The organism is Isoptericola sp. NPDC060185 (assembly GCF_042728595.1).
In the GTDB taxonomy this organism is placed as follows: Bacteria; Actinomycetota; Actinomycetes; order Actinomycetales; family Cellulomonadaceae; genus Isoptericola.
In genome coordinates, this window is record NZ_JBHWYY010000015.1 from 1 (window position 1) to 55479 (window position 55479).

The 55479-nt window shown below is 76.0% G+C and carries 51 protein-coding genes and 1 riboswitch (1 of these 52 only partly in view); of the genes, 19 read left to right on the plus strand and 32 right to left on the minus strand.

What is annotated here, in order from left to right; translation table 11 throughout:
* A partial coding sequence (locus tag ACFWDO_RS07790; protein WP_380346881.1) for an ATP-binding protein occupies positions 1 to 898 on the plus strand: 898 nt, incomplete at its 5' end.
* Between the two features lie 38 nt (positions 899 to 936).
* Here the strand turns inward: ACFWDO_RS07790 and ACFWDO_RS07795 are convergent.
* The 14 genes from ACFWDO_RS07795 to ACFWDO_RS07860 all read right to left on the minus strand — a co-directional run bounded on the left by ACFWDO_RS07795 (position 937) and on the right by ACFWDO_RS07860 (position 19092).
* Positions 937 to 2694: a DUF4157 domain-containing protein gene (locus ACFWDO_RS07795; protein WP_380317268.1), complete on the minus strand. Its 1758-nt coding sequence runs from the start codon at positions 2692 to 2694 to the stop codon at positions 937 to 939.
* Positions 2695 to 2765: 71 nt separating this feature from the next.
* Positions 2766 to 3938 (minus strand): DUF4157 domain-containing protein, encoded by a 1173-nt coding sequence (locus tag ACFWDO_RS07800; protein WP_380317265.1) that lies wholly within the window; start codon positions 3936 to 3938, stop codon positions 2766 to 2768.
* Entirely contained in the window at positions 3935 to 4282 is a 348-nt protein-coding gene (locus ACFWDO_RS07805) for a hypothetical protein (RefSeq protein WP_380317262.1), read from the minus strand. Before ACFWDO_RS07805 ends, ACFWDO_RS07800 begins: the two co-directional genes overlap by 4 nt.
* The gene (locus ACFWDO_RS07810; protein WP_380317260.1) at positions 4279 to 5322 is read right to left on the minus strand and encodes a DUF4157 domain-containing protein; all 1044 of its coding nucleotides are present in this window, start codon (positions 5320 to 5322) and stop codon (positions 4279 to 4281) included. Before ACFWDO_RS07810 ends, ACFWDO_RS07805 begins: the two co-directional genes overlap by 4 nt.
* 5 nt (positions 5323 to 5327) lie before the next feature.
* Positions 5328 to 8369, minus strand: a complete 3042-nt coding sequence (locus ACFWDO_RS07815; protein ID WP_380317257.1) for a DUF6519 domain-containing protein — start codon at positions 8367 to 8369, stop codon at positions 5328 to 5330.
* A 2-nt stretch (positions 8370 to 8371) separates the two neighbouring features.
* A complete protein-coding gene (locus ACFWDO_RS07820) occupies positions 8372 to 10684 on the minus strand; it encodes a hypothetical protein (protein ID WP_380317254.1) in 2313 nt (770 codons plus the stop codon).
* Positions 10681 to 13155 (minus strand): baseplate J/gp47 family protein, encoded by a 2475-nt coding sequence (locus ACFWDO_RS07825; RefSeq protein WP_380317251.1) that lies wholly within the window; start codon positions 13153 to 13155, stop codon positions 10681 to 10683. The genes ACFWDO_RS07820 and ACFWDO_RS07825 overlap by 4 nt, the downstream gene beginning before the upstream one ends.
* Positions 13152 to 15722 carry a hypothetical protein gene (locus ACFWDO_RS07830; RefSeq protein ID WP_380317248.1) on the minus strand — a complete coding sequence of 857 codons (2571 nt, stop codon included), beginning with the start codon at positions 15720 to 15722 and terminating at the stop codon, positions 13152 to 13154. Before ACFWDO_RS07830 ends, ACFWDO_RS07825 begins: the two co-directional genes overlap by 4 nt.
* 13 nt (positions 15723 to 15735) lie before the next feature.
* Positions 15736 to 16137, minus strand: coding sequence for a GPW/gp25 family protein (locus ACFWDO_RS07835; RefSeq protein ID WP_380317245.1), 402 nt, complete (start codon positions 16135 to 16137; stop codon positions 15736 to 15738).
* Positions 16134 to 16457, minus strand: coding sequence for a hypothetical protein (locus ACFWDO_RS07840; RefSeq protein ID WP_380317242.1), 324 nt, complete (start codon positions 16455 to 16457; stop codon positions 16134 to 16136). Before ACFWDO_RS07840 ends, ACFWDO_RS07835 begins: the two co-directional genes overlap by 4 nt.
* Positions 16457 to 16978 (minus strand): phage baseplate assembly protein V, encoded by a 522-nt coding sequence (locus ACFWDO_RS07845; RefSeq protein WP_380317239.1) that lies wholly within the window; start codon positions 16976 to 16978, stop codon positions 16457 to 16459. Before ACFWDO_RS07845 ends, ACFWDO_RS07840 begins: the two co-directional genes overlap by 1 nt.
* Positions 16978 to 18126 carry a hypothetical protein gene (locus ACFWDO_RS07850; RefSeq protein ID WP_380317236.1) on the minus strand — a complete coding sequence of 383 codons (1149 nt, stop codon included), beginning with the start codon at positions 18124 to 18126 and terminating at the stop codon, positions 16978 to 16980. The genes ACFWDO_RS07845 and ACFWDO_RS07850 overlap by 1 nt, the downstream gene beginning before the upstream one ends.
* Positions 18123 to 18449 (minus strand): LysM domain-containing protein, encoded by a 327-nt coding sequence (locus ACFWDO_RS07855; RefSeq protein WP_380317233.1) that lies wholly within the window; start codon positions 18447 to 18449, stop codon positions 18123 to 18125. The genes ACFWDO_RS07850 and ACFWDO_RS07855 overlap by 4 nt, the downstream gene beginning before the upstream one ends.
* Before the next feature lies 1 nt (position 18450).
* Entirely contained in the window at positions 18451 to 19092 is a 642-nt protein-coding gene (locus tag ACFWDO_RS07860; RefSeq protein ID WP_380317230.1) for a hypothetical protein, read from the minus strand.
* Between the two features lie 371 nt (positions 19093 to 19463).
* Between ACFWDO_RS07860 and ACFWDO_RS07865 the strand changes: the two genes are divergently transcribed.
* The gene (locus tag ACFWDO_RS07865; protein ID WP_380317227.1) at positions 19464 to 20312 is read left to right on the plus strand and encodes a BTAD domain-containing putative transcriptional regulator; all 849 of its coding nucleotides are present in this window, start codon (positions 19464 to 19466) and stop codon (positions 20310 to 20312) included.
* A 184-nt stretch (positions 20313 to 20496) separates the two neighbouring features.
* Here ACFWDO_RS07865 and ACFWDO_RS07870 read toward each other — a convergent pair whose 3' ends face one another.
* From ACFWDO_RS07870 to ACFWDO_RS07880, 3 genes are all read right to left on the minus strand, one after another.
* Positions 20497 to 21513, minus strand: a complete 1017-nt coding sequence (locus ACFWDO_RS07870; RefSeq protein ID WP_380317224.1) for a peptidoglycan-binding protein — start codon at positions 21511 to 21513, stop codon at positions 20497 to 20499.
* 147 nt (positions 21514 to 21660) lie between these two features.
* Positions 21661 to 22293, minus strand: a complete 633-nt coding sequence (locus tag ACFWDO_RS07875; protein ID WP_380317221.1) for a dihydrofolate reductase family protein — start codon at positions 22291 to 22293, stop codon at positions 21661 to 21663.
* A 71-nt stretch (positions 22294 to 22364) separates the two neighbouring features.
* Complete coding sequence (locus ACFWDO_RS07880; RefSeq protein WP_380317218.1) at positions 22365 to 23384, minus strand: glycoside hydrolase family 43 protein; 1020 nt, start codon at positions 23382 to 23384, stop codon at positions 22365 to 22367.
* 248 nt (positions 23385 to 23632) lie between these two features.
* Between ACFWDO_RS07880 and ACFWDO_RS07885 the strand changes: the two genes are divergently transcribed.
* A complete protein-coding gene (locus ACFWDO_RS07885; protein WP_380317215.1) occupies positions 23633 to 24433 on the plus strand; it encodes a sugar phosphate isomerase/epimerase family protein in 801 nt (266 codons plus the stop codon).
* Positions 24430 to 25527 (plus strand): Gfo/Idh/MocA family protein, encoded by a 1098-nt coding sequence (locus ACFWDO_RS07890; protein ID WP_380317213.1) that lies wholly within the window; start codon positions 24430 to 24432, stop codon positions 25525 to 25527. The genes ACFWDO_RS07885 and ACFWDO_RS07890 overlap by 4 nt, the downstream gene beginning before the upstream one ends.
* A 135-nt stretch (positions 25528 to 25662) precedes the next feature.
* On the opposite strand, the gene ACFWDO_RS07895 is transcribed toward ACFWDO_RS07890, so the two are convergent.
* Positions 25663 to 26301: a TetR/AcrR family transcriptional regulator gene (locus tag ACFWDO_RS07895; RefSeq protein ID WP_380316251.1), complete on the minus strand. Its 639-nt coding sequence runs from the start codon at positions 26299 to 26301 to the stop codon at positions 25663 to 25665.
* 117 nt (positions 26302 to 26418) lie between these two features.
* On the opposite strand from ACFWDO_RS07895, the gene ACFWDO_RS07900 reads away from it, so the two are divergent.
* The 6 genes from ACFWDO_RS07900 (at position 26419) to ACFWDO_RS07925 (ending at position 31856) form a co-directional block, all read left to right on the plus strand.
* Complete coding sequence (locus ACFWDO_RS07900; RefSeq protein ID WP_380316254.1) at positions 26419 to 26541, plus strand: hypothetical protein; 123 nt, start codon at positions 26419 to 26421, stop codon at positions 26539 to 26541.
* Positions 26542 to 26683: 142 nt separating this feature from the next.
* Positions 26684 to 27925, plus strand: a complete 1242-nt coding sequence (locus ACFWDO_RS07905) for an RtcB family protein (RefSeq protein ID WP_380316257.1) — start codon at positions 26684 to 26686, stop codon at positions 27923 to 27925.
* 112 nt (positions 27926 to 28037) lie between these two features.
* On the plus strand, positions 28038 to 29513 hold the full coding sequence (locus ACFWDO_RS07910; protein ID WP_380316260.1) for an MFS transporter: 1476 nt from the start codon (positions 28038 to 28040) through the stop codon (positions 29511 to 29513).
* Between the two features lie 77 nt (positions 29514 to 29590).
* Complete coding sequence (locus ACFWDO_RS07915; protein ID WP_380316262.1) at positions 29591 to 31333, plus strand: FAD-dependent oxidoreductase; 1743 nt, start codon at positions 29591 to 29593, stop codon at positions 31331 to 31333.
* Positions 31334 to 31360: 27 nt separating this feature from the next.
* On the plus strand, positions 31361 to 31633 hold the full coding sequence (locus tag ACFWDO_RS07920) for a metal-sensitive transcriptional regulator (protein WP_380316265.1): 273 nt from the start codon (positions 31361 to 31363) through the stop codon (positions 31631 to 31633).
* Positions 31634 to 31688: 55 nt separating this feature from the next.
* Positions 31689 to 31856: a hypothetical protein gene (locus tag ACFWDO_RS07925; protein ID WP_380346883.1), complete on the plus strand. Its 168-nt coding sequence runs from the start codon at positions 31689 to 31691 to the stop codon at positions 31854 to 31856.
* Between the two features lie 4 nt (positions 31857 to 31860).
* Here ACFWDO_RS07925 and ACFWDO_RS07930 read toward each other — a convergent pair whose 3' ends face one another.
* Both ACFWDO_RS07930 and ACFWDO_RS07935 read right to left on the minus strand, forming a co-directional pair.
* Positions 31861 to 33027 (minus strand): epoxide hydrolase family protein, encoded by a 1167-nt coding sequence (locus ACFWDO_RS07930; RefSeq protein WP_380316267.1) that lies wholly within the window; start codon positions 33025 to 33027, stop codon positions 31861 to 31863.
* 248 nt (positions 33028 to 33275) lie between these two features.
* Positions 33276 to 34196, minus strand: a complete 921-nt coding sequence (locus ACFWDO_RS07935) for a LysR family transcriptional regulator (RefSeq protein ID WP_380316270.1) — start codon at positions 34194 to 34196, stop codon at positions 33276 to 33278.
* Positions 34197 to 34340: 144 nt separating this feature from the next.
* Here ACFWDO_RS07935 and ACFWDO_RS07940 point away from each other — a divergent pair, with 144 nt between their 5' ends.
* Positions 34341 to 34724: a VOC family protein gene (locus ACFWDO_RS07940; protein WP_380316273.1), complete on the plus strand. Its 384-nt coding sequence runs from the start codon at positions 34341 to 34343 to the stop codon at positions 34722 to 34724.
* An 82-nt stretch (positions 34725 to 34806) separates the two neighbouring features.
* On the opposite strand, the gene ACFWDO_RS07945 is transcribed toward ACFWDO_RS07940, so the two are convergent.
* The 4 genes from ACFWDO_RS07945 to ACFWDO_RS07960 form a co-directional block, all read right to left on the minus strand.
* The gene (locus ACFWDO_RS07945) at positions 34807 to 35238 is read right to left on the minus strand and encodes a hypothetical protein (RefSeq protein ID WP_380316276.1); all 432 of its coding nucleotides are present in this window, start codon (positions 35236 to 35238) and stop codon (positions 34807 to 34809) included.
* A 95-nt stretch (positions 35239 to 35333) separates the two neighbouring features.
* A complete protein-coding gene (locus ACFWDO_RS07950) occupies positions 35334 to 36194 on the minus strand; it encodes an LLM class F420-dependent oxidoreductase (protein WP_380316279.1) in 861 nt (286 codons plus the stop codon).
* Between the two features lie 30 nt (positions 36195 to 36224).
* Positions 36225 to 36386: a hypothetical protein gene (locus ACFWDO_RS07955; RefSeq protein ID WP_380346885.1), complete on the minus strand. Its 162-nt coding sequence runs from the start codon at positions 36384 to 36386 to the stop codon at positions 36225 to 36227.
* Positions 36387 to 36399: 13 nt separating this feature from the next.
* On the minus strand, positions 36400 to 37149 hold the full coding sequence (locus ACFWDO_RS07960; RefSeq protein WP_380316285.1) for a class E sortase: 750 nt from the start codon (positions 37147 to 37149) through the stop codon (positions 36400 to 36402).
* A 96-nt stretch (positions 37150 to 37245) separates the two neighbouring features.
* Here ACFWDO_RS07960 and ACFWDO_RS07965 point away from each other — a divergent pair, with 96 nt between their 5' ends.
* Positions 37246 to 37938 carry a class I SAM-dependent methyltransferase gene (locus tag ACFWDO_RS07965; RefSeq protein ID WP_380316288.1) on the plus strand — a complete coding sequence of 231 codons (693 nt, stop codon included), beginning with the start codon at positions 37246 to 37248 and terminating at the stop codon, positions 37936 to 37938.
* Here the strand turns inward: ACFWDO_RS07965 and ACFWDO_RS07970 are convergent.
* The 5 genes from ACFWDO_RS07970 to ACFWDO_RS07990 all read right to left on the minus strand — a co-directional run bounded on the left by ACFWDO_RS07970 (position 37928) and on the right by ACFWDO_RS07990 (position 41974).
* Positions 37928 to 38206 (minus strand): acylphosphatase, encoded by a 279-nt coding sequence (locus ACFWDO_RS07970; RefSeq protein ID WP_380316291.1) that lies wholly within the window; start codon positions 38204 to 38206, stop codon positions 37928 to 37930. The genes ACFWDO_RS07965 and ACFWDO_RS07970 overlap by 11 nt on opposite strands.
* Positions 38207 to 38275: 69 nt before the next feature.
* Complete coding sequence (locus ACFWDO_RS07975) at positions 38276 to 39721, minus strand: hypothetical protein (RefSeq protein WP_380316294.1); 1446 nt, start codon at positions 39719 to 39721, stop codon at positions 38276 to 38278.
* 125 nt (positions 39722 to 39846) lie between these two features.
* On the minus strand, positions 39847 to 40467 hold the full coding sequence (locus ACFWDO_RS07980) for a copper resistance protein CopC (protein WP_380316297.1): 621 nt from the start codon (positions 40465 to 40467) through the stop codon (positions 39847 to 39849).
* Positions 40464 to 41222, minus strand: coding sequence for a YcnI family protein (locus tag ACFWDO_RS07985; protein ID WP_380316300.1), 759 nt, complete (start codon positions 41220 to 41222; stop codon positions 40464 to 40466). Before ACFWDO_RS07985 ends, ACFWDO_RS07980 begins: the two co-directional genes overlap by 4 nt.
* 77 nt (positions 41223 to 41299) lie before the next feature.
* The gene (locus ACFWDO_RS07990) at positions 41300 to 41974 is read right to left on the minus strand and encodes a hypothetical protein (RefSeq protein WP_380316303.1); all 675 of its coding nucleotides are present in this window, start codon (positions 41972 to 41974) and stop codon (positions 41300 to 41302) included.
* Between the two features lie 78 nt (positions 41975 to 42052).
* Positions 42053 to 42168: riboswitch (TPP riboswitch) on the plus strand.
* On the opposite strand from ACFWDO_RS07990, the gene ACFWDO_RS07995 reads away from it, so the two are divergent.
* The 3 genes from ACFWDO_RS07995 to ACFWDO_RS08005 all read left to right on the plus strand — a co-directional run bounded on the left by ACFWDO_RS07995 (position 42159) and on the right by ACFWDO_RS08005 (position 47994).
* The gene (locus ACFWDO_RS07995; RefSeq protein WP_380316306.1) at positions 42159 to 43811 is read left to right on the plus strand and encodes a bifunctional hydroxymethylpyrimidine kinase/phosphomethylpyrimidine kinase; all 1653 of its coding nucleotides are present in this window, start codon (positions 42159 to 42161) and stop codon (positions 43809 to 43811) included. It overlaps the preceding riboswitch by 10 nt.
* A gap of 455 nt (positions 43812 to 44266) precedes the next feature.
* A complete protein-coding gene (locus ACFWDO_RS08000) occupies positions 44267 to 46132 on the plus strand; it encodes an ABC transporter ATP-binding protein (protein WP_380316373.1) in 1866 nt (621 codons plus the stop codon).
* Positions 46129 to 47994 carry an ABC transporter ATP-binding protein gene (locus ACFWDO_RS08005; RefSeq protein WP_380316309.1) on the plus strand — a complete coding sequence of 622 codons (1866 nt, stop codon included), beginning with the start codon at positions 46129 to 46131 and terminating at the stop codon, positions 47992 to 47994. The genes ACFWDO_RS08000 and ACFWDO_RS08005 overlap by 4 nt, the downstream gene beginning before the upstream one ends.
* Positions 47995 to 48170: 176 nt before the next feature.
* On the opposite strand, the gene ACFWDO_RS08010 is transcribed toward ACFWDO_RS08005, so the two are convergent.
* Together ACFWDO_RS08010 and ACFWDO_RS08015 are read right to left on the minus strand one after the other, a co-directional pair.
* Positions 48171 to 49673: a lipase maturation factor family protein gene (locus tag ACFWDO_RS08010; protein WP_380316376.1), complete on the minus strand. Its 1503-nt coding sequence runs from the start codon at positions 49671 to 49673 to the stop codon at positions 48171 to 48173.
* Positions 49674 to 49754: 81 nt separating this feature from the next.
* Positions 49755 to 50714, minus strand: a complete 960-nt coding sequence (locus ACFWDO_RS08015) for a LysR family transcriptional regulator (RefSeq protein ID WP_380316312.1) — start codon at positions 50712 to 50714, stop codon at positions 49755 to 49757.
* 95 nt (positions 50715 to 50809) lie between these two features.
* Here ACFWDO_RS08015 and ACFWDO_RS08020 point away from each other — a divergent pair, with 95 nt between their 5' ends.
* The 3 genes from ACFWDO_RS08020 (at position 50810) to ACFWDO_RS08030 (ending at position 54024) form a co-directional block, all read left to right on the plus strand.
* The gene (locus ACFWDO_RS08020; RefSeq protein ID WP_380316315.1) at positions 50810 to 51823 is read left to right on the plus strand and encodes a threonine/serine dehydratase; all 1014 of its coding nucleotides are present in this window, start codon (positions 50810 to 50812) and stop codon (positions 51821 to 51823) included.
* 77 nt (positions 51824 to 51900) lie between these two features.
* Entirely contained in the window at positions 51901 to 52521 is a 621-nt protein-coding gene (locus tag ACFWDO_RS08025; RefSeq protein WP_380316318.1) for an L-threonylcarbamoyladenylate synthase, read from the plus strand.
* Between the two features lie 93 nt (positions 52522 to 52614).
* On the plus strand, positions 52615 to 54024 hold the full coding sequence (locus tag ACFWDO_RS08030; RefSeq protein ID WP_380316321.1) for a UTP--glucose-1-phosphate uridylyltransferase: 1410 nt from the start codon (positions 52615 to 52617) through the stop codon (positions 54022 to 54024).
* A gap of 72 nt (positions 54025 to 54096) precedes the next feature.
* Here the strand turns inward: ACFWDO_RS08030 and ACFWDO_RS08035 are convergent, their stop codons facing one another.
* The gene (locus tag ACFWDO_RS08035; RefSeq protein ID WP_380316324.1) at positions 54097 to 54777 is read right to left on the minus strand and encodes an IMPACT family protein; all 681 of its coding nucleotides are present in this window, start codon (positions 54775 to 54777) and stop codon (positions 54097 to 54099) included.
* Positions 54778 to 54853: 76 nt separating this feature from the next.
* Between ACFWDO_RS08035 and ACFWDO_RS08040 the strand changes: the two genes are divergently transcribed.
* Positions 54854 to 55479: the 5' portion of a hypothetical protein gene (locus ACFWDO_RS08040; RefSeq protein ID WP_380316327.1), read on the plus strand. The gene runs 94 nt beyond the window's last position; 626 of the gene's 720 nt are visible here — the first part of the coding sequence; its start codon is at positions 54854 to 54856; its stop codon lies beyond the right edge, outside the window.

Consider the following 55479-nt stretch of genomic DNA (forward strand, 5'->3'; position numbering starts at 1 on the left):
CGCGTTCGACCTCGCCCTGCCCGACGTCGACGCCGCCGCCGCGGACGTGGCCGCCGGCGCCGACCTGTGGGCCGCCTGCCGCCGCCGGCCCCGCGCCGACGTCGGCGCGCTCGCGCGGGTGCGCACCGCCCGGGCCGGCTGGGACGAGCTGGTGCTGCCCGCCCGGCAGACCGACCAGCTGCGCGCGCTCGCCGCCGCCGTCCGCCACCGCACCACCGTGCTCGACGCGTGGGGGTTCGGCGCCCGCTCCGACCGCGGCCGCGGTACCACCGCCCTGTTCGCCGGCGACAGCGGCACCGGCAAGACCTTCGCCGCCGAGGTGATCGCCCACGACCTCGACCTGGACCTCGTGCACGTGGATCTCTCCCAGGTGGTCGACAAGTACCTGGGTGAGACCGAGAAGCGTCTCGCCCGGCTCTTCGACGCGGCCGAGGACGGCGGCATGGTGCTCCTGTTCGACGAGGCGGACGCCCTGTTCGGCCGCCGCTCGGAGGTCAAGGACAGCCACGACCGGTACGCGAACGTCGAGGTCGGCTACCTGCTGCAGCGGCTCGAGGCGTTCGGCGGCCTCGCGATCCTCACCACCAACGCGCGCAGCGCCCTCGACCCCGCCTTCACGCGGCGCCTCGCCGTCGTCGTCGACTTCCCCTATCCCGACCGCGCCGCGCGCGAGCGCATGTGGGAGCAGAGCCTGCCGCCCGCGCTGCCCCGTGCGGACGTGTCGACCACGGCCCTCGCGGCCGCCGACCTGTCTGGCGGCGCCATCGCCGCCGCCGCGCTGCAGGCCGCCTACCTCGCCGCCGACGACGGCGGCGTGCTCACCGCCGACCACCTCGACCGCGCCGTGCGGTGGGAGCTGGCGAAGACGGGGCGGGTGGCGGGCGCACGCGTGCGATGACCGGCGTGCCGCCGGCGGGTGCGACTCCGCCGGGAACGTCAGCGTGGCCAGCGGACCCCGGGCAGGAGGGACCGGACGTAGTCGACCCAGCTCCGCGACTCCTGCGTCGCGAGCCCCGGGCCGAGGTGCGCCGTGATCTGTCCGGCGTGCCGCTGCATCTCCGACCGGGCGCCCGAGGACAGGGCGCTGCGGCCGGTCGTCTTCCAGTCGACCTCCAGGAAGACGTTCGCGGGACCCGAGAACAGGAGATCCGCCCGCGAACCGCCCAGGCCGCTCTGGATCGTGTACTCGGGGGCCACGGACCAGCCGAGGGGCAGCGCGCCGGGCGCCAGGGCGCGGGCCTCACGGGCCGCCGCCGCGTGGAAGAGCGTGCCGGCCAGCGCCCAGTTGCCGCTGTTCACCGCGGCGAGGAACCGCGCGTCCGTGACGACCGCCGCCGCGGCGCGGGTCCCGATCCCGTCGACGACCGAGAGCACCGGGTGCAGGGCCTGGGAGGGGAACGTCTGGGACATGATGTGCTCGAAGGCACGGGCGGAGACCTGGATCTCGGTCGCGCCGGCGATGCTCTGGCGTGCGGCCTGCCCGGCGGTCTCGGTGGCCGCGACGGATGCGGCCGCCGAGGCCAAGGGGGCGGTCGACGCCCGCTGGGCCGCCTCGGTCGTGGTGGATGCGACGGTCCGGGTCACGGCCTGCGTGGCCTGGCTCGTGACCTCTTCCCGGACCGCCTGGGTCGTCGCCTGGCTCACCACCTGTCGCTCGACCGCCTCGGTCGCCGCGTTGACGACCACGGTGGTGGTGGCGCGGCTCGCGACGCCGGCGAGGGCGGTCGGCGCCGCCTTCGCGGCGCTGATCATGGCCGCGGCGAGGGCGTTGCGGGCCGCCCGGCCGATGGCCTGGGAGAGGGCGCTGTGCACGGCCATGCCCGTGGGGCTCAGGGACAGCCCCTCGATCACGGTCGCGCCGATGTTGATCAGCGTGGCCTTCGTGATCACGTCGGAGATCTCGAGGAGGGCCTCCGCGGGGAGGTAGATCTCGGTCTTCGTGTCCCAGTCGGTCGAGCCGGTGATGTTCGGGGCGTACCAGGGGTTCTCGTAGAGGACGACCTTGACCACCGCCCACCGCGGCACGGTCATGCCCCCCACGAACGCGGACACGGGGAGCGTGCGGGTCTGGGCCCGGAAGTCCTGGTTGGAGAAGACATGGACCGGGATCTTCACGTGGACGTCCTCGCCGCTGCGGCGCGCTGTCAGCGGGGCGGCGCCGAAGCGGGTGGTCCGCACCGGGAAGGTGAGCACCGGACGCTTGCCGGCCTTCGCCTCCGCAAGCCGCTGCTCGAGGGTGGCCGGGTCCCGTTCGTCGACGAGGTGCTGCACCAGGTCGTCGGTCTCGGGGGTGCGGATCGCCCGGACCGGGCTGCGCTGCACCCGAGGGCGGCGCCGGCCGGTGCCCGCGTGCAAGGCGCCGGGACGGGTCTCCGCCCGTCGCGCCTCGGCCTCGGCCGCGGCGTCGTCCAGCGGCGAACCGGTCCGCTGCTGCACGACGTGGGCCAGCTCGTGGGCGATCAGGCGCCGGCCCTCGGCGGTGCCGGGTGCGTACGCGCCGCGGGCGAACCGGATCGTGTCGCCGTGGGTCCACGCGTGCGCGTCGAGCGCGGCGGCCGAGCTCGCGGCCCGGTCGTCCCCGAGCACGCGGACCGCGCTGAAGTCGTGACCGAACCGCGCACCGAACCAGTCCGCGGTGGCCGCGGGGAGCCGCTGTCCCTCGGCCGCGGGCCCGCCCGCACCGGCGACGCGCATGCCTCCGGCCCGCGGTCCTTCGGCGCGCGGACCTTCGACGGGCTCCCGCTCGTGCCGCGCCGCCGCCACGGTCACTTCTTCCGCTTCGCGACGCCGAACGCCTCCGCGAGCCCCGGCACGGTGCCGGACCGCGCGAACGCCACGAGGTCGAACGTCACCATGACCCGCACGTCGGGCGCGCCCGGCGCCTTCGGCCCCTCCGGCAGGGACTGCTTCTGCTGGCCGGGGCCCGCGTCGGTGGGGAAGAGCCGGGGCGCGGGGAGCAGGGACGGATAGGTCCCTCCCGACACGCTGAGGCCGGGCACCAGGCCGAGCCTTCCCGTGCCGCCGGCGAGCGTCAGGGACCGGGTCGCGGGGTCGTAGTCCCAGGTCAGGTCGGCGGTGAGGCTCAGGCCCTTCCAGCCGAGCAGGTCGCCGCCGAGCCGCAGCACGTCCGTGAGGTCGAAGCCTGTCCGGAACGTCCAGAGCTGCGGTCCGCCCGCGGCGCCGCTGGGCATCGAGTAGCTGAAGGTGGTGAGGGTGGCGTAGGGCAGGAGCCCGAGCGGCGCGGCGAGGTTCACGCCCGCGAGCACGCGGCGCCCGCCGGGATCGCTGAGCAGGGCGCCCGCGCCGAGCCCGACGGTGCCCACGCCGAACCCGACGAGCCCGGCCTTCTCACCCCCGCCGAGCGAGCCCCACTCGCGCGTGGCGCGGCCCCCGACGGCCCGGGTCACCGGCTCGACGAGCTCCTTCTTCACCTTCTCGTTCTTCGCCAGCTCGCCGCTGACGGTCCTGAGCCCGCCGGTGATGACGCCGACGGGGTCGTCCGCCGTCGACGCCGAGGGCGGGGTGGCGCCGTCGTCGGGCTGCGGGCCCGTCGCCGCCCGCCCGGCCACCCGCACCCGTCCTCCGGCGACGACACGGTCCGCCGCCTCGTGCGCGGCGTGCTCGCCGGAGCGGTCCGCCGCCGTGCCCGACGGCGCGCGGCCGGCCTGCTGCACCACGTGCGCCAGCTCGTGCGCGAGGAGGCGGCGCCCCTCGGCGCTCCCCGGCGCGTACGCCCCGGGCGCGACGTGGATGTCGCTGCCCTCGGTCAGGGCGCGGGCGCCGAGCGCCCCGGGACGCTCGTCGGTGTGCACGCGGACGGCGGAGAAGTCGTGGCCGAACGCGGCCTCCATCTCCCGGCGCGCCGGCAGGGGCAGCGGGGCGGCGGGCGTCGGGGCCGAGGCCTGGCGCGGAGCCCGGGCTGTGGTGGTGCGGGTCATGGTGCGTCCGCCCCGGGGTCCGGGGGGAGCGTGCCCGGACGCGGCCGGGAGGCGGCCCACGCCACCCACCGGCGACGCAGGGCGGGGCCCTGGCCCGGCGCGACCTCCACCTCGCCGTCGGGCCGGAGGTCGACGGCGAGGCCGTTGTAGCCGCCCTCCAGCGCGGAGTAGGAGACGCCCGACCGCAGGGTGAGGAGCACGTGCGCGAGGACGAACCGGTCCGGGTCGTCCAGGAGGTCGAGCAGCGTCGCCTCGTCGAGGGTCTCCGAGACGTCGACGGCCGGCAGCAGGCCGAACCTCGTGCCGGACCAGGAGACGGCGTCGTTCGTCGGCAGGGCGTTCATCGCGTCCTCCCCGGTCGTCTCCTGGTCGCCGGCGGGCGGACGACCCGCTGGACGTTCGTGATCCGGCCGTTCGAGGTGTCGAAGGTCGTGACGACGTCGACCTCTCGCCCGTCGGGGTACCGGTAGGTGGTGGTGACGCTGGCCGACGTCCCCTGACCCGGCGTCATGGGTGTCTCGCTCACCATCCTCGCGCCAAGCTGCTGCTCCTGGGCGGCGTACGCGGTCCGGTGGGCCTGGGCGAACGCCTCGCCGTGCACCTGCCGACGCTGCTGCTCGGTCAGCTCGTGGACGAGCTGCGTGGCGGCGCTGTCACCCGTGCGGGCCTCCGCCGGGTCGAAGCCGAAGCTGGTCACGTCGTCGAGATCGACCCGGGCCAGGTCGTAGGAGCCCACGACCACGCTCGCGTCCCCGGCGCGTCGTGACGTGTCGCCGTGGATGAAGTCGACCGTCGTGGTGGCCGAGTCGGCGATCATCGAGCGGAGCCGGGCGAGCAGCTCCGTCTGGCTCCGCGTCGGGGGCCCCGGGACGTCCGTGTCGACGATCGAGACCTCGCCGGACGCCGAGACCTGGACCCGGTGCTGCACCGTGACGATCCGGTTGACCATGTCGACGAAGTCCTGCGCCGAGCCCGTCGCGACGAGCTTGGCCTGGACCCGCGGGCCGGTGCGCGACTGCTGCCGCACGTGGGCGAGCTCGTGCGCGAGCAGGGCCCGCCCGCCGGGTGAACCGCGCCGGCCCGGCGCAAAGAGCACGTCGTTCCCGACGGTCACCGCCTCAGCGCCCAGACGGCCGGTCACCGCGTGGGCGGTCGCGTCGTCGTGCAGCCGGACGCGGGAGAAGTCGTGCCCCATGGCCGCGCCGAGCTCCCGGATCGTCGCGGCAGTGCCGACCGTCCCGACCTTCCCGACCGTCGCGTCCGTCCCGACCGTCGCGTCCGTCCCGACGGCCCGGCGGGCGTCGGCGTCGGCGGCGCGCTCCGACGCCTCCCGGTCGCGGCGTTCCCGCCCCGGGTCGGGAGCACGACGTGTGGACACCGGCATCGCGCTCACCCCTCCGGGTTCCCCGCTGCGCCGCGCGAGACGCGCACGCGCAGCACGCCGTCGGCGAGCAGCTCGGTGCCGAGCACGGTGTTGCGGCGCGCGTCGGCGGCCTCTTCGACGACGTCGAGCGTCACGCCCGCGTCGGTGGCGCGGCGCTCGACGAAGCCGAGGGTGCGGCCTGGCAGGTCGTCGAGGGGCAGCGGGGCCACCGGGCCGACGGGTGGGACCGGGCCGACGGGCGGGCGCGTGATCACGGGCACCTCAAGCATCGGGCGCAGCACGTCCGCCACGGCGGGGTCGAAGTGCGTCAGGTCGAGGCGGCCGCCGAAGTCCGGGCGGACGGGCCGGGCGCCGGCGTCGTCGGTGAACCAGAACCACGTCTCGAACCGACCGCCCGTCACCTCGTCGGTGCTGGGGAGCACGAGCCGGGTGCGGCCCTCGTCGTCCAGGACGGTGTCCGTGTGGCCGTTGAGGTGCAGCGACTCCAGCCCCTCGCGCCGGTCGCCCACCACGGCCCAGCCGTCGATCTGGAACCGCATCCGCAGCGGCATCGCGGGCTCGAACAGCGTGTGCGGCGGGAGCCGGCGCAGGGTGGTGATCACGTTCTTGAGAACGGCGTCGAGCGGGAGGTCGTCGCCCGGGCGGCCGGGGGACCAGATGATCAGCGGTCCGTCGGCGTTGGTCTGCCCGACGATCTCGATAGTGCGGCGCGCCCACACGCTGGTGCCGCCCCCGAAGGGCGCGGACTCCTGGCCCACCGGCCAGGGCAGCTCCAGCAGCAGCCGCACCACCGGCTTGCCCTGCACGCTCGACTGGTCCACGGGGGCGTCGAGCCCGACGGCGATGCCGGGGAAGTTCCCGCCGAGCTCGTCGAAGCCGTACACCTCGTCGTTGACCAGCTCGCGGCCCGAGAAGAACCGGACCTGCTTCACGTGGATCCCCGCCGTCCGCGTCCCGGGCGGGTCGAGCTGCGCGGTGACCTGGACCGTCGCCTCGTCGGAGTCCGGGAGCGCGACGGCGAGCACGTCGCTGCCCGAGTCGTCGAACGCGGGCTGCCACGCGAAGGCGGCGACTCCCGCCGCGTCGGCCGCCGCGACTGCCTCGGTGCCCGCGCCCGCCACCCCGGCGAGGGTCGCGGGGACCGGGGAGCCGTCGGGCAGCGGGAGGACGAGCGCGCCGTCGGTCGCGGTCGCGACGACCTTTGCTCCCTCGCCGGGACCGCACGGGCTGTCCGTCGCCACCCGCACGAGGCGCGGCACCGTCCGGCCCGCCGCGGCGACCTCCTGGCCGTCGCCCCCGAGCAGCGCCAACGACGGCGTCGTGGCGAGCCGGGCGAGCGCGTCCTGCACGGTCGGGGCGTCGGCGAACCCCGCGCACGCCGGCGACCACGCCACCTGGCTCGCGACCGACAGCCGCGCCGTCGTGACCACGTCGACGTCGGTCTCGGCGCCGTGGTCGTCCAGCCGGTGCGCGACGAGGGTCTGCGTGGTGGGCGCGCCCGCGGCCATGAACAGGGTCCAGAAGACGTCGGCGACGCCGTCGGCGTCGGTGCGCACGGAGACGTTGGAGGCGTTCGGCACCGGGTCGTCGGGGTTGCGCAGCAGCCCGCCGTCGGGCGCGGAGAAGAACACCTCGGCGCCCGCGACCGGCAGGCCGCCGTTGCGCACCACCACCCGCACCGGCTGGGGCAGCTCCGTGCCCGGCATCGCCTCCTGCCCGTCGCCGCCGACGAGGTCGATCGTGACCAGCCCGGTCAGGGGCGGGAACAGGTGCCGGCAGTCGCCCACCAGGGTCCAGCCGGCGGCCGTGCGGTCGAGCACGGCGAGCGGCGCCGTGCGGTGCACGGGCCCCAGCGGGGGCAGCGCCGTCGCGCCGGCGGCCGACCAGGGCCACTCGAGGGTGCCCCGGGTGGCCACCACGCCGTAGGCGAGGCGGGAGGTGCGGGCGGGCACCAGCCAGAAGTCGCCGACGGCGGGCTCGCCGCCGGCGGGGAACGCCACCTCGATGCCGCCCTCCAGCGCGGCGAACGCCGTGGACAGCGCCCGCGGTGGCGCCTCCCAGCGCCGCACCAGCGGGGTCGCCCCGACGTCGGCCAGGGACGCGGGGTGCCCCTCGGGCCAGGTGACGTGCAGCTCCCGGTCGGCCACCTGCGTCACCTGGCCGACCCACCCGGGCAGGCCCCGCACCTGGCGCTCGGGGCCGGTGACCTCGACCCAGCTGCCCTGGCCGATCGACAGCTCGTCGTCCCGGCCCGTGCGGTCGACGGTGAGGAGGCCGAGCGTCCCGGTGACGGGGGAGTCCTCGAGGCGCACGAGGCCCACCACCACCGAGCCGTTCTCCCGCGACCACAGGAACCGGGCGACCGCCCCGGCGACGTCGTGCACCTGGACCCGGTAGAGCTGGTTCTCCAGTCGCGTGTACCCGCCGCCGGCGGTGATCGAGCACGGGTCGTCGGACGCCGCGGCCTCCTGGAGGCGCACCCGCATCGTGCGCGGCGTGCGGGAGCCGGCGCCCGCCACGTCCGAGCAGACCTGGTCCGCGCCGGTCGCCGCGAGCCGCACCTGCCACACGGTCTGCGTCCGGAAGGCGGTGTCGGGGCCGCCGAGGGCGGACTCCAGCAGCGCGGGGCGCTCGTCGGCGGTGACGAGCCGGTCGGACACGTCCAGGTACGCCGCCCAGCGCCCGACGGCGGGTTCCGGCACCTCCAGGAACGGCTGGTCCGCCAGCGGCGCCGACGCCGCCGACTCCACGAGCGCGCCGTCCACCGTGTACCGCCCCGCGGTCACGACCAGGTCCGCCCAGGCCGCGTCCACCGGCGGCAGGCCGGTGCCGGCGTCCACGACGGCGAACGGTCCCGGGCCGCCGTCCAGCGGGGCGGGGCCGCCGGACGACCCGACGACGTCGGCGGTGCGCGCCTCGTCGTGGTGCGCGGCGATCGCGGCCTGCTCGTTCCACTCGGCGTCCAGCAGCACGCGGCCCTGCTGCATCAGCACCGAGCGGTAGCCCTGCGTCGGGTCGAAGGTCCAGCGGGTGAGGTCTGCGTGCATGGTCAGCTCCCGAACATCCCGATCTGCATGCCTGCCGGCAGGTACGGCGCGACGAGGCGGCGGGCCGCGTCCGTCCGCAGGGGACGGCGCAGGTGGTGGTGGGCGCCCATCTCGGCCCCGCCCTCGCCGCCGCGACGGATCGCGGCGGGCACGGTCGACGCGAGCGCGGGGTAGGCGGGCGACGCGGGGTCGAGGGACACGTACGACGGTGCGCCGACGACGGGGGCGCCGCTCGCGGCGTCGGACTCGGGGACGCACCGGAACCTGCGCGGCGCGCGCGAGCCCGGCCCGAGGTAGGAGAACCGGGCGCACCCGTGCTGACGGTCCACCACGGTCACGACGCCGTCGCACAGGCTCGACGTCACCTCCAGGACGCGGCACCCCACGGGGCCGAACAGCGTGGACCCCGCGAGCCGGGCGTGCGAGCCCTCGGCGGCGACGGCGGGCGCGGCGGGGTCGACGGGGCCGCCGCCGGCCGTCGTGAGCCGGGGGTCGACCACGCTGTCCGTGACGTCGAGCGCCGGCACGGTGCCGGCCAGCTCGATGCCGCCGAGCAGGCTGCGCCGCACGGTCACGCGCAGGGCGCGGTTCGCGCGGTCGGTGTCGGCGGGGTCGTCGGCGGGGTCGTCGGCGGGGTCGTCGTCCCCGGCGACGACGACGCGCCCTGCCACGGTGCACTGGCTGACGGTGAGCGACGCGAGCGCGCCCGCCTCGACGCGGACGTCGCCGATCACGACCAGGCCGTCCAGGAGCAGCGCGCTGCCCGTGCCTCCGGTCACCACGACGTCGCCGACGACGCGCGGGCGCAGGCCCTCCGCCGTGTAGACGCCGGGGACGGGCGCGGCGACGTCGCCGTTCAGCAGGGGCCGTGCGGCCCACTCGGCCGCGACGAGGACGAGCCGCGAGTCCGGCGGCACCTCGAGGACCACGTCGCCGGGGTGGTCCTCGCCGTCCGCGACGGAGACCACCCGGGTGCCGCCCGGCCGGGCCGCCGCGTCCGCGGCCCAGCCCGCGGCCACGGCGGCGACGCCGTCGGCGATCGTGACGACGGCGGGCGCGCCGGGCCCGCCCGGAACCCGGGCCTGGGCGTCGTACCGGTCGCGCCGCCCGCCGGTGGCGGCGAACGGGTCGTCGTCGCGGGCGGCCTCGTGCGCCGCCGACCGGTCGTAGGTGCCCGCTCCCAGGTCGGCCACCGCGCCCGCGGCATGGTCGACGTGGAAGGCGTGCGCGCCGTGCGCGGTGGGGTCGTAGGGGACGCCGTCCCGGTACGGCCGGAGGGCCCCCGCGACCGGGTCGACCATGACCTGCCAGCCGCCGAGCACCTGGGCCGGGTCGTCGTCGCCGAGGTCGTCCGGGGTGGCCGCGCCGACCGTGGCGAGGTCCTCCAGCCCGCACACGCGCACCCGGTACGGCGGCAGCGGGTCCGGGTCGTCGTCCACGCGGACCGCCACCGGCACCGGCATCAGCTCCTCGACCGGTGTCCCCGCGGACCACGCGGCGCGCGCGTCCGCGAGGAGCGCCAGCAGGCGGCGCGGGCGCAGCGGCACGGGCAGGTCCGCCTCGGCGGCCAGGTGCTCGATGGAGTCCTCCGCGGCCGGCGCGGCGAACCACGGGGCGGGCCGGTCGAGCGGGTGCGTGAGCCAGGCGTCGCCGACCCGTCGCGCCGGCGCGCCGCGCACCTCGCTCACCTGGGTGGAGAACGCGTGCACCCCGACGTGCGGGATGCCGTAGCGGCCGCGCCCCCCGGTGGGTCCGGGGGAGACGTGCCGCACCTCGCCCGTGTGCGTGAACCGCGTCAGCGCCGCGCCGGCCAGGGCCGGGGACTCCAGCTCCGCGAGGGCCGCGTGCCGCACCGAGCCGGTCGCCGGTCGCTCGGGGCGGGGGTGGTTGACGTGCGTCGTCGTGGTGAGCAGGCGGTAGTGCTCCACGGCCCGGGCGGGCCACCCCGTGACGTCGCGCACCACCTGCTCCAGCACGGCGACGGTGCCCTTGCGCTGCCGGTACGCGACCGTGTTCGCCACGACGCCGCGCCGGCTGACGCCCGCCCCCGAGCCGGTGCCCAGGTCGCCCGGCAGGCCCACCAGACCCACGAGGTCGGCCAGGTACGGCACGACCCACTCCGGCGCGGTCTCCACGAACCAGGACTCGTACAGCCGCTCGAGGTCGTCCTCGACGAGGGCGAGCTCGCCCGCGGCGGCGCCGAGCAGCCGCCGTAGGAGCCCGCCGCTCTCGGCGTCGCGCTCCATCACGTGGGCGGGCAGGAGCGACGCGAGGTAGGCGGTGCGCTCGTCGCGCCGGGCGTCGTCGACGGTCACGGCCGCACCCCCACGTCGGGCGTCAGGCGCAGCGCCTGGGCGGGGAGCACGGCCCGGGTCGCGGCGTCCCAGCGCGCGGCGGCGGTCACGAGCAGCGCGTCGTCGGAGCCCGGCAGCGCGGGCCCGGGCGGCGGCACCGCGAGCACCGGCATCGTCGCGGAGGCCACCCCGGGGACGGCCGCGACGACCACCAGCACCGCCGACGCGGCGAGCGGGGCGCCCAGCTCGAGCGCGCCGAGCCGGGCGCGCAGCGCGGCCTCGACGGCGGCGCGGACGTCGTCGGGCTCGTGCCGCGGGTCGACGTCCACCTCGACCCGCGCGACGGCGTCGACCACCTCGCCCGCCAGGACGAGCCGCGGCGCCCGCGTCTCGCGGGCGCCGTCGAGGGTCGCGCGCAGGTCGGCGACCAGGCCGGTCGAGGCGGGGCCGCCGTCGGCCGCCAGGACGGACACGACCACGGTCTCGACCCGCCCGTCCCAGACCAGGTCGGCGCGGGCCCGCCCCACCCCGGAGTAGCCGCGCGCGAAGTCCTCGTGGTCGGCCACCGACACCGCCCGGTCGAGCGTGCGGATGCGCTGCGGCGCGTTGGCCCGCGCCTGCTCCAGGTCCTCGGGGCCGGCCCAGTCGCGGGCGTCGGCGAGGTTCGCGACCTGCGCGATGCCGCGCGGCCGGCGCACGGGCAGCGACACCTGCCCCGGGGCCGCGGCGCCGTCGGGTCCGATGCCGACCCGGTAGGTGGCGCGCACGTTCTCGACGCCGGTGGGCAGGCGCGAACCGTGGACGCCGTCGCCGAACACGACCTCGGTGCCGCCGTCGGCGTCCTGCCGCACGACGTACGCCTGGTCGTGCGGGCCGGCGTCGTCGAGGGTCGGCACCTCGCGCCACGCGACGCCCTCGACGCGGACCTCGAGCGCCGCGACGGCGCCGGTGGCGGTGGTCGTGGAGCGCACGTAGGTCAGCGGCGGGCGCCGCAGCGCGAAGCGCGGGAACGCGACGCGGCCGTCGCCGCTGCCGAGCACCTGCTGCACGGTCTCGCCGTGGGTGGCGGGCGCCAGGTTGGCCCGGACCGTCACGGTGCCCGGGTGGTACGCGTGGGCCAGGGGCGGGTCGAGGACGAGGCGCTGGGTGCCGTCGGCCTGCGGCGTGACCGCGGTGACGGTGACGGTCTCCACGGCGGGGGTGCCGTCCTCGGACCGGCCGGTGACGGCGACGAGGCGGCCCGCGGGCAGCGGCGGGGCGGTGCCCGCGACGTCCAGCACCGTCGGGGTGCCGCCGGGCACGTCCCCGACGAGCCCGGCCCGCGGCATGAGGTCGGCGTGCAGGTCCTCGGAGACGGCGTGCACGGCGGCCCGTCGCCGGCCGAACTGCTCCAGCCCGTGCGGGACGTCGAGGCGCAGCCGCGTGAGCCGCCCCGACAGGCCGTACCGCGTGGCGCCGTCGGGCGTGACGTCCGTGACCTGGTAGGCCTCCACCGCGCCGAGCTGCTCCAGCACGACCCACGACCCGGCGACCACCTCGGGGTGGTCGCCGTCGAGCTCGACGACGCGCTCGCCGGCCGATGTGACGTCGAAGTCGCTCCACTCGGCGGCGTCGGGCACCCCGGGGGGCCGGGACTGCGCGCTGAACATCCGCGGGTCGGGGGCGTGGTGACCGAACAGGCTGAGGCGCTGCGCCATCCGGTGGACCCGCGGGTGCTGCCGCGCCGCCAGCTCCCGGCCCTCGCGGTACCCGATCCGGCGGTCCAGGGTGAGCCGGGTCCAGCCGTCGCGGAACGCCGGGGAGACGTCGACGGCGACCACCCGGCGGAAGTCCCACGTCTCGGTGGGGTCGCCGTGCGGGTCGGAGGCGCCGAGGCCGGCCCGCTCGTCGCCGACGACCAGGAGCCGGTCGTCCACCCGGACGCCCGGGGTGACGGTGTGCAGCCACACCTCACTGGTCCGGAAGCCGAAGGTCTGCGGCTCGGTGGCGACGGCCGGCACGGCGTTCCACCCCCGGTGCGCCTCCAGCGGTGCCGCGGTCTCGAAGGTCTGCGGGAGGGCGCCCGGGGCGGGCACCGTCTGCACGGGCGTCCCGGCGGGGACGAGCACCGTCTCGGGCGCGCCGGCCGCCGTCTCGACGTCGAAGGCGAGGTCGGCCCGCGCCGCCACGCCCGGACGCAGCTCGTAGCCCAGCGTGCGTGCGAGCTCGCGCACCGAGAGCGGCTCGGTCGCGGTGCGCAGGAACCCCTCCTGGGCGATCCGCTCGGTGTAGAACGAGACGACGTCGGTGACCACGGCCCACGTGTCGAGCAGGGCGCTCGCGGGGTCGTCGGGGCCCAGCGCGGGCAGGGCCTGCCGCATCCGGGCCAGCGCGGCCCCGTGCGGGGCGACCCGCCAGTGCAGCGCGTGCTGGCCGGGCGGGTTCTCGACGCCGACGCCACCGCCGTCGCAGGGGCACGCGTCGCCGGTGCCGGCGTCGCAGGCGCAGCTCATGACCCACCCCCCACGCGCACGACGACGTGGCCGGCCTCGGGGTCGTCGGGGTCGCTGTCGCAGCGCAGCAGCTCGCGCGGGGCGGCGCGCACGACGCCGGCGGCCAGGTCCGCGGCGGCCTGCGCGTCGGTGGCGCCGGCCCTCGAGAACCGTTCGAGCTCCACCCACGCCAGCCCGTCGACCGTCATGGCGGCGGCCACGACGTCCGACAGCCGCAGCGACTGCCCGAACGTGAACCGGTCGGGGTGGAAGAACCCCGGGCGGCCGTCGGGCCGGACCGCGGAGGAGAACACGTCGCGCAGGCGCAGCTCGACGTCCTCGCGCAGGTGCCCCGCCTCGGCGCAGCCCGTCAGCACGATCTCCAGCGGCACGTGCACGGGACGCTCGAGCTCCACGTCGACGCCCGCCATGCGGCGCACCTCGAGCACGGCCGTGACGTCGGCGCGCAGGGCGACGTCGTCCGCACGGGCCACCGGGTCGAGCGTGACCTCCTGGGCGTACCAGGAGCCCGTCCAGCGGCGCCGCGCCACGGCACGCTGCGTGCCCGGGTCCAGCTCGGCGACGGCGGCGTAGTCGGGCGAGGTGACCGCGCGCAGCTGCCGTCGGAACGCCGCCGGGGCGAGCTGGCGCACCCGTTCGAGGTCCTCGGGGTCCTCGCCGCCCGCGGACGGCAGCGGGTTCCAGACCGCGGGCGCGTCGCCCGGGATCGCGCGGCGGGGGTCGGCCGGCGGAAGGACGCGGACCAGCCTGTCCGCGGACACGTGGCCCGCCGTGCCCCCGCCCAGCCGGTAGGAGGCGACCACGGCGGAGGCGGGGGCGGGCCGCCGGCCGTTCGTCCCGTCGCCGAACCGCAGCCGCGCCACCCCGCCCTGCTCCGGCTCGACGACGACGTGCGCGTCGAGCCGCCCGCTGCCGACCAGGTCGGGCCGCGGGGTCCACTCCCGCAGCCCGTCCCACAGCGTGAGGGCGGCCGCGGCGCGGGTCGGGTCCGGGTGGGCCAGGGCGGCAGCCGAGGCCGACGCCGGCAGCCGCGGGTCGACGAACGCGAGGCCCGGGCGCCGCAGCCGCGGACGGTAGGCGCCCTGTGCGGGCGCCGCCGGGGCCGTGGGCGGCACGAGCGGGTCGGCGCGCACGCTCGCCCCGTGGTCGGCGACGACGACGTTGGCGAGGGCGACCGCGCGGACCGCGTCGGGGTCGCCCTCGCGGACCGTGAGCGGGCCGGGCAGGGCGTCGGCCGGCGACCACGCGAGCTCCCACACCGACCGCCCCGCCACGGCGTCGAGGTGGCGCCGCGCGTCGCGCACCAGGCGCACGGCGTAGCGCCGGTCGGGCGGGCCGCCGGCGGGGCTCCCGCCCGCGGGTTGCTCCGCGAGGACCAGCAGGTCGCCCGCCGCGAGTCCCGGGTCCTCGCCGACCGCCGTGGCGACGAAGGCGGCGGTGCTGCCGGCGGGCAGGCAGTGGTCGGCGTCGCCCCAGGCGTGCAGGGGCAGGGCGTTGCGCGAGCGCGTGGCGACGAGGTCCTGCGCGGTCTCGAACACGGTGGCGCCGGCGTCGGCCGCCTCCAGCGGCGAGCCTGCCGGGACCGCGGGGGGCAGGTCGCACACGGGTGTCCCGCGCGGGACCGGGACGTCGGCCGCGGTCGGGGTGGTGACGGCCAGCAGTGCGCGGGCGGCGCAGCCCTCGTGGACGGTGTAGCCGAGCAGACGCGCGTGCCGGCGCACCGAGGTGCGGCGGCGCGCGGTGCCGAGGTAGGCCTCGACGGCGACGGCGTCCTGCCAGGCGGCGAGGCGGTCGCCGACGGCCGCGAACAGCTCGACGAGCATGACGGCCGGGTCGGCCGGGTTGGTGTCGCCCCAGCCGGGCAGGAGGGTGGTGAGCCGGTCCAGGAGCCGGGTGCGCAGGGCCTCGTAGTCACGCGCGAGGTAGTCCCCGGGCAGCAGGTCCTCCGGCTGCGGGGCGCCTCCGGGGGAGGGCGCGCAGTCGAGATCGGTGGGGCAGTCCACGGTGAACGTGAACGGCGCGTCGGCCAGGGCGGCGTCGACGCCGGCGGGGGCGGCGGCCCCGGCCGGGTCGCCGGGGTCGACGAGCCGTACCCGGTAGGTGGACCAGTCGCCCGAGGAGGTCGTGCGCACCACGAGGGTGCGGCGGCGGGCGTCGTCGTCGGGGAGGCCGCCCGGGGCGCGCAGCGCCCGGTCGACGAGGGTGCGGTCGGCCGCGATGACGCCGGGGACGTCGGCGTCGGGCGCGGCGGGCTCCGTGCCCGTGCCCACCACCCGCGCGGCGGGGAAGGCCCACGAGACGCCCACGGGGTTGAGGGCCGGGTCGACGCGCACGCCGCCCGTCACAGTCACGTGCGCCGCGCCCCAGCTGCCCGGCACGGGGCCGTTGACGAGGCGGACCAGGAGGGTGCGCTGCTCGGGCGCCCCGGCGACGTGGCCCGGCGACCCGCGGTGGTTGGAGAGCACCTCGACGACGTCGATCCCGTCGACGCCCGCTCGGCCCCGCAGCAGCGCGCGCCGCGCCTCCAGGTCGACCGCGGCCGTCAGCAGCCCGCCCTCGCCGGTCACGGCGCACCCCCGGTCATGGCGCACCCCCGGTGACGGTCACCGTGCGGCGTTCCTCGCCCGTCGTCGCGGCCAGCGGCAGGTACTCCACGACCACCTCCAGACGAGCGTCCACGGCGGTGACCCGCACGTCCTCGACGCGCAGCAGATCACCGAGCCACCGCTGGAGCGCGCCGTGCACCAGCGCCTGCGTGGACCGCGCCAGGGCATCGTCCGTGGGTGCGAACACCAGCCGCCCGACGCCGCTGCCGAAGTCGGGCCGGTTGACGCGCTCGCCCGGTGCGGTGAAGAGCACCTGCTCGACCAGGCCGCGGACGTAGTCCGCGTCGTCGACCATGGCGGTGCGGCCGCGGCCGTCGAGGGCGAGCGGGAAGGCGACGTGCCGCGGCGCCCAGGCGCGCCGGGGGATCTCGCTCATGTCGCACGCACCCGGACCTGCGTCGACGAGACCACCAGCGGGACCCCCGTCGGGACGCACTGCCCCGGGGCGGCCTGGATCGCGAGCGGCTGCTGCATCGAGGTGACGCGCACCGTGCCGACGGTGAAGGATCCGCTGACGCACGGGCCGTTGCCCGCCGTCGGGGGCGGGAAGGTGCAGCCGGCGATCGACCACGGCGGGGCGAGGAGGACCGCCGGGCTGCCGCCCAGGCTGACGCGCGCGGCCACGCCGCCCGCCGTCGCCCGGCCCTGGTGGGCGCACGCGACCGACGCGGCCGTCGAGAGCAGGTAGCCGGGCATCACGTCACCTCCAGCGCGCCGTCGTTGATGGACACCGACGCGGCCGTCAGGGCGATCTTGTTCTTGCCCATCGAGATCTCCACACCCGTGCTGGTGGCCTTGATGTCGACCGGCACGGCCACGGCGGGGGAGCCGACCTGCACGGTGACCCCGCCCCCGCCCGGCACGTCGCTGAGCCGGAGCGTGATCGCGTCGGTGCGCAGCAGCTTGACCTGCTCGACGGCAGGGCTGGCCGGCACCTCGCCCGTGCCCCAGAAGCAGCCGCCGACGATCGGCTGGTACGGGTCGCCGCCCTCGAACTCGACCCACACGTGGGCCCCGACCGGCGGCACGAGGAACAGGCCCACCTGGTTCCCGGCGTACGGGGTGCACGGCAGCGCCCAGCTCAGCGTGCCCTCCCCGAGGACCGCCGGGCAGGACACCTGCACCCGGCCGAGCTGCAGCGGGTCGAGCGTGTTCTCGACCTTGCCGCGGTACTTGCCGTAGAACCGGCGGGCGCCGTCGCCCGGGACCCCGTCCATCAGACCCTCACCACCGGGACGGTCGCGCCGAGCCCGTCGCGCGACAGCGAGAAGTCCGCGGCGTACGAGCCCCGGTCCACGCGGTGCACCACCTGGCGCACGTACCAGAGGCCGTCGTGCGACCAGCCGGCGCCGCGCACCCCGACGAGCCCGCGCGGCCGCAGCACCTCCCCGTACACGGACCCGTCGAGGCTGCCGTCGCAGGTGACGCTGTCGGCGGAGCGGTCCGTCGCCGCCTGGGCGCGCGCGAACGCCGTGGCCGCGCCCACGCCGGAGTCGCGGAACTGGCGCACCCGCAGGTCCTGCTGGTGCGCCGCCCATGTCGGGGCCGCGGACAGCGGGACGCGCAGCGCGCCCACGGTGCGCACGGGCAGCGTGGCGCCCAGCCGCGCGTCGGTGACCCGGCCCTCCTGCAGCTCCGGCGTGAGCACGTCCTCGCGGAAGCGCAGCGACCCCGTGACGGTCGTGGCCGGGCCGAGGCCCGTCGAGAGCGCCGGCTGGGGCAGCCCCTCGCGCACCGGTGGCCCCCAGAAGAGCGTCGAGGTACCGGGGACCGGGCCGGGGGAGACGTAGCAGACGTACCCGTGCCGCGCCGCGAGGAGCTGCAGGTGCTCCCAGTCGGTGCCCTGCTGGGTGGGCGTGCGCTCGACGGGCAGGGGCGGGTCGAGGTCGGCCGGGGGCACGACGGCCGGCACCAGGCCGTGCGGGGCGTACCGGGCCGCGACGGCCAGCACCTGCAACGAGTCCTCCAGCCCCGGGTGCTCGGCGGAGACCTCCTGCCGGTCCAGCAGCAGGGACAGGTCCTGGCCCGTGAGCCGCAGCTCGGCCGCCGCGTCCCGGCCGCCGGGTGTCAGCTCGGTCTCGGTGACGAGCCCGTCGGCGAGCACGTGCGGCACGACGCCGATCGTCAGGACGAGGACGACGCGCGAGCCCGCCCGGATCGGCGCCGTCGGCCCGACGACGGGGGAGTCGAACGCCGCGGTGGGGCCGGACCGCCCCGCGTCGAGGGTGACCGTGAACGCCGAGCGCGCCGCGTCCGACTCCGTCACCGTCACCGACCGCACCCGCGCCGCGACGTCCGGCGGCAGCGGCACGGGCACCGTCGGCCCGGCCAGCACGGTGAGGTGCACGCCCAGGTCCGCGGTCATCGCGGCACCCCCGCCCCCGGCACGCCGGGAACCCCGGGCAGCGGGACCACGATGACGGTGCCCACCGCCTCGTCGTCGACGAGGTCGTCGGGGTCGAGGGCGGCGTTGGCGTCGCAGATCCGCCAGAACCCCAGAGGGTCGCCCGTCAGGGTGAAGCTCAGCAGGTCGAGGCGGTCGCCCGGCGCCACCGTGCGGCGCGCCGATGTCGTCGCGTCCGACGGCGGGGGCGGGAACCGGCGACGGTAGTGGCCGACGAGCCGGCGCTCGCCGTCGGCCGTCGTCACCTCGAGCGTCGTGGTGGGCACGCCGTCGTACCGGGACATCTCACGCCCCCTGCGCCAGGCGGGCCACGCCCAGAGCGCCGGCCGCCGCAGCGAGCTGCTCCCGCACCGTCTGGTGGGCGAGGAAGAGCGCGTGCGCCGGGTCGGTCGGCGCGAGGTCGTCGTAGGTGAGCACCTGCAGCGACAGGTCGACGGCCGCGCGCGTGGGGACCAGGGTCGCGGCGTCGAACGCCTGCTCCGTGACGGTGACGCTCTCCAGCTTCACGGGCACCACGAGCCCGGGACCCCAGGCGAGCACCGCCAGCGGCGCGCGCGGCGGCAGCACCTCGATCGTCCCCGCGGCCAGGAGCACGGTGTTGGCGACGACGCGGGCCACGCTCGGGTACAGCAGCATCTCCAGCACCGCCAGGCCCGCCGACACGCCCGACGCGGTCGCGAGGGGGTCCCCGACCTCCAGCCCGTCGGTGGCGTCGAGCTCCACCTTCATCGCGATGGTCTGCGTGGGCGCCCCGTACACCCGGTCGACCTCCGCGGCGCCCCCGCCGGACGGCGCGCGCGGGCGCAGCGTGCGCGTCACCTCGTCCGGGTTGTACTGGAACAGCGCGACGCGCGACAGCGCGGAGACCGGGTCGACGGCGACGATCGCGCCGGGCACCGTCCGCGGCGTGCCGGGAAAGCTGCTCATGGCCCGGATCGTGCCCCGGGCACGTCACCGTGCTGTCAACCGGCCGTCACCGGCCGTCACCGGCCGGCCCCGTGTCCGGCCGTCACCGGCCGTCACCGGCCGGCCCCGTGTCCGGCCGTCGCCGCGGCGCCCGTGCCGCGGCGGGCCGGGAGCCGCGGGTGAAATCGTCCGCTGGGGCAGCCGGTCCACCCGCGGCGTCGTATCACGGAGGAAGGCGACCGGATCTTTCCGGACGTGAGGACACGCCGCCTCGCCCGCGGACGACGACGACGCGTCGACCGGCCGCGGCGCACGGCCGCCCGCACCACCGGGGGTGAAGGGTGTCGGAACGGACGAGTCCCGCGCACGGGCCTGCGGCCCGGCAGCCTGCCGTGCGGATCCGTCTCCTCGGGGCGTTCGAGATCGAGGTCGACGACGCGTCCGTGTCCCTGCCCGTGGGCGCGCAGCGGCTCGTGGCCATGCTCGCCCTGCGCGGCCGCACGGGCCGCAGCCGCCTCGCCGGCCTGCTGTGGCCGGACACCCTCGAGCAGCGGGCCCTCGCCAGCCTGCGCACCGGCATCTGGCGCGTGAACCAGGCCGCCGCGGGGCTCGTGCGTGCGGCGCACGGCGTCGTCGAGCTCGGCCTCGGGCCGGACAGCGACGTCGACCGTCTCATCTCGGCGTCCAGGGCCGTGCTCGGCGGGCACGTCGACGACGGCGACGAACCGCCCGACCTCGCCACCGGCGAGCTGCTCCCCGACTGGGAGGACCCGTGGCTCGAGGCCGAGCGCGAACGCCTGCACCAGCTGCGCCTGCACGTGCTGGAGGCCACCGCGACCCGCCTCGCCGAGCGGGGCCGTTACGGCCTGGCCCTCGAGGCGGCGCTCGCGGCCCTGCGCGCCGACGACCTGCGCGAGAGCGCCCACCGTGCGGTCATCGCCATCCACCTGGCCGAGGGCAACGTCGCCGAGGCCTGCCGCGCCTACGACCTGTGTCGCCGCACCCTGCATGCGGAGCTCGGGATCGAGCCGTCGCCGTCGACCTCCGGGCTCGTGCGCCCCTGGGGCGGCGCGGCACGACCGGCGCCCGTCGCGGCCCCCGTCGTGGCGCCGGTCGTCGCTGTTCCCGTGGCGTCGCGGCGGCCTCAGTCGGCGCCGGCGTCGCGGGTGCCGGCGTCCTCGCTCCCCGCAGGGGTCTCGGGATCCGCCGCCCAGAGCAGGGCCGCGTTCTCGGCCTCGTAGTCCTCCGACTCCTCGACCCGGGCCCCACCGGTGCGGGCGCGGGCCGCGCGGGTGCACGCCACGACGGCGACCGCGACAGCGAGGAGCAGCAGGACGCGGCGCCCGCTCGGGCCGCGGCCGTCGGGGCCGCGACGGTCGGAGCCTGCGCGCGTGCGGTCCTTCGTCGCCCGGTGGCCCATCGTCCTCATCCCTTCCGCAGGAGCGCGGCGACGGTCCGGGGGCCGATCTCGGCGTCCGCCGCGACCCCCAGCCAGCGCTGCACCCGCTTCCACCGGCCGGCGAACACGGAGCCGGCGACCCCGTCGAGGGCCGCGCCTCGCAGCCCGGCCACGACCTGCGCCACCCGCACGGCGGGCCCGCGGCTGCCCGGCTTCACGCCACGGAGCGAGGAGTACCAGGTCTGCGGTCCGACGATCCCGTCGACCGTCACGTCGGCCCGCCCCTGGAAGGTGCGGGTGGCGCGGTCCAGGGCGTCGTCGAACGTGCCGACCAGGGCCCCGGCGTACACGCCCTCCGCGGCCAGGACACCGGCCCACAGCCGTACCCATGCCGGCCGCCTGCTGCCGCGTCGCAGGGTGGGAGGGCGGTGGGGTCGGAGCGTCGCCGAGCGGGCGAGCGGGCGGCGGAGCGCGGTCCGGCCGGCGCCCCTGCTGGCGCCCCGCCCACGCCGCCGTGCTCCCCGGTCCTCGGCCGGGCAGTAGACCAGGTGCCACGGCTCGTTGACGCGGCGGCCCTCCGTCTCGGTCCACCCGTGCTCGCGCAGGATCGGGTACGCCTTCGCCCGCCGCGGGTTGCCCCACTCGCCGACGCCGCCGAAGTCCTGCACGTCGACGGCGAGGGCCCAGCCGTGGTTGGAGTACCCGGGGACCGCGGCGGCCGCACCCCCGACGCGCCCCCAGGTCGACCCGTCGTAGCGGCGGTAGTCGCCGAAGGGGCTGCGGGCGCCGCGCCGGTAGCGCTGGAAGAAGAACGCCTGCTGCTCGCCCAGCGAACGGTTCCACCCGCGCACCGTGAGCTGCAGCCCCGTGCCGGCCCGCACGTCGTCGACCGCGCGGTTCCACGATGCCGCCGCGTCCTTGCGCAGGAACGCCCGCGACCGCCCGTCCGTGCCGTGGCGGCCGTGCGGCCTCAGCTCGTCGAGCACCGCGGACGGGACGCAGCCGTTGCGGTAGGACCTGCCGCGGAACCGCATCGTCGTCATGGCGCACTCCTTGAGCCGGGCCGACGGGACGGCCTGCGTCGGCGCCCGGGACCCAGCGTCGCGCGTCGTCGTCACCGGCCTGTCACGGGGTCGTCATCGCTGCCCGTGGCGACCGCCGACGGCGTGCGCGCTCACGGCGTCACGCGCTCACGCGCTCACGCCGCGGTCGGGGGCGGTCATGTCTCCGGTGGGCGGGACGCCGTCGGCGAGCCCGTAGTGCAGGAAGACGACGCCCTTCGGGCTGGCGGCGGGCGGCGCGAGGAGCGTGAGGTTCGTGGGTACCTCGCCCCCGTCGAACAGCTTCTTCCCGCCCCCGAGGACGATGGGGTGCAGCCACAGGTCCAGCCGGTCGAAGAGCTTCTCGGCCAGCAGGGTCTGCACGAGGTCGAGGCTGCCGACGACGCGCACGTGCTCGTGCCGGTCGCGGATCTCGCGCACGGCGGCGGGCAGGTCGGGCCCGAGCTGCGACGAGCCGGACCAGGACAGGTCGGGGGCGCCGCGGGACGCGACGTACTTGGGGATGCTGTTGAAGAGCGCGCCGAACTGGTCGTCCTGCTGGGGCCAGTAGGCGGCGAAGACGTCGTACGTCCTGCGGCCGAGGAGGAGCGCGTCGGTGCCCTCCGCGTACGCGGCCGCGATCTGCTCCCCGGCGACGTCGTCGAGCAGGGGCGCCTGCCAGCCCCCGAAGGCGAATCCGTCCGCCGTGTCCTCGTCCGGCCCGCCGGGGGCCTGGGCGACGAGGTCGAGCGTGGCGAAGATCTCGAGGTGGATGAGGCCCATGGTTCCTCCTGGCGCGGGGCGGCTGGTCGAAAGAGGAGACCGGCCGCCCCGCGCGGAATCATCGCGAGGGCTCAGACCAGGGGTGCGAGCGGGTTGTCCACGGCAGGTCCGTCGATCACCGGCCCGGATCCGGTGAACCGGATCCGGGACAGCCAGACGAGGCGGCCCGGGTCCTGGTTGACGTGGTCGGGCTGCCACGCGTGGTAGACGTACCACCAGTGCGGCCCGACCTTGATCGGCATGCCGTGACCCGAGCCCGCTGCGACGTCGTTGCTGGCCAGGATGGGCCCGTCACCCTGCTTGGTCCAGGGGCCCGTGAGGGCCGGGGCGCTCGCCCAGCACACGCCGTACGAGTCGTTCCAGAACTCGCCGGTCGAGTAGAAGCAGTAGTACCGCCCCTGGTGCACGACCACCGAGGCGCCCTCGATCGTGTACTTCTCGTACGGCTGGTCCATCCCGAACAGCCGCTGCGGCTCGCCCACCAGCTCGAGACCGTCGTCGGACAGCCGCTGCAGGTAGATGTACGACGGCAGGCCGTCGTGGTTGCCGTCGTTCTTCCACAGCAGCCAGAGCGTGCCGTCGGCGTCCCGGAACGGGGAGGCGTCGATGCTCCCGCCCTGGTCGGACTGGTCGATCAGCGGGGCGGTGCGGTCGTCGACGAACGGTCCCGTGGGCGAGTCGGAGACCGCGACGGAGACGGCCTGCTGGTCGATGTCGGCCCGCCACGCCGTGTAGTACGCGAGGTAGCGGTCGCCCGTCGCGATCACCTCGGGCGCCCAGTGCCGGCCGGGCCGGCACCAGGAGGCGAGCTGCGGCATGGCGTTGCCGGCAGGGGCCCAGTGCACGAGGTCGGGCGAGGTCAGCACGGGCATGGCGCCCGCCGCGCCGTTGGTCGCGTAGAGGTAGAACGCCCCGTCCGCGGCCAGCACGGCGGGGTCGGGGTTGTTCGTCGGGATGACGGGGTTCTGGTACCCCTTCGGTGACACGGCCGCGGCGGGCGTCGCGGTCAGGGCGACGGCCGCGCCGAGGCCGCCGGCCGCCGCGAGGACGGCGCGGCGGGTGAAGGTCGTGGTGCTCGACGTATGGTGCAACGTTGCGCCTTTCGTTCGATGCGGTGACGGGCATCGACGCCCGTCGCTGGCGCGACGAAGGTACATCGTTGACTCAAAGGTGCGCTCAGGCGACACGCCTCGGACGGGAATGCGCCGCCTCGCCACAAAACCTTCCACTGTGAGGTTTTCAGGGGTTAGGCTCGTTCCTGGCTTCCGGCGTTCCACCTTGCACTTCTGGGTGCGTGTCGGCGGAAGACGTCGTCGACCCATCGCTGAAGGAGCACCAGATGACTCTCACATCCGTGCAGCTGTACTCGCTGCGGGATGCCATCGCCGCCGACCTCGACGCCGCCGTCGCGCGGGTTCGTGAGATCGGGTACGAGCACGTCGAGCCGTACGCGTTCGTCGAGCGCGTCGCCGACTTCGAGCGCGCGTTCGCCGCGACGGGCCTCGCCGCGCCGTCGAGCCACGCCGCGGTCATCGACGCCGCCGACCCCGACGTCGTCTTCGACGCCGCCGCGCGCCTCGGCATCGGCATCGTCATCGACCCGTTCGTCCCGACCGAGCGCTGGCAGACCGCCGACGACGCGAAGCGGCTCGCCGAGCGCGTCAACGAGCTGACGGTCCGCGCCGCGGGCCACGGCCTGCGGTTCGGGTACCACAACCACCAGTGGGAGTTCACGAACACCGTCGGCGGCCGCGCCGTCTTCGAGATCTTCGCCGAGCAGCTCGACCCCGAGGCCGTCCTCGAGGTGGACACGTTCTGGGCCACCGTCGGCGGCGCCGACGCCCCCGCCGTGCTCACGACGCTCGGCGACCGGGTCGTGGCGATCCACGTCAAGGACGGCGAGGTGTCCGGAGACATCGCCACCGTGCTCCCGTCCAGCGAGAGCGCCCTCGACGTCCCGCCCGCGCTCAAGGCCGCCTACGAGAACCAGGTGCCCGCGGGCCAGGGCGACGTCGACGTGCCGGCGATCCTCGCCGCCGCGCCGCAGGCCATCCGCGTGGTCGAGTTCGACTCGTACGCCGGCGACGTCTTCGAGGGCATCGCCTCCTCCCTCGCGTGGCTGCGGGAGAACGACAAGTGAGCCGCGTCGGCGTCGGCATCATCGGTGCCGGGAACATCTCGACGCAGTACCTGGAGAACCTCACGCAGTTCGCCGACGTCGAGGTCCTCATGGTCGCCGACCTGCTGCTCGACCGGGCCCAGACCCAGGCCGAGGCGTACGGCGTCGCTGCGTGGGGGACCGACGAGGAGCTCCTCGCGCGCGACGACATCGAGATCGTCCTCAACCTGACGACCCCGGCCGTGCACGCCGAGGTGGACCGTCAGATCATCGCGGCGGGCAAGCACGTGTGGAGCGAGAAGCCGATCGCGACCGACCATGCGTCCGCCGCGGCGCTGCTGGCCGAGGCGGAGGCGAAGGGCCTGCGCGTCGCGTGCGCGCCGGACACCGTGCTCGGCGCGGGCATCCAGTCCGGCCTGCGCGCCATCGCCCGCGGGGACATCGGCGAGCCGCTCACGGCCACGACGATGTTCCACGTGCCGGGCCCCGAGGCGTGGCACCCGGACCCTGACTTCCTGTATGCCACGGGCGCGGGCCCGCTGTTCGACATGGGCCCGTACTACGTCACGACCCTCGTGCACGCGCTCGGCGCGGCCGCGCGGGTGCAGGCCGTGTCGTCGCGGTCGCTCGACAAGCGGACGATCGCGTCGGGCCCGCGGGCGGGGGAGTCGTTCCCCGTCGAGGTGCCCACGCACCACGCGGCGCTCATCGAGTTCCGCGGCGGGCAGTCGGCGCAGTCGACCTTCTCGTTCCAGCACGCGCTGCCGCGCGCGGGCTTCGTCGAGATCAACGGCACGCTCGGCACCCTCTCGCTGCCGGACCCGAACAACTTCGACGGCGAGTCCACGCTGTGGCGCTACGGGCAGGACGAGCCCGTGACGATCCCGGCCACCGGCTCCACCTGGGGCCGGGGCACGGGTGTCGTCGAGCTGGCGCGCGCGATCCGCGCGGGCCAGCCCGAGCGGGCGTCCGGCGCCGTCGCGCTGCACGTCCTCGACGTCCTGCTGGCCGTCCGGGACGCCGCGGAGTCCGGCGCGGCGGTGGACGTCACCTCGACGGTCGACGCGCCCCCGCCCCTGCCGGAGGACTTCGACCCGGCGTCGGCGACCTTCTGAGCCGTCGACACCCGCCTTCCACCAAGCGATCCCTCGCGCCATCGGTCTCGATGGCGCGAGGGATCGCTTGCTGAAAGGCAGTCCGGCCGGGTCGGTCCGGATCGGTCCGGATCGATCCGGGCCGGTCCGGTCGGTTCAGTCGCCGCTCGACGGCGTGTCCGTGGGGGGCGGCGGCACCAGCCGCTCCAGGAGCTCGAGCACGCGCGCGCCGTCGACGGCGCCGGGGTCGAGCAGCCACTGCACCTGGATGCCGTCCGACGCCGCGACCGCCAGGGCCGCGAGGTCCGCGGCGTCGACGGCGGGGTCGATGCGGCCCGCCTCCTGGTCGGCGCGGACCTGCTCGGCGAGCTCGCCGCGCACGCGCGCGAAGCGCTGCCGGAAGAACTCGCGCGTCACCGGGTGGCCCTCGCCCGCGGCGTCGCCCGCCAGGGTCGTGTAGAGCTGCACGAGCCCCGGCACGTCGCGGTTGAGCACGGCGCTCTCGCGCATCCGCCCGACGGCGGACGGCGGCAGCGGGCTGCTCTCGTCGCGCTGCCCCTCGTGTGCGCGGTAGACCTCGATCAGGAGGTCGTCGCGGGAGGGGAAGTAGTGCCGCAGCGTGGCGTGCGAGACGCCGACCGCGTCGGCGACCGACCGGAGCGAGGACGCGTCGACCCCGTGCTCCGCGACCATCCGGAGCACCTGCTCCAGGATCTGTGCGCGGCGGGCCGCGCCCTTCGCGTACCCGCGCCGGGGTGCCGCCTCGTCGCCCGCCGCAGCCCCCGCATCGCTCACCGGGCCAACCTACCGATGTTCTGCCGTTATTCGGTGGGGCGAGCGCCGGTGCCGGTGCTACGTTCGGCGCCGTCCGCAGGACAGTCCTGCGGCCTACCACCCGCCCCGGAGGGGACCGTGACCCGTTCGACGAGCCGTCGTCAGGCCGATGCCGGCCTGCGCCTCGTCGTGCCCGCGTCCCTGGGTGCCGAGGCGCTGCGATACGAGAAGCCGCGTCCCGAGGGCGGGAGCACGACCTGAGCGACACCTGACTCAGCCACCCGAGCCGCCCCTGGGACCACGTCCCGAGGGCGGCTCTCGTCGTCCTGCGGGCAGCTCCATGGCGCCGTCCTGGCGCCGTCGCGAAGAACCACCACGCACCCACCTGGAGGGGGTGCTCATCATGATCGAGAACACGACCGCGACCCACGCCTTCCCCGTCCCGCTGAGCGGGGCGCGCGCCGACACGCTGATGTGGGCCCACGAGCACGAGGTCGAGCCGGCGGCCCTTGCCCAGCTGCGCAACATCGCCGCGCTGCCGTGGGTCGAGGGGGTGCGCGTCATGCCGGACGTCCACCTGGGCAAGGGTGCGACCGTGGGTTCCGTGATCGCCATGCGCGACGCCGTCTCGCCGAACGCCGTCGGCGTCGACATCGGTTGCGGCATGATCGGCGTGCGGACCTCGCTGACCCTGGAGGACCTGCCCGACGATCTCGGCTCGGTCCGGTCGCGCATCGAGGCTGCCGTCCCGGTCGGGTTCCACGCCCACGCCGAGCCTGTCGACCCGCACCGGCTGCGCTCCATCGCAGGGAACGGCCCGGCCGAGGCCGCGCGCGGCGCCGACGCGTTCTGGACGCGGTTCGGTGCGCTGCACGGGAGGGTGTCGGACATCGAGGACCGGGCGCGGCGGCAGCTCGGGACACTAGGTGGCGGAAATCATTTTGTGGAGATATGTGCTGATATGTCCGGTTCGATCTGGCTCCAACTCCACTCGGGGTCGAGGAACATCGGCAAGACGCTGGCCGAGCAGCACGTGGCCGTCGCGAAGCGGTTGGACCACAACCAGGGCCTGGTGGACCGCGAGCTCGCGGTGTTCCTCGGCGGCACTCCCGAGATGGACGCCTATCTCGCTGACCTGTGGTGGGCGCAGGAGTACGCCGCGCGGTCGCGCGCGGTGATGATGACCCTCGTTGTCGACGCCGTGCGGGCGTCGTTCCCGGGCCGGGGGATCCGGTTCGACGAGGCCGTCAACGTGCACCACAACTACGTCGCGGTCGAGCAGGTCGACGGCCAGGAGCTGGTCGTGACCCGCAAGGGCGCGATCCGGGCGGGCCGGGGCGACCTCGGCCTCATCCCGGGCTCGATGGGCACCGGCTCGTACATCGTGCGCGGGCTCGGCAACCCGGACTCGTACTGGTCGGCGTCGCACGGCGCCGGTCGGCGGATGTCCCGGACGAGGGCGAAGAAGACCTTCACCCTCGACGACCTCGCCGCCCAGACGGCGGGCATCGAGTGCCGCAAGGACGCCGGGGTGCTCGACGAGATCCCCGGGGCATACAAGGACCTCGACGCGGTGATCGCGGCGCAGTCCGACCTCGTCGAGGTGGTGGCCCGGCTCCGCACGCTGCTCTGCGTCAAGGGCTGACGGCGTCGCGGGCGAGGGGTGTGTCCGGTCGGAAGGGACCTCGAAAGTCTCGCCGGCCGGGCATGCCTCTCGCCGCAGTGCGTGCATCGGCGACCTGGCGTACCACCGGATCATGCCTTCGACGGAGAGCGGCACGACGACGCTGCGGACCATTACCACGGACGTGCCGGCGCGCCTGGACCGGCTGCCGTGGGCGCGGTGGCACTGGATGATCGTCATCGGGCTGGGGACGGTGTGGATCCTCGACGGGCTCGAGGTGACGATCGTCGGCAACCTGTCCGACGCCCTCAAGGGGGACACCGGGCTCGGCCTGACCAGCGCGGACATCGGCCTCGCGGGCGCGGTGTACGTGACGGGCTCGTGCCTGGGAGCCCTGGTGTTCGGTCAGCTCACCGACCGGTTCGGGCGTAAGCGGCTCTTCATCCTCACGCTGCTCGTGTACCTCGTGGGCACCGTGCTGACGGCGTTCTCGATGAACCCGCTGTACTACTTCGCGATGCGGTTCGTCACCGGCTTGGGCATCGGCGGCGAGTACGCGGCGGTGAACTCGGCGATCGACGAGCTGATCCCTGCGAAGTACCGCGGCCGCATCGACATCGCGATCAACGGCTCGTACTGGGTCGGAGCGGCGGGCGGCGCGCTGCTCACCATCCCGCTGCTCAACCCGGAGCTGATCCCGGCGTGGCTGGGCTGGCGGCTGTGCTTCGCGCTGGGCGCGGTGCTCGGCCTGTGCGTCCTGTTCGTGCGGCGCAACGTCCCCGAGAGCCCTCGCTGGCTGTTCATCCACGGGCGCGAGAAGGACAGCGAGCGGATCGTGGCGGGCATCGAGGACCGCGTGCGCGAGCAGGACGGCGTCCAGCTCGACGAGCCCGGGGAGACGATCACCGTGCGCCAGCGCCACACCATCGGCCTCGGGCGCATCGCGCGGACCGTCTTCGCGGACTACCCGCGGCGCACGGTGCTCTGCCTCGCGCTGTTCGTGGGGCAGGCGTTCCTGTACAACGCGTTCTTCTTCACCTTCGGCGACACGCTGCAGACGTTTTTGGGCGTCGGGCAGACCGGTACCTACATCGCCCTGTTCGCGGTGAGCAACTTTCTCGGGGCGCTGGTCCTCGGGCCGCTGTTCGACCGGGTGGGGCGGGTGCGGATGATCTCCGCGACGTACATCGTCTCGGGGGTGCTGCTGGCGGTCGCGGGCCTCATGCTCGGCGGGCTGACGGCCTGGACGCTGACCCTCTTCGGGATGGGGATCTTCTTCGTGGCGTCGGCGGGCGCCAGCTCGGCGTACCTCACCGCGAGCGAGGTGTTCCCGATGGAGACCAGGGCGCTGTGCATCGCGTTCTTCTACGCGATCGGCACCGCGGTCGGCGGGATCACCGGCCCGCTCCTGTTCGGGAGGCTGATCGAGTCGGCGGGCGAGGCCCAGGACATCTCCGGGATCGCCGTCGGGTACTACATCGGCGCGGCCCTCATGGTCGCGGGCGGGGTCGTGGCGATGTTCCTCGGGGTCGGTGCCGAGCGGAAGTCCCTGGAGGACGTGGCGACGCCGCTGTCGGCGCAGGACGCGGAGCGCGACGCCGACGGGTGAGCGCGCCACGGTGCCCGGCCGTCCCGGGCTGACCAGCGGATTGGGACGAGTGATACCCCCCGGGGTATTGTCGAGCCATGATCGACAGCACCGCACCCGCCCCCTCGACCTCGCCCACCCGCGCGCGGCGCATCGTCGTCGTCGGGGGAGTGGCGGGCGGCATGAGCTGCGCCGCCCGCGCCCGCCGCCTCGACGAGTCGGCCGAGATCGTCGTCCTCGAGCGCGGCCCGCACGTCTCGTTCGCGAACTGCGGCCTGCCCTACCACGTGGGCGGCGAGATCCCCGACGCCGACAAGCTGCTCGTGCAGACGCCCGCGTCCCTGCGCGCGTCGCTCGACCTGGACGTGCGCACCGGCCACGACGTCACCGCCGTCGACACCGCCCGCCGCGTCGTGGTGGCGCGCACCGCAGGCGGCGACGTCGAGCTGCCCTACGACGCGCTCGTGCTGTCCCCGGGCGCGCGCGCCGTGCGCCCGCCGGTCGAGGGCCTCGACTCGCCGCGCGTGCGCACGCTGCGCACCGTCGACGACGCCCGCGCGCTGCGCGCCCAGGTGGAGGCCGGGGCCGGCCGCGCCGTCGTGCTCGGCGCCGGCTTCATCGGCGTCGAGGCGGCCGAGGCGCTGGCGCTCGCGGGCCTGGACGTCACCCTCGTGGAGCTCGGCGCGCACGTGCTGCCGCCGCTCGAGGACGAGGTCGCCCAGCCGGTGACCGCGGAGCTGCGCCGCCTCGGCATCACCGTACGCACGGGCGTCGGCGCCCGGGCCCTGCGCCCGGCCGAGGACGGCACCCACGACCTCGTCGTCCTGGACGACGGGACCTCGGTCCCGGCCGACGTCGTGGTCCTGTCCGTGGGCGTGCGTCCCGACACCGAGGCCTTCGCGGCCGCGGGCATCGAGACCGAGCGCGGCGCCATCGTCGTGGACGAGCACGGCCGCACCTCCGCCCCGGGCGTGTGGGCGGTGGGCGACGCGGTCGTGCAGACCGACGCCGTCACCGGCGTGCGTCGGCCGGTCGCGCTGGCCGGCCCGGCGAACCGCGCGGGCCGCCTCGTCGCCGACCACATCGTGCGCCCCGAGACCGCGCGGCCGCTGCCCGCACCGCTCGGCACCGCCGTCGTCCGCGTCGGCGAGCTGACCGCGGCCACCACGGGCGCGAACCGCGCCGCGCTCGACGCCGCCGGGATCGCGTACCGCACCCTGCACCTGCACCCGAACCAGCACGCCGGCTACTTCCCGGGCGCGCGCCAGCTGCACCTCGTGCTGCACGTGCGCGCCGACGACGGCCTGCTGCTCGGCGCCCAGGCCGTCGGCCAGGACGGCGTCGACAAGCGGGTCGACGTGCTCGCGACCGCGTTGCGGGCCGGCATGTCCGTCGGCGACCTCGTCGACCTCGACCTCGCCTACGCGCCGCCCTACGGCCAGGCCAAGGACGCGGTGAACCTCGCGGGCATGGTCGGCACCAACGTGCTCGACGGCACCCTGGCGCTCTGGTACGCCCAGGACGTGGACCAGGTCCTCGGCGAGGCGCTCGTGCTGGACGTCCGCACGGCCGCCGAGGTCGCGTCGGGCATGCTGCCGGGCGCGCTCCACGTGCCGCACACCGAGCTGCGGGCACGCCTCGACGAGGTGCGCGAGGCCGCCGCGGGCCGCCCGGTCCGCGTGATGTGCGCCTCCGGCGTGCGCTCCGCCATCGCCCACCGCGTCCTGGTGCAGTCCGGGTTCGACTCCGCGTCGCTGTCCGGCGGGTCGCTCACGCTGCGCGCCGTCCTCGGCGACCGCGCGGACGACCTCCTCGTGACGCCCGAGCCCGCGCGCGCCTGACCCGTCCACCGCACGAGAGGGAGACCCATGCTCACCACCGACAGCGACGCCCAGCGCCGCATCGCCAACCGGCTGCGCCGCGCGCGCGGCCAGCTCAACGCCGTGATCGACGCCGTGGAGGAGGGCCGCTCCTGCCGTGACGTCGTGACCCAGCTGGCCGCCGTCTCGGCGGCGCTCGACCGCGCCGGCTTCGCCGTGGTCTCCACGGCCATGAAGGAGTGCCTCGCCGACCCCGACGCGCGGGGCGAGGACGGCCTCACCACCGACGAGCTGGAGAAGCTCTTCCTCACGCTGGCCTGACCCGACCGACACACCCGACCAGACACACACCCGAACGACGACTGGAGAACCTCTCGTGTGCTACCCCGTGACCTGCAAGACGTGCGGCAAGACGACCTGGAAGGGCTGCGGCCAGCACGTCGACGACGTGCGCCGGTCCGTCCCCGCCGGGCAGTGGTGCCCCGGCCACGACGACGAGCCGGCCGCTGGCGGCGGCTTCCTGTCCCGCCTGTTCGGCCGCTGACCGGTCAGCGCGCGGCCGTGCGGAAGGGCCGGAAGAACTCCCGCAGCTCCGCGGCGTAGAGCTCCGGCTCCTCGAACGCGGCGAAGTGCCCGCCCCGCGGCGGCTCGCTGAGACGGATCAGGTTCGTGGTCCGCTCGAGCCAGGCGCGGGGCGGGCGCAGCAGGTCGCCCGGGAACAGCGCGAAGCCCGAGGGCACCTCGACCCGCCGGGCGAGCTGCGCGGGGTCGATCGCCCCGTTGGCGTGGTACATCCGCATCGAGGAGCCGATCGTGCCGGTCACCCAGTACTCGGTGACCAGCGCGAGGATCTCGTCCCTCGTGTACGACCGCTCGACGTCGCCGCCGCAGTCGCTCCACGCCCGCAGCTTCTCGACGATCCACGCGGCGAGACCGACGGGGGAGTCGGCGAGGCCGAACGCGGCCGTCTGCGGGCGGGTGCGGTGCATCGCCGCGTACCCGCCCTCCGTCGCGCCCCACGCCGCCGCGGCGGCGAACCACTCCCGCTCCGCGGGGGTCAGCTCGGCCGGGTCGCCCGCCCACACGGGGACCCCGCCGTCCGTGCGGTGCACCGCCACGACGCGGTCGGGGTGGTCGAGGGCGAGGTAGCGGCTCACGTGGCTGCCGATGTCGCCGCCGGCCGCCCCGAAGCGGTCGTACCCGAGCGCCGTCATGAGCTCGGCCCACAGCGCGGCGACGTCGATCGAGCTGAGGACGCGGTCGAGCGGCGCGGGCGACCACCCGAACCCGGGCATGTCGGGGACGACGACGTCGAACGCGTCCGCGGGGTCGCCACCGTGCGCCCCCGGGCCGGTCAGCAGCGGCACCACCTTGCGGTACCGCCAGGAGGAGTCCGGCCAACCGTGGGCGAGCAGCAGCGGGAGCGCCCCGCGGCCCTCCGCCGCGCGCACGTGCACGAACCGCACGGTGCGGCCCCCGACCGTCGTCGAGAACCTCGTGAGCCGCGCCTGCTGCGCGAGGTCCGCCGTCCAGTCGAACTCCTCCGCCCAGTACGTCACGAGCCCGCGCAGGTACTCGGCGTCGGTCCCGAGCGACCAGCCCGCGCCGTCGGGGACGTCGGGCCATCGCGTGGCCCGCAGGCGGGCACGCAGGTCGTCGATCTGCCCGGGGTCGGCGGGCGGGGTGAACGGGTCGATCCGGGGCGCGGTCGTCACGACCGTCACGCTACGACCGCCCGCCGACGGCGGTCGAGAGGCGAGGCCGTCGGCTGATCCCGAGAACGTCGTGAAGCACGACCGCGGGGTCCCGGAGCCGGTGCCCGGCACGGACGTGCCGATGGACCGGTGGACGCCCGACGAGATCACGCCCCCGTGGAGCTGATGGGCCGGACGATCGAGGACCTCGATCGACTCGCAGGACCTGCACGAGCGGGCGGGCGACCTCGCGGAGGCCGCCCCGCGGGTCACGCCGGCAGCCCGCGCGCCGGTCGGGCAGGCACGGTCGCCGGGCCCACGTCGCGGGCCGCACGGGCGAGCGCGCGGATCAGCGGCGTCTCCAGCCGGGCGGGCCAGGTGAGCACCCAGGTCAGCAGCGGGGCGTCGGCGACCGGGACGAAGACCACCCCCGGGTGGGCGCCGTAGAGCGCGGCCTGCGCGCCGGCCAGGGTCACGCACCGCCGGCTCGCGACCAGGCCCAGGATCTCGTGGAATGTCGTGGGACGCGGCCCCCGCCTCGGGATGGCGCGGCCGCCGGGCGTCCGCCGCGGCAGCATCACGTCCACCCAGGCGGCGGGGGACACGCGCGGGTCGATCAGCAGGTGGTCGGGAAGCTCCTCGAGCGACACCTCCGACCGCCCCGCCAGCTCGTGGCCCGCCCACACCATGAGGACGCGCCCGGCGTGGAAGACCGGCGGCCCCTCGACCAGGTCCGGCTCCCGGACCGGGCGCCACACCGCCAGGGCGTCGACGTCGCCCCGGCGCAGCGCCGCGAAGGCGTCGCTGAAGTGCGTCTCCCGCGGCGCGACCGAGCAGCCGGGGTTGTCGGCGGTGAACCGGTCGAGGACGCCCAGGAACTCGAACGCGTCGTTGCCCATGACGCCCAGGCGCACCTCGCCGACGACGCCGTCGGCGACCGCCCCGGCGCGCGCGACGCCGGCCTTGATCGCGTCGTACCCGACCCGCAGGTCGTCCCGGAGCTGCTCGCCGAGCGGGGTGAGGCGGACGTGGCGGCTGGTCCGCTCGAACAGGGCGCCGCCGATCTGCCGCTCCTGCAGCTTGATCGACTGGCTCACCCGGGCGGACGAGACATGGAGGCGCTCCGCAGTACGGCCGAAGTGCAGCTCGTCGGCCAGCGTCAGGAAGATCTCGATGTCCCGCAGCTCCATCGCACGACCTCGGTCGATAACCCTGGGGTGATCGGAAGGTATCGCATCGCCTCTTGATCCGCCCGTGCCGGCGTCCGAGCCTGTGGCGCAGGGGCCGGGCCCGGCCCCGGTCGGAGCATCGTCCCCACGGCAGGAGTCATCATCATGGAGCTCACCATCGACGCCGTCACCCTCGCGGTCGGCGACCTCGCAGCCTCCCGGGCGTTCTACGCCGACGGCCTGGGGTGCGCCGTCGAGCAGGACCGCGGTCAGTACGTCGCCTTCCGGCTCGCCGGCGGCCCGGCACTGACCCTCTACCCCCGGCGCGCCCTCGCCCACGACGCGGGCGTGGACCCGGCCGGCTCCGGGTTCGGCGGCCTCACCCTCAACCTCTACGCCGAGGACGCGGCCGCCGTCGACGACGTCCTCAAGCGCGCCGAGCGCGCGGGCGGCACCATCGCCCGCCCCGCCGAGGCGGCGCAGTGGGGCGGCTACTTCGGCTACTTCGCCGACCCGGACGGGCACCTGTGGAAGGTCGTCGCCCCCTGAACCGCGCGGCGTCCCCCGGCGGCGGGCCGTGCCCCGCCGTCGGCGCCGCGCCCGCACGGGCCGCGCAGGCGGTCCGGCGCCGTCAGTCGCACTCGTCGCAGATGCCGGTGGCCGGCAGGGCGGTGAAGCACGTCGGGCAGATCGCGAGCTCGGGCTCCGGCACCACGGCCTTGCGGGCCGGGGCGCTCGCGGCCTTGCGGCGCGGGGCGACGGTCTTGCGGGCGGGAGCGGCGGCCGCGGCCGCGGCCGCGGCGGCCGGGGCGTAGGCCACGAAGCCGTGCTTGCGCAGGATGGCGGCGTCGTCGCACTTGGCGTCGACGAGGTCCTCGGGGCGCGCGGGGACGCCGGTCGCGTACTTGTGCGCGACGCCGAGCACGGCCTTGGAGTCGTAGGTGCGCTCGTCGTGCTCGAACGTGTGGGCCGGCGTGGGCGTGAACCCGTAGACGCCGACGAAGGCGTCCCGGCCGCGGTCGTCGTACTCCTCGATCGCCCGGAGGATGTGCTGGCGGGTCACGCTCGAGAAGGTAGCCACGGCATCAGGTTAGTCGCGCCGGGGAGCCGATCGGGCCGTCCGGGGGCGACTGTGGCGAGCGCCGCACCGCGCCGGGGTCAGCCGGCCGCGCGCAGGGCGGGGAGCGCGGCCGCGACGTGGTCGAGCTCGCGCAGCGCGCTCGCGCCGGAGGAGAGCACCACCACGAACTCCGAGACCCCCGCCGCGGCGTACCGCTCGACCAGGCCGGCGAGGTCCGCGAGCCCGTGCTCGCGCAGCCGCAGCTGCACCGTGCGGCGGATCTGCGCGGGGTCGCGGCCGACGTCCGCGCAGTGTCGCTCGAGCACCTCGCCCAGGGCCACCATCTGCTCCGGCGTGCTGGACGTGTCGTTCCACGCGTCGGCGTACTGCGCGACGAGCCGCAGCGTGCGGCGCGGGCCGGAGCCGCCCACCCAGATCGGCGGGTGCGGCCGCTGCACGGGCTTGGGCTCGGCGACCGCGTCCTCGAGCCGGTAGTGCGCGCCGTCGAACGTGGTGCGCGGACGGGTCCACAGCGACGTGAGGATCTGCAGGGACTCCTCGAGCCGGTCCATCCGTTCGCGCACCGTGCCGAGGTCGAGCCCGTACATCGTGTGCTCGTGCTCGTTCCAGCCGGCGCCGACGCCCAGCTCGAGGCGCCCGCCGGACAGATGGTCGACCGTGGTGGCGAGCTTGGCCAGCATCACGGGGTGCCGGTAGGTGTTGCCCGAGACCATGCAGCCGATCCGCACGCGCGACGTGGCCACGGCCATCGCCGCCTGCATGGCCCACGCGTCGAAGACGGGGCGGTCGTCGGCCGGGCCGAGCGACGCCAGGTGGTCCATGACCCACACGTGGTCGAAGCCCGCGTCGTCGGCGGTGCGCCAGACCTGCTGGAAGGTGGTCGCCGGCGCGTCCTGCGTGAGCTTGACCCCGAAGCGGGGCGGGTGTCGCGACGTCATGGTCCTCCTCCGTGCGGGCGTGCGCCCGCGTCAGCCGACGGCGGGGTCGCCCTCGAGCAGCGTCATGTACGGCGCGATCGCCGGGAAGACCCACAGGAACAGGACGGCGACCACCGCGGCGACGAGCACCAGCGACTGCAGGACCCGCCAGAACACGTTGCCCGGCAGGTGACGGAAGATCCACGCGTACATGTCGTCTCCTGGCTCAGCGGACCTGGTCGGGGGTGCCGTCGGCGCGGTCCATCCAGCCGACGAAGGTCGCGTAGGTGATCCAGCGGTGGTCGTTGCCGTACTCGCCGAGCGTGAGCGAGTGGCAGGTGGTGAGCGTGAGCAGGCGCTCGGTCGGCTTCTGGTCCGGGTGGTGGGGCACGGGGGCCACGACGTCCACCTGGTCGGGGGTGACGATCTCGTGGTCGGTGACCTCGTAGACGTACCAGGTCTTCGCCGTCTCGACGATGATCTGGTCGCCCTTCTTCAGCTCGTCGACGTGGCGGAACGAGTTGCCGTGCGTGCGGCGGTGCCCGGCGAGGGCGAAGTTGCCGATGTCGCCCACCTGCTGCGACGTCGCGTAGTGGCCCGCCATCGCGCGGTCCAGCACGTCCATGCCGGTGCCCTCGGCGATCGGCATCGCGTTGTTCGTCAGGCCGTACCAGCGCGGCACGATGAGGGTGCCGATCGTCTCGCCGTAGCCGACGGCGTCGGGCACCGGCGGGTCGTCGGTGCGCAGCTCGGCGGTCGTGGCGTGCTTGGGGTTGGCGGGCGGCAGCGTGGCGCGGAACTCCTGGACCACCTCCTGCGCCTGCGCGTTGGCCTCCACGGACGTCCACCACAGCTGCCAGACGACGAAGAGCCCGAGCACCACGCCGAGCGTGATGAGCAGCTCGCCGACGCCGCCGACCAGGGCGCTGCCGACGGAGCGGCGGCGGGCGGGCCGGGCGTGGGTGGGACTCGTCACGTGCGCGATGGTAGTGGGTCGCGGGTCCGGTCGCGGCCCGGTGCCGCCGCCGGCAGGGGCCTGGTCGGCGGCGTCGGCGCGTGGGAGCCTGGGCCGGTGACCAGCGACGACGAGACCGCGACGGGGCGGCGCGCCACGCGGCTGCGGCGCCGGTGGGACCGGGAGGCGGCGGGCTACGACCGGGCGTTCGCGGCCGCGGAGCGGCGGATGTTCCCCGACGTGCGGGGGCGGCTGTGCGCGCGGGCGCAGGGCCGCACCCTCGAGGTGGCGGTGGGCACCGGCCTGAACCTGGCGCACTACCCGAGGGCGGTGACCGGGGGAGCGCCCGGCGGCGGGTACACGGGGGTCGAATGGAGCCCCGGGATGCTGCGGCTGGCCCGCCGCCGCGCGTCGGAGCTCGGCCTGGACCTCGTCGACCTGCGGCTCGGCGACGCGCAGGCGCTCGACCTGCCCGACGACGCGTTCGACACCGTCGTGTGCACGTTCTCGCTGTGCGCCATCGGCGACGACCGCGCCGCCCTGGCGGAGATGACGCGCGTGCTGCGACCCGGCGGCCTCCTGCTGCTCGCGGACCACGTCGCCTCGAGCGCCTGGCCGCTGCGGGCGCTGCAGGCCGCCGCCGACCTGGTGAGCGTCCCGCTGGCGGGCGAGCACTTCGGCCGCCGGCCCGCGCGGTGGATCGAGGAGCAGGGGCTCGAGGTCGAGCAGCACGAGAGGTCCCGCGCGGGGGTCATCGAGCTGGTCGCCGCGCGCCTCCCGGCGGGATGGTCGGGGGTCGTCAGCCGCTGACGTCGAACGCGTCGTCACCCCGCGGCGGCACGTCCTCGACGTCGACGCCGGTGACGACGGCCGCGGTCGGGCCCGCGCGCAGGAAGTCGAGCATCGCCGCCACGTCGTCGGGAGCGCCTTCGATCTCGGCCTCGACGGTCCCGTCGGGCAGGTTGCGCACGTGCCCGACGACGCCCGCGCGGGCCGCGGCCTGCCGCGTCGCCCAGCGGAACCCGACGCCCTGGACGCGGCCGTGCACGCGCACGCGCCGCCGCACCGTGGTGGTCATCCGTCCCCCCGTCCCGCCTGACCCGTCGTGATCCCTCGTGATCCCTCGTGATCCCTCGTGACCCCGCGGTCAGTCGAACATGTCGCCGATGTCCCCGATGTCGTCGAGGATCCCGCCCAGCACCATCCCGCCCAGGACGGCGCCGAAGACGTCCGAGCCGCTGCGTCCGCCCCCTCGGCGCCCGCCCTCCCAGCCGCCGTACCCGCGGTCGTGCCCGCCGTTGTAGCCGCCGTCCCACCGCTGGCCGCTGCCGGCGCGGGCGATGTCGCGGTGCGCCAGGGTCGCGGCCTCCGCCGCGAGGGCCGCCCCGCGTCGGGCCGCGGCGAACGCGCGCTCCGGGTCGTCGGTCGTGCGCGCCTGCGCCACCTCGCGCTCGGCCTCCGCGAGGCGGGTGCGGGCGTCGGGGCCGACGGGGGCGCGGTAGTCGTCCACGACGGAGCGCGCGGCGGTGAGCTGCCGCTCGGCGTCGTCGAGCGCCGGGCCGAGGCGCGCCGCGGCCTTGCGGGCGCGATCGTCGCGTTCCGCGCGCTCCGCCACGGCGTCGTCGAGCGCGGTGTTGGCCTCGCGCACTCGCGTCAGCGCGTCGAGCGGGTCGCCGGGCTCGCCCGGGGCGGGCAGCGACGCGAGCGCGCCCTCGAGGGCGTCGACGGCGCCGTCGATCCGGCCCGCGCGCACCGCGGCCGGCAGCGCGCGGGCCTGGGCGAGCTCGGCGCGCGACTCGGCGACGATCGCGCCCAGCGCGGCCTCGGCGCGCAACGCCTCGGCCTCGTAGTCGTCGACGGCGCGCAGCAGGCCCTCCGCGCGGCGCACCGCCTCCTCCGCCGCGCGGGCCGCGGCGCCCGCCTCCGCCACCTGCTGCGTCGCGAGCCGCTTGCGCGCCGCCGCGGTGCTGCGGCCGGCGAACTCGAGGAGCCGCTCCGCCTGGTCGGGGTTGTCCGCGACCGGCAGGAGAGCGCGCTCCGCGTACTGGCCGCGCAACCGCTCGAGGTCGGCCCGCGCCGCGGGGACGGCGTCGCGCACCCGGGCCAGCTCGCCGTCCACCCGGGCCACGACGTCCGGCGTGCCGCGGACGGTCTGCCGCAGCCCCGCGAGGCCGCGGTCGAGGTCGTCCAGGGAGCCGCCGGCGGACCGGCACAGGTCCACGATCCGCGCCGACCACTCGCGCCGCTCGGTGTCGGTGTCCGGGACCTCGTCGTGCAGCCGCTGGTTGAGGTGGAACGCCTCCGCCAGCCGCTCGCGCGCCCGCCGCAGGGTCGGCGCGAGCTCGCGGGTGTCGCGCTCGCCGAGCTCGGCCACCGCGAAGGACAGCTCGTCCTCCGCCAGGCGGGCCCGCTCGTCGGTGCGCACCAGCGCGGAGCCGGCCTCGATGCCGAGCCGCTGCAGCTCGGCCTCGAGCTCCGCCGCGCGTGCCCGGGCGGCGCTCCTGCGCCGTGCTGCCCAGACCGCCACCGCCGTGACCAGCACGACCACCACGACCAGGCCCGTCACGATCCCGACGATCTGCCCCGCATCCATGGTCGGCATCGTAGGCGGAGCACGGCGGGTGCGGGGACGCCCCGGCGCGGAGCGGGTGCGGCCCCGGACCTGTCAGGGCCAGCGCTCGACATACGTCGCGCTGGCCCTGACAGGTCTTCGGTGCGTCAGTCGCGGCGCCGGGCGACCCGGAGCGCCACGAGGACGGCCGCACCGGCCAGCACGACGACGCCCCCGGCGATGCCGAGCACGACGACCAGCTCGGAGGAGCCGTCGTCGTCCGCGGTGCCGGTGCTGGCGGCCTGGGCGTCGGAGCCGGCCGCCGGGGAGCCGCAGGGCGTCGCCTCGGCGGCCGGGGTGGCCGCCGCCGCACCGGCGGGCGGGTCGTAGGTGAACGCGAACTGCCCGCTGGTCGGGTGGCCGTCGGCGGACACGATGCGCCAGTCGACGGTGTACTCGCCCGCCGGGCCGAGCGTCACCGGCACGGACGCGGTGCGGTCCTGCGTGGTGGGGCACCCGCTCGCGTGCTCGGTGCCGTCGGCGTCGGTCACCGAGATGACGGTGCTCGACCCGTCGGCGGCCAGGTTGAGCACCGCCTCGTCGAACGTGATCTCGACGGACTCGGGCGCCTCGGTCACGGTCGAGCCCGACGTCGGCGTGGTGCCGACGACGACGTTGTGCGCGCTCGCGGGCCCGGCGAGCCCGACGGCGCCCGCGAGGGCGAGGCCGAGCGCGCCCGCGCCGGCGAGGAGCGCGCGGCGGGTCGTGCGGGGACGGCCGCGGGTCATCGCTGCTCCGTCCGGGCGCGGGTGCGGGCCAGGGCGGCGACGCCGGTCACGGCGCCCACGAGACCCAGCCCCAGGCCCGCCGCAGCGAGCGCGAGGGGCAGGGTGTCGCCGGACCCGTCATCGGCCTGCGCCGAGGCGTCGGACCCGGTCTCGGCCGAGGCCCCTGCCGCACTGCCGTGCGCGTCGTCACCGGTCGCCGGCACGACCTGCAGCACGGGGGCCGGGTGCTCGGGCTCGGCGTCGCCGGTGGCCTCCTGGTCCCACTCGACGACCTCGCCGTCGGAGTAGGTCTGCGTCGTCGGCAGCGTGATCGCGTCGACGCCGTCGGGCACGGCGCCCGCCGAGACGGAGAAGCGAAGGAACTCGCCGGGCGCGATGCCGGCGTCGGGGTCGTCGGCGGTCCACTCGACGCTCGCGGGCGCCTCCGTGAGGGTGGTGCCCTGGACGTCGACCGGCTCGGGCAGCTCGGCCCGCGTCACCTTCGCGCTCCACCCGGGGACGGGCTCCACGGACACGCTGGTGAACGGGGTGTCGCTCGGCAGCGTCACCTTCACGGCCGTGGTCGACGCCTCGGGCGACTCGTTGGGGACCTTGAAGGTGAGGGTGGCGTACGCGCCGGACTCGGCGGAGTCCGGTGTCACCGTCACGTGCGCGGACGCGGCTCCGGCGCCCAGCAGGAGGGCGGGGACGGCGAGGGCGGCCGCTCCGGCGAGCCGACGGGTGCGGCGCGTGCGGGCAGGGGTGGTCGTAGGCATGGCTGTCTGCTCCGGTGGTTCGAGGGTTCGTGGGACGGCGAGGGCCCGCCCCGTCCGACCTCGGACCAGGGCAGGGCTCAGGCGGCGCGCGCGAGGGCGCCGCGCCGCACCGGGGGCCCGCGCGGCGCCGGACGGCGGCGCGCGTGCCACGGCAGCGGACGCCAGACCGGTCCCGCGACGACGGGCCCGCGGCGGGCCACGGGCAGCGAGGCCGGCCCCCGCACCAGCAGCGCCACGTGCGCCAGGTGCGAGGCGACGTTCGCGGCGGCCCGGTCGCCCGCGGCGAGCAGCAGCGCGGTCAGGAGGACGGCGACGGCGTGCGCGGCGAGCATCCACGTCGTGGTGCCGCCGTCGGCGGCGTGCTCCAGGTGCACGGCGGTCCCGGTCGCGGGGACCAGCGAGCCGGGCCCGAGGTCGTGCCCGGCGTGGCCCGCGAGGGCCGGGACGGCTCCGCCCGCGCCCACCGTGCTCCCGGTGCCCCAGGGGTCGTCGTCGGCGCGGGCGGCGCCGAGCACCGACAGGGCGGAGTGCTGCACGAGCTGCAGCGCGACCATGGCGGGCAGCAGGCGGCGCAGCGTCAGGCGACGGCGGGCGGTCCAGACGGCGACGGGCGCCGAGAGCGCCAGCACGACCAGCCACGCGAGGGGTGCACCGGGCAGCGCGCCGCCGCCCAGGAGGTGGGCGGCGGCCGCGATGCTGAGCGTCGTGCCGGCGACGAGGAGCTCGCGCACACGACGGACGACCACGGGCACCCCGGCACCCTATCCCGCCGGGCGACACGCCTGGGAGGACCCGCCGCCGACCGCTGCGGCCGGTGGGCTACGGTGGCGCCGAACGACACGGGGTGCCTCCCGCCGTCGGCCCCGGCCGGCGACGAGACGCTGAGATCACACCCGTCGAACCTGATTCAGCTAGCACTGACGAAGGGATGTCGACATGAGCGTGCGCGCGCATCACGACAGCTCCGCCCTCCGGGGCACCACCGCTCCCGCGACCACCGCACCAACCCCCGCGCCCAGCAGGCCCCGGGTCCTGGCGATCGCCGGCTCCGACCCGTCGGGCGGCGCCGGGATCCAAGCGGACCTCAAGGCGATCGCCGCGGCCGGCGGGTACGGCATGGCCGCGCTCACTGCCCTCACGGCCCAGAACACGCGCGGCGTGCGGGGGGTGCACGTGCCGCCCGCGGAGTTCCTCACGGCCCAGCTCGACGCGCTCGCGGACGACATCGCCATCGACGCCGTCAAGATCGGGATGCTCGCGTCGGCGCCCGTCGCGCGGGCCGTCGGCGCGTGGCTCGACGGCCTGCCGGACGGCGGGCCGGTTCCGGACGGCGCGAACGGGGCCCGCCCGGCCGTCGTGCTCGACCCGGTCATGTTGGCCACCAGCGGCGACCGCCTGCTGGACCCGACGGCGGAGCGCGCCGTGCGGGACCTGCTCGCGCGGGTCGACGTCGTCACGCCCAACCTGCCCGAGCTCGCGGTCCTGGCCGGCGAGCCCCCCGCGCCCGACTGGCCCGCCGCGCTCGACCAGGCGCGCCGGCTCGCCGCCCGGCACGACGTGCTGGTCGTGGCCAAGGGCGGGCACCTGACGGGCGACGATGCCGAGGAGGGCGACCCCGGCGCGCCCGACGCCCTCGTCGGCCCGGACGGCACGCTGCTGGAGCTCGCCGGCGAGCGGGTCCGCACCACGGCGACGCACGGCACCGGCTGCTCCCTGTCGAGCGGGCTGGCCGCCCGGTACGCCCGCACGGGGGACTGGGCCGAGGCGCTGCGCGGCACGAAGGCGTGGCTGGCGGCGGCGATCCGGGCGGGGGAGGCGCTGCGCGTCGGCGGGGGGCACGGGCCGGTCGACCATCTCGCGGGGAGCACCCCGGCGGGCGCCGTCGATCCGGAGCCCCCGGCCGGGCGGGACGAGGCCGCCGCCGGGGCCGGCCGCGACGCCGTCGACGGGTGGTGGGCCGCCGCCGCCGGGGTGCGGGCCGCGATCGACGAGCTGTCGTTCGTGCGGGCCCTTGGCGACGGGACGCTCGGTACGGACCGGTTCCGCGACTACCTCGAGCAGGACGCGATCTACCTGCGCGAGTACTCGCGCGCGCTGGCCCGGGCCAGCCAGCTCGCGCCCACGCGCGCCGAGCAGGCCTTCTGGGCCGGCGGCGCGCACGGCGCCCTGGTCACCGAGCTCGACCTGCACACGACGTGGCTCGGCGGGGAGCCGACCGACGTGCCGACCAGCCCGACGACGGCCGCGTACCTCGACCACCTGCGCGCCGCCGGGGACGACTACGCGACCCTCGTGGCCGCGGTCCTGCCGTGCTACTGGATCTACCAGGACGTGGGCGAGCGGCTCGCGGCCCGCAACCACCCCGGACACCCGTACGCCGCCTGGCTCGGCACGTACGCCGACGACGAGTTCGCCGCGGCGACCCGCCAGGCCGTCGCCGTCCTGCGCCGCGTCGCCGGCGCCGCGGGGCCGGCCACCCGGGTGCGGATGGGCGCGGCCTTCCAGGGGGCGTGCGAGCACGAGCTCGCGTTCTTCGACCAGGCCGCCCGGCCCCGCGCGGTCGCGCTCGAGGGGGCCGTGGCGGGGTGAGCCCGGGCGCGGTGGCCTGAGCCCGGCCCTGCCGGAGCACCCGGGTCAGGCCGGCGCCATGCCTTCACCGCGCCTTCGCCCCAGGTCGGGCAAACGCTTGCCAAAAGGCGGTGACCGGGGCAAGCGTGTCGGTGGCGGGTGTCAGAATGGTGGTGATGCCCGACACAACGCGCGCTCCGCGCAGCAGCAGCCGAGGCGCCGCAGGCGCCGATCCCTCCCACAGTCCGAGGAGGAGCTCCGCCTCCTCCGCCCCGCGCTCGTCCGTCGCGCCCGGCACGCCGCCGGGCGGGCCGTCGGGGCCGCCCGGCGCACCCGGCCATCGCGCCCCGGCGGACCCCGTCGCCCCGGCGGACCCCGTCGCCCCGGCGGACCCCGTCGCCCCCGCGGGCTCCGAGCTCTCGACCCTCGCGTCGATCCGCCGGCTGTACCCCTACGTCAGGCCCGCGTTGCCGCGCATGGTCGGCGGCCTCTTCTCGGCTCTCGGCGCGAGCCTCGCCGCGCTGGCGATCCCGCGCGTGCTCCAGACCCTCGTCGAGGGCCCCCTCGCGGAGGGTGCCGCCGCCCACGACCTCGGCGCCCTGGTCGTGCCCGTCCTCCTCGTCCTCGTCCTGGGGGTCGCGGAGGCCGGGTTCGTCCTGCTGCGCCGCAACCTCGTCATGTACCCCGGCACGCGGGTCGAGGCCGAGCTGCGGATGGCGCTGTTCCGCCACCTGCAGGACCTGCCCGTCGCGTTCCACGACCGGTGGCCCGGCGGCCAGCTGCTGAGCCGGATCATGGGCGACCTCGGCCTGCTGCGGCGCTGGCTGGTCTTCGGCCTCCTGCAGCTCGTCGTCAGCATCGTGACGATCGTGGTCGGCGTGGGCATCCTGCTGGCCACCGCCGGCTGGCTCGGCCTCGTCTACCTCGCGGGCGCGATCCCGGTCACGGTCATCGCGTTCCGCTTCTCGCGGCGCTACCGCGTCATCGCGCGCCTGTCGCAGGACCAGTCGGGCGACCTCGCCACCACCGTCGAGGAGTCGGTGCACGGCATCCGCGTCCTCAAGGCGTTCGGCCGCGGTCGCGACGCGCTCGACTCGTTCACCGACCAGGCGGAGGAGCTCCGGCGCACGGAGATCCGCAAGGCGGGCAACCAGGCCACGGTCACCACGTCGCTGCAGCTCATCCCCGAGGTCACGCTGGCCGTCTGCCTGGTGCTCGGCACCGTGCTCGCCGCCCAGGGGCAGATCACCGTCGGCAGCCTCGTGGCGTTCTTCCTCACGACCGCCGTGATCAACGGCCCCGTGGTCGACCTCGGGATGACCCTGTCGATGACGCTCAACGCCCGCACCGCCGTCGACCGCTTCTTCGAGGTGATGGAGACCCCGAACCCCCTGGCCGACCCCGCGGACCCTGTGGAGACCGGCCCCGCGCGCGGCCACGTGGAGCTCCGCGACGTCACCTTCCGCTACGAGGACGCCGCACGCCCGGTCCTCGCCCACGTCGACCTCGAGCTGCCCGTCGGCACCACGACGGCGCTCGTCGGACTCACCGGGTCGGGCAAGTCCACCCTGGCGATGGTGGTGCCCCGCATCTTCGACGTCACGGGCGGCGAGGTGCTGCTCGACGGCGTGGACGTGCGCCGCATGCGGCGACACGACGTGCGGCGCGCGGTCGCGGTCGCCTTCGAGGACCCGACCCTGTTCTCCGCGTCCGTGCGCGACAACGTGCTCCTCGGCGTCCCGGAGGCCGGGCCCGACGCCGTCCCCGAGGCCGAGCGGGAGCGCCGGCTGCACGAGGCGCTCGAGGTGGCACAGGCCGGCTTCGTCGCGAACCTGCCGCAAGGCGTCGAGACGCGGATCGGCGAGGAGGGCCTGTCCCTGTCCGGCGGCCAGCGCCAGCGCCTCGCCCTCGCGCGCGCCATCGCGGCGCGGCCCGCGGTGCTCGTCCTCGACGACCCGCTGTCCGCGCTCGACGTCGCGACCGAGGAGGCCGTCACCACCCGGCTCCGGACCGTGCTGGACGGGACGACGAGCCTCGTCATCGCGCACCGGCCGTCCACCGTGGCGCTCGCGGACCGCGTCGCCGTGCTGCGGGACGGCCGGATCACGGCCGTCGGCACGCACCGCGACCTGCTCGCCAGCGACGCCCACTACCGGCACGTCATCTCCAGCCTGGAGCAGGACTGGGAGGAGAGCGCCGAGCACTCAGGCCGGGACGAGCCCGACCGCGCTCGGGCTGAGCAAGACGACGCCGACCCGGACCCGACCGAACAGGCCGGGTCCGAGCAGGCACAGTCCGAGCAGGCCCGGACCGGGCACGACGAGAAGGAGGTCCAGCCGTGAGCCGCCCCAGCACGCCGGAACCGTCCCAGCCCGCGACGTCCGGTCCGGACGACCGCCGTCGCCCCACCGACGCGACCGCGGACGACGCCACCCGGCTCGACGCCGCGGCCTCCCGGGACGTCAGGTCCCGGTCGCTGCGCCTGCTGGGCGAGCTGCTGCGGCCGCGCCGCGGCGCCCTCGCCCTCGCGGGCCTCCTGGTCGTGGTCTCGACGCTCGGCCAGGTGGCCGGCCCGTGGCTCGTGTCCCTCGCCATCGACTCCGCCGTGCCCGACCTCATGGACGGCGACGTCGGCACCCTCGTGCTGGTCGGCTCCGCCTACCTGGTCGCCGCGGTCGTCGGCGGGCTGTGCGCGGGCGCCTACGTGCGGCAGGCCGCGAAGATCGCGCAGGGCGTGCTGCTGGACCTGCGCCGCCGGGTCTTCCGGCACACCCAGCTGCTCAGCCTGGAGTTCCACGAGTCGTACACGTCCGGCCGCATCATCAGCCGGCAGACGTCCGACCTCGAGGCGCTGCGCGAGCTGCTCGACGGCGGGCTCACCGGCGTCGTGTCCTCGCTCATGCTGATGATCTTCACCGGGCTGAGCCTGTTCCTGCTCGACTGGCGGTCCGGCCTGGTGCTCGCCGTCGCCCTCGTCCCCGCATGGCTGCTCACCCGGTGGTTCCAGAAGCACTCGCAGGTGTTCTACCGCGAGCAGCGCACCACCTCCGCGCGGCTCATCGTGAAGTTCGTCGAGACGATGACCGGGATGCGCGCCGTCCAGGCGTTCCGCCGGGAGTCGACCACCGAGGCGGAGTACGGCGCGCTCAGCGAGCAGTACCGGGACGCCAACCTCAACACCATGGGGCTCAACGGCCGCTACCAGCCGGGGCTGGTGCTCATCGGCAACGTCGCGGTCGCGGTCGCGCTCGCGATCGGCGGCTGGCGGGTCTACTCCGGTGGGCTGGACGTCGGCGTGCTGGTGGCGTCCCTGCTGTACGTGAAGCGGTTCTTCCAGCCGATCCAGCAGCTCGGCAACTTCTACAACTCCTTCCAGTCCGCCACGGCGGCGCTGGAGAAGGTGTCCGGCCTGCTGGCCGAGGAGCCGACCGTCGTCGAGCCGCGCCGTCCCGTGGCGCTGCCGCACGCGCGCGGCGCCCTGCGGCTGGACCACGTCACCTTCCGGTACGGCGACGGCCCGGTCGTGCTGCCCGACCTCGACCTCACGCTCCCGGCGGGGCAGACGGTCGCGCTGGTCGGCACGACGGGAGCCGGCAAGTCCACGCTGGCCAAGCTCGTGACCCGGTTCTACGACGCGAGCGAGGGGCGCGTGCAGCTCGACGGCGTCGACGTGCGCGACCTGTCGACCACCGACCTGCGGCGCGCCGTCGTGATGGTGACGCAGGAGGCGTACCTGTTCAGCGGGTCCGTGCGGGAAAACATCGCGCTCGGCCGCCCCGGGGCCTCTCAGGAGGACATCGAGGCGGCCGCCCGGGCGGTCGGGGCGCACGAGTTCATCATGGACATGCCCGACGGCTACGACACCGACGTCAACAAGCGCGGCGGCCGCGTCTCGGCCGGGCAGCGGCAGCTGCTGTCGTTCGCGCGGGCGTTCCTCGCGGACCCGGCGGTGCTCGTGCTCGACGAGGCGACGTCGTCGCTGGACATCCCCGGCGAGCGGCTGGTGCAGCACGGCCTGCAGACGCTGCTGGCCGACCGGACGGCGATCATCATCGCCCACCGCCTGTCGACCGTCGCGATCGCCGACCGGGTGCTCGTCATGGAGCACGGGCGCGTGATCGAGGACGGCACGCCCGACGAGCTGGCGGCGGGGGACGGGCACTACGCGGCCCTCAACGCGGCCTGGCAGGACTCGCTGGTGTAGTCCTGGCTCCGTGGCTGGGGGCCGGGCCGGCCGAGAGGTCTTCGCGGGGACGCGTTCACGGGCGCCAGGGCGCCCTCCACTTCGGGAGGGATACGTCCCCGCGAAGAAACTCTCGGCCGACCCGTCGTCGTCTCCGCGGGGATATCGAGCCACAGGACGGGCCCCGGGCCGCAGTGTCACGGACCGCGTCGGCGTGACAGGAGGGCGAGGTCCACCGGGCCGACGATCGTCTCGAGCTCGTGCCGCACCCACCAGTCGCCCGTGCGGCGCCGCTCGTGGCGGGTGGTGAACCGGTAGCGGAACAGCCGTATCCGCACCCAGTGCGGACGCTCGCCGTCGAACGGGTCGCGCCGCAGCAGCCGCAGGGTGGCCGGGTCGGCCTCGAGAAGCCGCTGGCACAGCCGCGGGATCCAGGGGCCGGAGGCGCCGAGCGGCACGAACCAGAGCAACCAGTCGAGCCGCAGGTGGTACGGGGCGACCTGGGGCGGGCGCCGGTGCACGTCGCCGGGCTTGCCGCGGAAGTCGTACTCGCGCCAGTCGTCGGGGCCGGGCCGCTCGGCGAGCGTGCCCTCGACGATCACCTCGTCGCGGCGCCGCGTCACGCTGCCGAACGCCCCGTACGCGTTGACGAGGCGCAGCGGCTCGAAGCTCGCGTTCATTTTCTGGCGCCGCGACGCGAGGTTGATCGCCGGGCGCACGGACAGCGTGGCGAGCAGCAGGGCGACGAGCGAGGCGGTGACCAGGTAGCCGAGCGGCACGTCGGGCGGCGGCGTGGCCGGGGTCGTCCCGCCGACGGGTCCGATCAGGTCGCCGGGCAGGGCGCCCAGGAGGGCGCGCCACACGTCGTCGGACACCATGGCCGCGCCGAGCACGATCGCCGCCCAGTTGAGCCAGGCGAAGTTCCCGGTCAGCACCAGCCAGCCCTGGGTGAGGACGACGACGCCCCCGGCCACGCTGGGCAGCGGCTGCGGCAGCCACAGCAGCCAGGGCACCAGCAGCTGCGTCACGTGGTTGCCCACCACCTCCGTGCGGTGCCACCAGCGCGGCAGGTGGTGGGCGTGCCAGCTGAACGGGCCGGGCATCGGCTGCGTCTCGTGGTGGAAGTCGAGCGCGGTGAGGTTCCGCCACGCGGGGTCGCCGCGCCACTTGATGAGCCCCGCACCCAGCTCGAGGCGGAACAGCAGCCAGCGCGCGGCGAGCACGAGCAGGAACGGCACGGGCACGGCGGGGGAACCGAACCAGGCGGCGAGGAACGCCAGCTCGCACAGCAGGGTCTCCCAGCCGAACGCGTAGAACCGCTGGCCCACCGAGACGATCGACAGGTACGCCGCCCACAGCGCGAGCAGCACGAGCGTCGTGACCCACCACGGTCCGGTCTGCGGCAGCCCGGCGACGAGGGCCGCGGCGCCGGCGGCGCCCAGCCCGGCGACGACCACCAGCAGCCGGTCGGAGTAGCCCGCGTGGAAGAGCGAGGGCGCGGCGCGGAACGGGACGCGCGCGGTGAACGCCCGCACCGGGAGCAGACCCCGCTCGCCGAGCAGCGGCCGGAACTGCGCCAGCGCCTGCACGAACGCCAGGCACAGCAGCACCGCGACGCCTCGCTGCAGGATCTCGCGGGCGACGTCGTCGTCGGCGGTGGCCCACCACCCGTCGAGCCAGTTCGCGAGCCCGGTCGGCAGCCCGGGCGGCAGTGCCTCAGGGAGCTCTGTGCCCAGCCCGGCGGGCAGCCCGGCCAGGGGCTGCGCAGCCACGCCTCCACGCTAGTCGCGGGCGGCGTCGCCCGCCTCGACCAGCCGTTCGACGAGGGCGTGCGCCGCGGGAGTCGGGGCGCCCACCGTGAGGGCGAGCACCTGCCGCGTGGCGCCGGGCAGGTGCTGCGCCACGACCTCGGGGTTGCGGTGCGCGCGCAGCGCGAGGGAGGGCAGCAGGCTCACGCCCGCGCCGGAGGCGACGAGGGCCTGGACGGCCACGTAGTCGTCGGTCTCGAACGCGATCCGCGGCGCGAACCCGGCCGTCGCGCACCGGGCCACGAGGTCGGCCCGGCAGCGCTCGCAGCCGGCGATCCACGCGGCGTCGCGCAGCTCGGTGAGCGGGGGCGGGCCGTCGGCGCCCGGGGTCATGGCACCGGCCGTGACAGCGCCGACGTCGTCCGCCCGGCGGACCAGCGCGATGGGCTCGGAGTGCACCACCGTGGCCTCGAACCGCGAGAGGTCCATGACCGGGCGCGCGTGGCCCACGTCCGTGTGCCGGAAGACGAGGGCGACGTCGACGTCACCGGCCTGCAGCGCGGCGACCGCCTCGGGCGGCTCCGCCTCGACCAGCCCGACGCCGAGCCCCGGGTGCTCGGCCCGGAGCCCGGCCACCGCGGCGGGCACGAGCGTCGCCAGGGCGGACGGGAAGGCGGCGAGGCGGGCGCGCCCGGCCCGCAGCCCGGCGAGGGCGTCGAGCTCGCGGCGCGCGCCCTCGACCCGGCCCAGGATCTCCTCGGACCGCGCCGCGAGGAGCCGGCCCGCCTCGGTGAGGCGCACGCCGCGACCCGCCCGCTGCAGCAGGGGGAGCCCGACCTCGGCCTCGAGGCGCGCGAGGTGGTGGCTCACCGACGGCTGGGCGTAGTGCAGCTCGCGCGCGGCGGCGGTCACCGACCCGGTGCGCGCGACGGCGGCGAGCACGCGCAGCCGCGTCAGGTCGAGGTGGGGCGGGGGAGCGGGTTCGACGGACACGCCCGCCAGCCTACGGCCATGCATCGACGAGGTCTATGACGCCAAGTCAGAACAGGCATTGGACCTATCAGTCGCCCGCGGGCGATCCTGCTGTGATGACGACCTCGGTCCCGACACCCGCCCCGTCCGACGTGCCGGCGCCCCCGACGATGCGCGACGTGCTGGCCGCCGCCCGCCGGATCGACGGGCTCGTCGTGCGGACCCCCGCCGTCCGGCACCCGGAGCTCGTCCGCGCCGTCGCCGACGCGGGCGCGGCGGGCGCCGACCTGGTCGTCAAGCACGAGAACCTGCAGCACACCGGGGCGTTCAAGGTGCGCGGCGCCCTCAACCTGCTGCTCGGGTTCGACGACGACGCGCGCCGCCGCGGCATCGTCGCCTACTCCACGGGCAACCACGCGCAGGCCCTCGGGTACGCCGCCCGGCACACGGGCACCGCGTGCACGATCGTCATGCCGCACCACCCGAACCCGCTCAAGGAGCGCGCGGTGCGCGACCTCGGCGCCGACGTCGTGCTGCACGGCGAGACCTTCGACGACGCCCGCGAGGAGGCCGGGCGGATCGCCGCGGCGACCGGCGCCCGCCTCGTGGGCGCCGCCAACGAGCCGGTGCTCGTGGCCGGCGTCGCGACCGCCACCCTGGAGCTCCTGGAGCAGGCTCCGGACCTCGACGTCCTCGTGGTGCCCGTGGGCGGCGGCTCGGGCGCCGCGGCCGCGTGCCTCGTCGCGGGCGCGCTGGCGCCGGGGCTGAGGGTGGTCGCGGTGCAGGCGTCCGCCTCCCCGGCCGCGCACGACTCGTGGCGCACCGGCGAGCTGCGCACGGCCGCGAACACGACGCGCGCCGAGGGCCTCGCCGTCGGGTGCGGCTTCGCGCTCACCCAGGCCGTGCTGCGCGAGCGGCTCGCGGACTTCCTCCTCGTGGACGACGATGCCATCGCCGCCGCCCAGCGCGCCTACCTCACCGGCGCGCGCACCGTGGCCGAGGGCGCCGGGGCCGCCGCGCTGGCGGCGGTCCTCACGCATCCGGAGCAGTTCGCCGGGCGCCGCGTGGGCGTCGTGTGCTCCGGCGGCAACGCGAGCGAGACGGAGCTCCGCCGGGCGCTGGGCGCCTGAGTCCCGACGTCGGGGGCGCGTGGGCGCGCCGCGCCACGTCGGGTGAGGAGGCGGAGCCCGGGGATACCCTGCCGGGCATGGCCCGCTACTTCGACGTGCACCCGGTCGACCCGCAGCCCCGGGCGATCGGGCAGGTGGTCGCGATGCTGGGCGAGGGGGCGCTCATCGCCTACCCGACGGACTCCGGCTACGCCCTGGGCTGCCGGGTGGGCCAGCACGACGGCACCGAGCGGATCCGCCAGATCCGGCACCTCGACGCAGGCCACCACTTCACGCTCGTGTGCGCCGACTTCGCGCAGCTGGGGCAGCTCGTCCGCCTGGACAACACGGCGTTCCGCGCCATCAAGGCGGCCACGCCGGGGCCGTACACGTTCATCCTCCCGGCCACCGCGGAGGTGCCGCGCCGTCTGGCGCACCCCAAGAAGAAGACGATCGGCGTGCGCATCCCCGCCTCGCGGGTGGTGCAGGCGCTGCTGCGCGAGCTCGGCGAGCCGCTGCTGTCCTCGACGCTCATCCTGCCCGGTCAGGAGCAGCCGCTCACGGACGGCTGGCAGGTCAAGGAGGAGCTCGACCACGTGGTCGACGCCGTCGTCGACGGCGGCGAGGTGGTGCCCGAGCCCACGACCGTCGTCGACTGGTCCGAGGGGTATCCCGAGGTCGTGCGCGTGGGCGCGGGGGACCCGTCCCGCTTCGAGTAGAACCGGGACGGGTCCGGACAGGACCGGGACGGGTCCGCGGCGGGCCCGGACGCCGCGGACGCCGCCGCCCGGGCCCCGGCTAGGGTGCTGCCCATGAGCGACCGCGGACTTGCCCTGGCCCGAGAGAAGATGTCGGCGGAGGGCGTCGCCCCCGCCGCGATCGAGACCTTCACCCGCTTCTACCGGCTCCTCGAGTCCGGCGAGACGGGCCTTGTGCGCGAGGCCGACGTCGACCCTCTGGTCGACCTGCCGCGGCACGCCGACCTCGACGTCTCGGACACCGACGCCCAGGCCGCGCTGGCGCGGACGGCGATCATCAAGCTCAACGGCGGGCTCGGCACGTCGATGGGCATGGACAAGGCGAAGTCGCTGCTGACGGTGCGCGACGACGCGGGGGACGACGGCTCGCTCACCTTCCTCGACGTCATCGTCCGCCAGGTGCGCGCCGCCCGGGAGGCCACCGGCGCCCGGCTGCCGCTGGTGCTGATGAACTCCTTCCGCACCCGGGACGACACGCTCGCCGCGCTCGCCCCCTACGCCGACCTCGCCGTCGACGGGCTGCCGCTGGACTTCCTGCAGAACCGCGAGCCCAAGCTGCGCGTCGACGACCTCGAGCCCGTCGAGTGGCCGGCCGACCCGACGCTCGAGTGGTGCCCGCCGGGGCACGGCGACCTGTACCCGGCGCTGCACGCGTCGGGCGTCGTGCGGGCGCTCCTGGACGCCGGCTTCCGCTACGCGAGCGTCTCCAACTCCGACAACCTCGGCGCCGCCCCCGACGGCGCCATCGCCGCGTGGTTCGCCGCCTCGGGCGCGCCCTACGCCGCCGAGATGTGCCTCAAGTCGCCGGCCGACGTCAAGGGTGGCCAGCTCGTGGTCCGCAAGAGCGACGGGCGCATCGTGCAGCGCGAGACGGCGCAGACCCACCCGGACGACGTCGACGTGTCCCTGGACCCGTCCGTGCACCCGTACTTCCACACGAACAACCTCTGGTTCGACCTCGAGGCGCTGGCCGCCGAGCTCGACCGCACCGGCGGCGTCCTGGAGCTGCCCCTGATCCGCAACGAGAAGACCGTGGACCCCACGGACGCGTCGTCGCCGGAGGTCGTGCAGATCGAGTCCGCGATGGGCGCGGCCGTGGCCGTCTTCGAGGGCGCGACGGCGATCGAGGTGGGTCGCGAGCGGTTCCTGCCGGTGAAGACCACCAGCGACCTGCTGCTCATGCGCTCGGACGTCTACGAGCTCACCGACGACTACCGGCTGGTCGCGCAGGTCGCCGCGCCCCTGGTGAAGCTGTCCACGACCTACAAGACGATCTCCCGGTTCGACGAGCGGTTCGCCGCGGGCGCGCCGTCGCTGCGCGCCGCGTCGTCGCTCACCGTCGAGGGCGACTGGACGTTCGGCGCGGGCGTGCGCGCCGAGGGCGACGCCGCCCTGGCCGACGCCGGCGAGCCCGCGACCGTGCCCGCCGGCGCCACCGTCACCGCGGACGGCGTCCAGCCCTGACGCCGAGATGCTGTGAGCGGGAGACACGCCCTCGACACGCCGTGTCGACGGGCCAGAATCCCGCTCACAACGCTAGGCGGGGAGATCGACGACCCGGTCGGCGCCGGCGACGGGCGTGAGCGTGCCGGCCGAGGCGGCGGCGAGGTCGTCGCGCAGGCGGGGGAGCGCGGCCGGCGGCACGAGCAGCGCGAGGCGGGCGACGGCGGCGTACGTCGGCTCCTCGAGGGCGGCGTCGTGCGCCTGCGCCCAGTCGCGCAGCAGGTGGTCGACCCGGCCGGCGTCGGCGTGCGGCACGTCGACGGTGACCTCGGTGAGCACCTCCCGGCGGCGCAGGACCCCGTCGGCGGCGGCGACGTCGAGCGCCTCGGCGACCGCTCCGGAGTAGGCCCGCACCAGCCCGCCCGCGCCGAGCAGCACCCCGCCGAAGTACCGGGTCACGACCGCGACGACGTCCGTGAGCTGCCGGCGGCGCAGCACCTCGAGCATGGGCACGCCGGCCGTGCCGGAGGGCTCCCCGTCGTCGGAGGAGCGCTGCTGGTCGGCGTGCGTGCCGACGACGAGGGCGACGCAGTGGTGCCGCGCGTCCCAGATCTCCTTGCGCAGGCGAGCGACGACGGCGTCGGCCTCCTCGACGGTGCGGGCGGGGGCCAGGTGCGCGAGGAACCGGGACTTCTTGACGACCAGCTCGTGGTCGACGGGGGCGGCGAGCGTCCCGGGGAGCGGCGCGGGGGCGGGGCGGTCGGGGCGGCTCACCCGGACGAGGCTACGTCGTCGCGCGACACGCCGATGACCTCCCGATAAAAAGTGTGCCAAGCGCCAGGATGGACCCATGACGCCCGACCCGGGGGAGATCCCCGAGACCCTGACCTCGGCCGACGCCCCCGCAGGGGAGACCACGACCGCGGCGGCGCGGTACCCGCGCCCCACCGTGACGCTGGACGAGGCCGAGTGGGTGTGGCGGGAGCTGTCGGTGGAGGCGCTGCGCCCCGGCGGCAAGCCCGAGGTGGTGCGCCTGGCGGTGATCGCGGGCCTCACGAGGGCGACGGGCGCGCGGTACGGGGACCTGCTGCGCGTGCGCGCCGAGGACCTCGACCTCGGCCCGGACCCGGCGGCGGCGAGTCGGCGCGGGCGGGTGGGCGGCGCCCGCGAGCCGGGGGAGGGGAGGGTCGTGCTGCGGCACGGCAAGCACCGCACCGTCCGGGAGCACCGCCTGCCGCCGGAGGTGGTTCTCCTCCTGCGGCACTGGATGGTCGTGCGGACGGAGCTCGCCGCCGAGCTGGAGGGGTCGGTGCCGCGGGCGCTGCTGCTCACCGTGCACCACACGCACGACAACGGCACCACCGTCTCGAGCGGGCTGCCGATCACCCGGCAGGGGCTGGTGCTGTCGTGGCGGCGCTTCGTGCACCGGACGAACGCGCGGTACGGGGCGGTGCGGGCGCCGCTGCCCACCCGGTT

Bases quoted from the DNA above. Each gene is read 5' to 3' on its own strand.
- ACFWDO_RS07995 (WP_380316306.1), top strand. From the start codon at position 42,159: ATGAGCGTGCGCGCGCATCACGACAGCTCCGCCCTCCGGGGCACCACC.
- ACFWDO_RS08025 (WP_380316318.1), top strand. From the start codon at position 51,901: ATGGCCCGCTACTTCGACGTGCACCCGGTCGACCCGCAGCCCCGGGCG.
- ACFWDO_RS07805 (WP_380317262.1), bottom strand. From the start codon at position 4,282: ATGAACGCCCTGCCGACGAACGACGCCGTCTCCTGGTCCGGCACGAGG.
- ACFWDO_RS07850 (WP_380317236.1), bottom strand. From the start codon at position 18,126: ATGACCGCGGACCTGGGCGTGCACCTCACCGTGCTGGCCGGGCCGACG.
- ACFWDO_RS07870 (WP_380317224.1), bottom strand. From the start codon at position 21,513: ATGACGACGATGCGGTTCCGCGGCAGGTCCTACCGCAACGGCTGCGTC.
- ACFWDO_RS07905 (WP_380316257.1), top strand. From the start codon at position 26,684: ATGATCGAGAACACGACCGCGACCCACGCCTTCCCCGTCCCGCTGAGC.
- ACFWDO_RS07975 (WP_380316294.1), bottom strand. From the start codon at position 39,721: ATGGATGCGGGGCAGATCGTCGGGATCGTGACGGGCCTGGTCGTGGTG.
- ACFWDO_RS07825 (WP_380317251.1), bottom strand. From the start codon at position 13,155: ATGAGCTGCGCCTGCGACGCCGGCACCGGCGACGCGTGCCCCTGCGAC.
- ACFWDO_RS07815 (WP_380317257.1), bottom strand. From the start codon at position 8,369: ATGCACGCAGACCTCACCCGCTGGACCTTCGACCCGACGCAGGGCTAC.
- ACFWDO_RS07840 (WP_380317242.1), bottom strand. From the start codon at position 16,457: ATGCCCGGCTACCTGCTCTCGACGGCCGCGTCGGTCGCGTGCGCCCAC.
- ACFWDO_RS07885 (WP_380317215.1), top strand. From the start codon at position 23,633: ATGACTCTCACATCCGTGCAGCTGTACTCGCTGCGGGATGCCATCGCC.
- ACFWDO_RS07910 (WP_380316260.1), top strand. From the start codon at position 28,038: ATGCCTTCGACGGAGAGCGGCACGACGACGCTGCGGACCATTACCACG.
- ACFWDO_RS07800 (WP_380317265.1), bottom strand. From the start codon at position 3,938: ATGACCCGCACCACCACAGCCCGGGCTCCGCGCCAGGCCTCGGCCCCG.
- ACFWDO_RS08030 (WP_380316321.1), top strand. From the start codon at position 52,615: ATGAGCGACCGCGGACTTGCCCTGGCCCGAGAGAAGATGTCGGCGGAG.
- ACFWDO_RS08000 (WP_380316373.1), top strand. From the start codon at position 44,267: ATGGTCGGCGGCCTCTTCTCGGCTCTCGGCGCGAGCCTCGCCGCGCTG.
- ACFWDO_RS07855 (WP_380317233.1), bottom strand. From the start codon at position 18,449: ATGTCCCGGTACGACGGCGTGCCCACCACGACGCTCGAGGTGACGACG.
- ACFWDO_RS07970 (WP_380316291.1), bottom strand. From the start codon at position 38,206: ATGACCACCACGGTGCGGCGGCGCGTGCGCGTGCACGGCCGCGTCCAG.
- ACFWDO_RS07835 (WP_380317245.1), bottom strand. From the start codon at position 16,137: ATGAGCGAGATCCCCCGGCGCGCCTGGGCGCCGCGGCACGTCGCCTTC.
- ACFWDO_RS07810 (WP_380317260.1), bottom strand. From the start codon at position 5,322: ATGCCGGTGTCCACACGTCGTGCTCCCGACCCGGGGCGGGAACGCCGC.
- ACFWDO_RS07920 (WP_380316265.1), top strand. From the start codon at position 31,361: ATGCTCACCACCGACAGCGACGCCCAGCGCCGCATCGCCAACCGGCTG.
- ACFWDO_RS07935 (WP_380316270.1), bottom strand. From the start codon at position 34,196: ATGGAGCTGCGGGACATCGAGATCTTCCTGACGCTGGCCGACGAGCTG.
- ACFWDO_RS07875 (WP_380317221.1), bottom strand. From the start codon at position 22,293: ATGGGCCTCATCCACCTCGAGATCTTCGCCACGCTCGACCTCGTCGCC.
- ACFWDO_RS08020 (WP_380316315.1), top strand. From the start codon at position 50,810: ATGACGACCTCGGTCCCGACACCCGCCCCGTCCGACGTGCCGGCGCCC.
- ACFWDO_RS07845 (WP_380317239.1), bottom strand. From the start codon at position 16,978: ATGGACGGGGTCCCGGGCGACGGCGCCCGCCGGTTCTACGGCAAGTAC.
- ACFWDO_RS07955 (WP_380346885.1), bottom strand. From the start codon at position 36,386: ATGTACGCGTGGATCTTCCGTCACCTGCCGGGCAACGTGTTCTGGCGG.
- ACFWDO_RS07860 (WP_380317230.1), bottom strand. From the start codon at position 19,092: ATGAGCAGCTTTCCCGGCACGCCGCGGACGGTGCCCGGCGCGATCGTC.
- ACFWDO_RS07915 (WP_380316262.1), top strand. From the start codon at position 29,591: ATGATCGACAGCACCGCACCCGCCCCCTCGACCTCGCCCACCCGCGCG.
- ACFWDO_RS07985 (WP_380316300.1), bottom strand. From the start codon at position 41,222: ATGCCTACGACCACCCCTGCCCGCACGCGCCGCACCCGTCGGCTCGCC.
- ACFWDO_RS07980 (WP_380316297.1), bottom strand. From the start codon at position 40,467: ATGACCCGCGGCCGTCCCCGCACGACCCGCCGCGCGCTCCTCGCCGGC.
- ACFWDO_RS07795 (WP_380317268.1), bottom strand. From the start codon at position 2,694: ATGCGCGTCGCCGGTGCGGGCGGGCCCGCGGCCGAGGGACAGCGGCTC.
- ACFWDO_RS07950 (WP_380316279.1), bottom strand. From the start codon at position 36,194: ATGACGTCGCGACACCCGCCCCGCTTCGGGGTCAAGCTCACGCAGGAC.
- ACFWDO_RS07940 (WP_380316273.1), top strand. From the start codon at position 34,341: ATGGAGCTCACCATCGACGCCGTCACCCTCGCGGTCGGCGACCTCGCA.